The organism is Streptomyces sp. NPDC018964 (assembly GCF_044390325.1).
Classification (GTDB): Bacteria; Actinomycetota; Actinomycetes; order Streptomycetales; family Streptomycetaceae; genus Streptomyces.
The window spans coordinates 57,672-101,384 of sequence record NZ_JBIRYZ010000007.1 but is presented as its reverse complement, the minus strand read 5'-3'; the positions used below and the strand labels follow the sequence as shown (position 1 = coordinate 101,384).

At 73.9% G+C, this 43,713-nt stretch carries 33 protein-coding genes (1 of these 33 cut by a window edge); 6 read left to right on the top strand and 27 right to left on the bottom strand.

Features of this window, described 5'->3' with window-relative positions; genetic code table 11:
• Positions 1–175: 175 nt before the first annotated feature.
• From ACH5AO_RS13980 to ACH5AO_RS13965, 4 genes are all read right to left on the bottom strand, one after another.
• Positions 176–3,460, bottom strand: a complete 3,285-nt coding sequence (locus tag ACH5AO_RS13980) for a GH92 family glycosyl hydrolase (RefSeq protein ID WP_398924488.1) — start codon at positions 3,458–3,460, stop codon at positions 176–178.
• 316 nt (positions 3,461–3,776) lie between these two features.
• Entirely contained in the window at positions 3,777–4,772 is a 996-nt protein-coding gene (locus ACH5AO_RS13975) for an FtsX-like permease family protein (protein WP_398924487.1), read from the bottom strand.
• A 54-nt stretch (positions 4,773–4,826) separates the two neighbouring features.
• Positions 4,827–6,158: a hypothetical protein gene (locus ACH5AO_RS13970; RefSeq protein WP_398924486.1), complete on the bottom strand. Its 1,332-nt coding sequence runs from the start codon at positions 6,156–6,158 to the stop codon at positions 4,827–4,829.
• 27 nt (positions 6,159–6,185) lie between these two features.
• The gene (locus ACH5AO_RS13965) at positions 6,186–6,677 is read right to left on the bottom strand and encodes a hypothetical protein (RefSeq protein ID WP_398924485.1); all 492 of its coding nucleotides are present in this window, start codon (positions 6,675–6,677) and stop codon (positions 6,186–6,188) included.
• A gap of 134 nt (positions 6,678–6,811) precedes the next feature.
• Between ACH5AO_RS13965 and ACH5AO_RS13960 the strand changes: the two genes are divergently transcribed.
• On the top strand, positions 6,812–7,606 hold the full coding sequence (locus ACH5AO_RS13960; RefSeq protein ID WP_398924484.1) for a serine/threonine protein kinase: 795 nt from the start codon (positions 6,812–6,814) through the stop codon (positions 7,604–7,606).
• Positions 7,603–9,150 (top strand): serine/threonine-protein kinase, encoded by a 1,548-nt coding sequence (locus ACH5AO_RS13955; protein WP_398924483.1) that lies wholly within the window; start codon positions 7,603–7,605, stop codon positions 9,148–9,150. The genes ACH5AO_RS13960 and ACH5AO_RS13955 overlap by 4 nt, the downstream gene beginning before the upstream one ends.
• 45 nt (positions 9,151–9,195) lie before the next feature.
• Here ACH5AO_RS13955 and ACH5AO_RS13950 read toward each other — a convergent pair whose 3' ends face one another.
• Positions 9,196–10,386, bottom strand: a complete 1,191-nt coding sequence (locus ACH5AO_RS13950; protein ID WP_398924482.1) for a hypothetical protein — start codon at positions 10,384–10,386, stop codon at positions 9,196–9,198.
• A 140-nt stretch (positions 10,387–10,526) separates the two neighbouring features.
• On the bottom strand, positions 10,527–11,879 hold the full coding sequence (locus ACH5AO_RS13945; protein ID WP_398924481.1) for a DUF5933 domain-containing protein: 1,353 nt from the start codon (positions 11,877–11,879) through the stop codon (positions 10,527–10,529).
• Positions 11,880–13,005: 1,126 nt separating this feature from the next.
• On the opposite strand from ACH5AO_RS13945, the gene ACH5AO_RS13940 reads away from it, so the two are divergent.
• Positions 13,006–13,614 carry a dihydrofolate reductase family protein gene (locus ACH5AO_RS13940; RefSeq protein WP_398924480.1) on the top strand — a complete coding sequence of 203 codons (609 nt, stop codon included), beginning with the start codon at positions 13,006–13,008 and terminating at the stop codon, positions 13,612–13,614.
• 490 nt (positions 13,615–14,104) lie between these two features.
• Entirely contained in the window at positions 14,105–14,785 is a 681-nt protein-coding gene (locus ACH5AO_RS13935; RefSeq protein WP_398924479.1) for a phosphatase PAP2 family protein, read from the top strand.
• 2 nt (positions 14,786–14,787) lie between these two features.
• Here the strand turns inward: ACH5AO_RS13935 and ACH5AO_RS13930 are convergent, their stop codons facing one another.
• The 21 genes from ACH5AO_RS13930 to ACH5AO_RS13830 form a co-directional block, all read right to left on the bottom strand.
• Positions 14,788–16,113, bottom strand: a complete 1,326-nt coding sequence (locus ACH5AO_RS13930; RefSeq protein WP_398924478.1) for a glutamate-1-semialdehyde 2,1-aminomutase — start codon at positions 16,111–16,113, stop codon at positions 14,788–14,790.
• A gap of 7 nt (positions 16,114–16,120) precedes the next feature.
• Positions 16,121–16,672, bottom strand: coding sequence for a dTDP-4-dehydrorhamnose 3,5-epimerase (gene rfbC / locus ACH5AO_RS13925; RefSeq protein ID WP_398924477.1), 552 nt, complete (start codon positions 16,670–16,672; stop codon positions 16,121–16,123).
• Positions 16,669–17,877 carry a polysaccharide pyruvyl transferase family protein gene (locus tag ACH5AO_RS13920; protein ID WP_398924476.1) on the bottom strand — a complete coding sequence of 403 codons (1,209 nt, stop codon included), beginning with the start codon at positions 17,875–17,877 and terminating at the stop codon, positions 16,669–16,671. Before ACH5AO_RS13920 ends, rfbC begins: the two co-directional genes overlap by 4 nt.
• On the bottom strand, positions 17,874–18,821 hold the full coding sequence (locus tag ACH5AO_RS13915; RefSeq protein WP_398924475.1) for a glycosyltransferase family 2 protein: 948 nt from the start codon (positions 18,819–18,821) through the stop codon (positions 17,874–17,876). The genes ACH5AO_RS13920 and ACH5AO_RS13915 overlap by 4 nt, the downstream gene beginning before the upstream one ends.
• Positions 18,818–20,113 carry a hypothetical protein gene (locus ACH5AO_RS13910; RefSeq protein ID WP_398924717.1) on the bottom strand — a complete coding sequence of 432 codons (1,296 nt, stop codon included), beginning with the start codon at positions 20,111–20,113 and terminating at the stop codon, positions 18,818–18,820. Before ACH5AO_RS13910 ends, ACH5AO_RS13915 begins: the two co-directional genes overlap by 4 nt.
• Positions 20,114–20,118: 5 nt before the next feature.
• On the bottom strand, positions 20,119–21,372 hold the full coding sequence (locus tag ACH5AO_RS13905) for a DUF4910 domain-containing protein (protein ID WP_398924716.1): 1,254 nt from the start codon (positions 21,370–21,372) through the stop codon (positions 20,119–20,121).
• Between the two features lie 35 nt (positions 21,373–21,407).
• Positions 21,408–22,433, bottom strand: coding sequence for an NAD-dependent epimerase/dehydratase family protein (locus ACH5AO_RS13900; protein WP_398924474.1), 1,026 nt, complete (start codon positions 22,431–22,433; stop codon positions 21,408–21,410).
• 3 nt (positions 22,434–22,436) lie between these two features.
• Positions 22,437–23,084 carry a PIG-L deacetylase family protein gene (locus ACH5AO_RS13895; protein WP_398924473.1) on the bottom strand — a complete coding sequence of 216 codons (648 nt, stop codon included), beginning with the start codon at positions 23,082–23,084 and terminating at the stop codon, positions 22,437–22,439.
• A complete protein-coding gene (locus ACH5AO_RS13890) occupies positions 23,081–23,875 on the bottom strand; it encodes a glucose-1-phosphate cytidylyltransferase (RefSeq protein ID WP_398924472.1) in 795 nt (264 codons plus the stop codon). The genes ACH5AO_RS13895 and ACH5AO_RS13890 overlap by 4 nt, the downstream gene beginning before the upstream one ends.
• Positions 23,872–25,122: a methyltransferase domain-containing protein gene (locus ACH5AO_RS13885; protein ID WP_398924471.1), complete on the bottom strand. Its 1,251-nt coding sequence runs from the start codon at positions 25,120–25,122 to the stop codon at positions 23,872–23,874. Before ACH5AO_RS13885 ends, ACH5AO_RS13890 begins: the two co-directional genes overlap by 4 nt.
• Positions 25,119–26,399 (bottom strand): glycosyltransferase, encoded by a 1,281-nt coding sequence (locus ACH5AO_RS13880; protein WP_398924470.1) that lies wholly within the window; start codon positions 26,397–26,399, stop codon positions 25,119–25,121. The genes ACH5AO_RS13885 and ACH5AO_RS13880 overlap by 4 nt, the downstream gene beginning before the upstream one ends.
• 9 nt (positions 26,400–26,408) lie before the next feature.
• The gene (locus ACH5AO_RS13875) at positions 26,409–27,707 is read right to left on the bottom strand and encodes an O-antigen ligase domain-containing protein (protein ID WP_398924469.1); all 1,299 of its coding nucleotides are present in this window, start codon (positions 27,705–27,707) and stop codon (positions 26,409–26,411) included.
• Position 27,708: 1 nt separating this feature from the next.
• On the bottom strand, positions 27,709–29,229 hold the full coding sequence (locus ACH5AO_RS13870; RefSeq protein ID WP_398924468.1) for a right-handed parallel beta-helix repeat-containing protein: 1,521 nt from the start codon (positions 29,227–29,229) through the stop codon (positions 27,709–27,711).
• 8 nt (positions 29,230–29,237) lie between these two features.
• Complete coding sequence (locus ACH5AO_RS13865) at positions 29,238–31,190, bottom strand: alginate lyase family protein (RefSeq protein WP_398924467.1); 1,953 nt, start codon at positions 31,188–31,190, stop codon at positions 29,238–29,240.
• Positions 31,187–33,373, bottom strand: coding sequence for a bi-domain-containing oxidoreductase (locus tag ACH5AO_RS13860; RefSeq protein ID WP_398924466.1), 2,187 nt, complete (start codon positions 33,371–33,373; stop codon positions 31,187–31,189). The genes ACH5AO_RS13865 and ACH5AO_RS13860 overlap by 4 nt, the downstream gene beginning before the upstream one ends.
• 17 nt (positions 33,374–33,390) lie before the next feature.
• Positions 33,391–35,325, bottom strand: a complete 1,935-nt coding sequence (asnB, locus tag ACH5AO_RS13855) for an asparagine synthase (glutamine-hydrolyzing) (protein WP_398924465.1) — start codon at positions 35,323–35,325, stop codon at positions 33,391–33,393.
• Positions 35,326–35,328: 3 nt separating this feature from the next.
• Complete coding sequence (locus ACH5AO_RS13850; RefSeq protein WP_398924464.1) at positions 35,329–36,891, bottom strand: Wzz/FepE/Etk N-terminal domain-containing protein; 1,563 nt, start codon at positions 36,889–36,891, stop codon at positions 35,329–35,331.
• Positions 36,888–38,249 (bottom strand): Wzz/FepE/Etk N-terminal domain-containing protein, encoded by a 1,362-nt coding sequence (locus ACH5AO_RS13845; RefSeq protein ID WP_398924463.1) that lies wholly within the window; start codon positions 38,247–38,249, stop codon positions 36,888–36,890. The genes ACH5AO_RS13850 and ACH5AO_RS13845 overlap by 4 nt, the downstream gene beginning before the upstream one ends.
• Positions 38,246–39,499, bottom strand: a complete 1,254-nt coding sequence (locus tag ACH5AO_RS13840) for a glycosyltransferase family 4 protein (RefSeq protein ID WP_398924462.1) — start codon at positions 39,497–39,499, stop codon at positions 38,246–38,248. Before ACH5AO_RS13840 ends, ACH5AO_RS13845 begins: the two co-directional genes overlap by 4 nt.
• 1 nt (position 39,500) lies before the next feature.
• Positions 39,501–40,817, bottom strand: coding sequence for a nucleotide sugar dehydrogenase (locus tag ACH5AO_RS13835; protein WP_398924461.1), 1,317 nt, complete (start codon positions 40,815–40,817; stop codon positions 39,501–39,503).
• A gap of 70 nt (positions 40,818–40,887) precedes the next feature.
• On the bottom strand, positions 40,888–42,366 hold the full coding sequence (locus ACH5AO_RS13830; RefSeq protein WP_398924460.1) for a sugar transferase: 1,479 nt from the start codon (positions 42,364–42,366) through the stop codon (positions 40,888–40,890).
• Positions 42,367–43,158: 792 nt separating this feature from the next.
• Between ACH5AO_RS13830 and ACH5AO_RS13825 the strand changes: the two genes are divergently transcribed.
• Together ACH5AO_RS13825 and ACH5AO_RS13820 are read left to right on the top strand one after the other, a co-directional pair.
• Positions 43,159–43,527 carry a hypothetical protein gene (locus ACH5AO_RS13825; protein ID WP_398924459.1) on the top strand — a complete coding sequence of 123 codons (369 nt, stop codon included), beginning with the start codon at positions 43,159–43,161 and terminating at the stop codon, positions 43,525–43,527.
• Between the two features lie 50 nt (positions 43,528–43,577).
• Positions 43,578–43,713, top strand: the 5' end (the start) of a protein-coding gene (locus tag ACH5AO_RS13820; RefSeq protein WP_398924458.1) for a class I SAM-dependent methyltransferase. Its footprint extends 665 nt past the window's final position; 136 of the gene's 801 nt are visible here — the first part of the coding sequence; its start codon is at positions 43,578–43,580; its stop codon lies off the right edge, out of view.

The window sequence follows — 43,713 nt, the reverse complement described above, 5'->3', positions numbered from 1 at the left end:
CGCGGGGCGGGCCCCGCGGGGCCCCCCCCCCCCCCCCCCGGGGGGGGGGGGGCCCCCCCGGGGGGGGCGGGGGGGGGGGCGGCCCCCGGGGGGGGGGGGGGGGGCCCCCCCCCCCCCCCCCCGCCACCGAGCGGCCTCCCGGCCGGGAGGCGGGAGCCGGCGAACGGACGGAGTCCTACCGGAGAGTGATCGCGTAGACCTGCACCCGCGGATCGTTCTGCAGGCCGACGGAGCGCACCGTCTTCGACGCGTCGAGGTCCGCGGAGGCGCCGAACAGCCGCACCGGCGGGCCGTCCACGCCCTGCCCGCGCTTGATCCGGTGCGGCATCTCCAGCGCGACGGAACCGCCCTGCGGCGCCGCTCCCGCCCAGTCGCCCACGGGGACCGGCACCTCGGCGGTGGTGCCGTCGGTGTAGCGGACGGTGAGCATCGTCGTCACCGGGCCGTGGTGGGCCGCCGCGACCAGGTGCAGCCTGCCGTACGACCCGGCCGGGAGCAGCATGGCCTGACCGCGGGCCTCGACGAAGTTCGGGGCCGTACCGGACGGATCGGGGGCGTCGTAGGTCACGCCGTCCCAGACGACCGGACCGGCCGCGGGCAGCAGATCACCGTCGTAGCTCCATCCCCCTCCGTCGAAGTCGCCCTCGCCGGACGCCGCGACGGTCGCGGTGCCGTCGTGGTTCAGCTCCTTGCCGAGGTCCACGGCACACCGCCCGTCGGCGTCCGCCGCGCAGCGGGCCGCGGCGCGCACCTCGACGGTCGCGGTCCGTTCCACGCCCTCCACGCCCTTCGCGTCCGCCGTGATACGCACGGTGTACGTACCCGGTGCGGTTCCGGCCGGCACGGTCACGTCCACCGTCGCGGTCCGCTGGACCGGGAGCCGGTGGGACGTGAGCGAGAAGGGCTTCGAGGCCTTCACGGTCCAGCCGCCGGGGGCCTTCGCGTCCACGTCGACCCGCAGCGTGCCGGGCGACTGGCCCAGCACGTCCAGCTTCAGACGGACGCTCTGCGCGCTGTCGGCCGTCGGCAGGACGTCGGACGCGGTGCGGAGCGACGCGTCGAGGTGCCGGCGGGAGTCGGCCGCCGCGCGGTTCACGGACGGCGGCTCCGCCGCCTTGCCCGTACCCCACGCCGACGGCTTGCCGCTCATCTCGAAGGCGAGGGTTCCGCCCTTGGCGACCGCGTCCCAGTCCAGCCAGGTCCTGCGCAGATTCTTCCCGTCGAACTCCGCCCGCTTCACGTAGCGTTCGGTGTCGCTCGTGCCCGGCGCCCTCACGGTCAGGGTGCCGCCCTGCCGCTTCCCGTAGTCGCCGATGCGGATGACCGCCGACGGGAACTGCGGGCTGGAGACGGCGAGGAAGTCGCCGCCGTTCGTCGTCGGGTACAGCCCGAGGGACGAGAAGACGTACCAGGCCGACATGGTGCCCAGGTCGTCGTTGCCGGTCATGCCGTCGGGCCCGTCCGTGAAGAGCGTCATCGCGGCGCGGACCACGGTGGCGGTCTTGGCGGGCGCCCCGGCCCACAGGTACATGTACGGGGAGTGCAGGTCGGGCTCGTTGTTCGGGTTGTAGGTCGGCTTCCCGTAGTAGTCGTACGGCGCCGAGATCCAGTCCTCGCGCGCGGTTCCGGCGGGGTCCGCGAGGAGCTTGTCGTAGGCGAAGAAGGCGTCGAGCCGCTTCTCCGTCTTCCGCCTGCCGCCCATCAGGTCCACGAGCCCGGCCGGGTCCTGGGGCACCAGCCACTGGTACTGGTAGGCGCCGCCCTCGTGGAACTGGTGGCCCGCCTCGACGGGGTCGTACGGCGTCAGCCAGGTGCCGTCGGTCGTACGCGGCCGGAACTGCCCGATGGAGGAGTCCCACAGGTTCCGGTACCACTGGCCGCGCGCCGCGAACACGCGGGCGTCCGCGGTGTGCCCGAGGCCCTTGGCCATCAGGGCCAGCGACGCGTCCGCCGCCGCGTACTCCAGGGTCGCCGAAGCGGGATGACGGCAGTCGTTGTCACCGCCCTTGTCCGGGCAGTCCTCGCCGGGTTCCAGCCCGCTGGGTATGTAGCCGCGCTCCAGGTAGTCGGTGATTCCCGCACGGCCGTTGTAGGGGGAGTCGTCCGGCGGCGTGCTCAGGGCGTTCTTCCTGAGCAGCGCGTACGCCTCCTCCTCGTGGCCCGCGAGCAGGCCCTTGGACCACGCCTCGACGAGGAAGGGGGTCACCGGGTCACCGGTCATGATGTTGGTCTCGCTGTTGGCGAGCGACCAGCGCGGCAGCCAGCCGCCGTCCCGTCCGATCGCGACGACCGACAGCGCGACGTCGCGGGCTACCTTCGGCCGCAGCATCTGGAGCAGTTGGTTCTGCGGCCGGTGGGTGTCCCACAGCGACAGGTTCTGGTACGGCGTGAACCCGGACGCGGTACGGTTCTTCCCGTCGAAGCCCGCGTACCGGCCGTCGACGTCGCCCGCGAGGTTCGGGTGCAGTTGCGCGTGGTAGAGGGCCGTGTAGAAGGCGCGTCGCCGCTCGGTGGACCCGCCGCCGACCGTGACGGAGGCGAGCTGCCGCTCCCACGTCTCCTGCAGCGCCGCGCGGGTGGCGTCGAAGTCGTACGAGTCGTCCGTCTCCGCCTTCAGGTTCTTCCGGGCGCCTTCGAGGCCCGTGTACGAGAGGCCCACCTTGACGACGACATCACGGTCGGTGCCGGCGTCGAAGGTCACCCAGGCGCCGTTCCCGCCCTCGCCGGCCGCGTCCCGCTCACCGGGGGAGCGGGTGGAGCCCCGCCATGTGCCGTGCGAGGCGAACGGCCGGTCGAACGTCGCCGTGAAGTAGACGGTGTGCCGGTCCTTGCCCGCGCAGAAGTTGCCCGCCTCGACGCGGCCCTCGACCGTCCGGTCACCGACGACGTGCACCTCCGAGCTGTACACCCGCTGGTTGGCCTTGCCCGTGTTGAACAGGACGTTGGCCCGGTCGGTCGAGGGGAAGGTGTAGCGCTGCCACCCCGTGCGGGGGGTCGCGGTCAGCTCGGCGTCGATGCCGTACGTCTTCAACCCGACGCGGTAGTAGCCGGGTTCGGCGTCCTCGTCGTCGTGCGAGTAGGCCGAGCGGTAGGCGTCGGGGTCGACGCTGTCGACCGCTCCGGTCGTCGGCATGAGCGGCAGTTCGCCCATCACGGAGCAGCCGACGCCGGAGAGGTGGGTCTGGCTGAATCCGTGGATCCTGTCCTGCTGGTAGTCGTAGCCGCCCTGGCCGCCGGTGTCCGGACTGACCTGGACCATGCCGAAGGGGGCGCTCGCGCCGGGGAAGGTGTTGCCGAAGTTCTGGGTTCCGATGAACGGGTTCACCAGGGACGTGAGCCGGGGCGCGGCCGCGGTGTCCTGGGCCACGGCCGGCGCCGGGCCCAGGACACCGCCAGCGACGACCAGCGCGGCGAGGACTGCCGATGCGCGGTGGCGCAACCGGCGGAGGGGTCTGTGCATGGAAGTGGTCTCCTGTTCCTCACCCGTCATGTGCTGCGCGACATGAGAGGTGATCTCCGAGCGGCGGACGGAGTGGGCACGGTGGAGCGCCGGTCCGACAGGACCCGGCGCTCGTACGTCCACGCGGGGTCATGCACGAGGAGGCGGCAGTGTGCGGGTCATCGCGGTGAGTCTCCCTTTGCGGCGCGATCAGCGGCACTCGGCTGGACGGAAGCGGACTAGATCACGCACTTGACATCGTTGTCAATACTTTTGGCACCGGCACGTCACCGTGGTGCGGAGCACCACTCGGGCGTTGCCGGCCCGGTCGGCACGCTCAGTGGCGGAACGCGTCGACGGGCTCGATGCGCGCCGCGCGGAGCGCCGGACAGACGCCCGCGACGAGACCGGTCACCAGCCCGATCACGGGAGCCAGGACGGCGACGGTCAACGGCAGCACCGGCGTCCACCGCTGGACGACGGCGACCCCCACCACCGTGACCACGCCGACCGCGGCGCCCACCAGGCCGCCGACACCGCCGATCAGGGCGCTCTCGGCGAGGAACTGCGCCACCACGTGCCGCCGGCGCGCGCCCGGCGCCCGGCGCAGCCCGATCTCCCCGGTGCGCTCCAGGACGGCGATGAGCGTGGTGTTGGCGATGCCGACCGTCCCGATGGCCAGGCTGACCCCCGACAGGAGGAGGAACAGACCGTCCAGGTCGGTGCTCACGTCGTTCCTCAGGGTGCGCGGATCGGGCGGTGCCACGGCCCGCAGTACGTCCGGCCGGTCCGGCCGCAGGGCGAGCGGGAGCTGTCCGGCGACGTCGGCGGCGGCCCCCGGCTCCGTGTCGACGATCACCCGGGCGGGCTGGTCCCGTTTGCCGGGCGGCCCCCACGTCCGGTGCGCGGTGCCGCGCGGCACGACCACGGAGGACAGCACCTCCGCCTTGCGCTCGACGTCACCGATGATGCCGATGACGGTGAACGGCGTCCCGCCGATGAAGATCACCGGCCGCCGGTCGAGCCGGCTGACGCCCAGGCGCCGCGCGGCGCCGGAGCCGAGGACGGCCACCGGTTCGGCCCGCCCGTCCGGGACGGAGTCGAAGAGCCGCCCGCCGCGCAGGGTGGCGCGCAGTTCGGTGCGCTCGGCGTCGGACAGCCCGGTCGTCTCGATCCCGTCGGGCCGGTACCGGCCCGAGGTGGGCCGGTCCAGCAGGCCGATGACGTTGAGCAGCGAGGACTTGCCGGAACCGGACGCGCCGACGACGGCGACGCACTCCCCGCCGCGCACCGTGAGGTCGCAGGAGCGGACCGCGGTGACCGGCGGCTCCACCGGGTAGACGAGTTCCAGCTCCGCGAGGTCGACGACGGGCGGCGCGGGGGGAGGTCATGAGCCCTCACCCCGCGACGCGCCCCGGCCGCCGGCGGACGTCGGCGACCCGTCCTCCGGCCGGGAGATCACCACCCGCTCGCCGTCCCGCAGCGACCCGCCGCGCTCCGGAGCCACGGCGACCGTCCCGTCGGCCGACATCCCCGCCGTCACCGCGACGGTCCGCTCCTCGCCGGAGGGCAGCGCCCGTACGACGTTGGTGGTGCCGTCCGGCGCGGCGAACAGGGCCGAGACCGGCACCACGAACACCTCGCCGGAGCCGGCCGCGGTCTCGATCGTCAGCCGCACGTTCGTACCCGCCGGCCGGGCGTCCAGCGCGCCCTTCGGCCGCACGGTCAGCGCATGGCTCGACGCCCCCGTCTCCGGGTCCTGGACGAGCGCGCCCACGGAAGCGACCGTCCCCTCGGCGGACACCCCCGTGGTCTCCGGGAGGATGCGCACCGGCTGGCCCTCGCGCACCAGGTCGCGCTGCCCGGGGCTGAGGCCCCCGGTGATCTCCAGACGGCCCGACGACAGGGTCACCGGCGGCGCCTTGACCGGGGCCCCGACCGTCGCGCGGGTGGCGGCCACCCGGGCGGGGAACGCCGGCAGGAACACGAACTCGGCGGCGGGGAGCATCGGGTCGCTCCTGGCGCGCAGTGCGGCGAGGTCCCTCCGGGCCCGTTCCAGCCGTTCGACGGCGCGCCCGACGCCCCGCCCCTGCCGGTCACCGTCCTCCCGGGCGGTGGCCAGCGCGTCCTCGGCCTCGGCGACCCGGTCCCGGGCACCGGTCAGGGCCTGCTGGTCGCCCGTGGTGGGCACGTCGTACCCGAGGGCCTCGTACAGGGAGCGCAGGGCGTTCTTGGTGCCCGCGCCGAACCGGCCGCCGGACTCGCCCGGGTCGTGCCCGAGCCGCTTCAGCGCGGCCTGCGACCGGGCCACGTCGTCGCCCTCGGCGCCCGCCCTGAGGTCGCGGTAGGCCGGCTTGGCGCCCGGCAGGGCGAACAGCGGGCGGCCCGAGACCTCCAGGATCACCCGGCCGGGGTGGATCTCCCGCCCCGCCCCGGCCCGGACGGCGGTGACCACGGCCTGCGCCTCCTCAGTCGAGGGCGTGACGTCGACCGTGCGCGAGGCGGTGACGTCGCCGCGCAGCAGGACGGTGGACCGCAGCACCCGCCGCTCGACGACCGTGGTCAGGGTGCTGGGCCCGGGGCCCGCCGCGTCCGTGGCCACCGGCTGGGGCGAGCGGATCGCGGAACCCGCGGCGAAGCCCCCGGCCAGCAGGGCCGCCGCGACGACCGTGCTGCCCGCCAGGGTGCGGCGCCTGCCGCGCAGCGTGTTCTTCGGCACGCTCATCACTCCCTTCGACGACCGGCGTCACTGACCGAGGAGTTCGGCGGCCCGCCGCATGACGGCCTCCTTGCCCCGGGCGTACTCCGCCAGTTCCTGGCTCCTGTCGTCCACGACGCCCTCCTGGTAGGCGCGTTCGACCGCGGCCAGGGTCTCGGCGAGGCGGGTCCGCCGTCCGCACCGCACCTCCGCGACCGCCACCGCCCTCTCCTCCGCCGAGGCGGTCGCGGTCTCCCAGCGGGGGTCCGCCCAGGCGTCTCGGGGACTGCCGTAGTCGAATCCCGCCCGCCCCGTGCAGGCGCTCCACTCGGCCCGCACCCGGACCACCCGCGGGTCCTCGTCGATCTTCCCCTGGAGGTTGACGGCGAGGCCGTTGGGATGGTTCTCGTCCCAGCGCGGACCGCTGTGCTCGCGCAGGGCGCGGCGCGCCTCCCCCACGCACCCGCCGGCGGGCACCTTCCGCCCGGCGACGGTGCCGGAGCCCCGGCCTGTGAGCACGGTGCGCAGTTGCGACGACACGCGGAATCCGGTCGCGCGCTCACCGCACCGATGAATCACTGAGTCGAGCGGAGTCCCGAGCGTGTCCCCGACAACCGCGCGGGCCACCGGCGGGGTTCGCACTACAATCCACGCGACCGACTTGGGGGTACCGGATGGAAACCGTCATCGTCCAGTTACCGGAGGCCACAGCGGTGGTCCCGGGGGAAACGGGCAGACCCGGACTGCTGCACCTCGGTCCCGGGGACGTCATCGAGTTCGGCCGCGGCGTACCGGGAAACGGAACCACGGCGGTCAGCCTGCCGGATCCCGGGATCTCACGCCGCGCCGGGCAGCTGGAGGCTGCGGGGGACTACTGGCGGCTGTCCAACTTCAGCCGCAGCATGGCGTACGTCGTGGAGAACCTGGAGGGCGCGGGCGAGTACATCACCGTGGCACCCGGACGCCTCGGCGCGCCGGTGCCGTTCGAGTTCTCCCGGGTGGTGCTGCCGGCCCTGACCGGGAGCGCCGCCTTCAAGGTGTTCGCACCGCAGCACGCCTACCTCGGGGAGCGGCCCGGCGACGGCGCCGGCGAGCAGACCGTGCACCCCTTCGCCCTAGACCCCACGTCGAAGTACTTCCTCGTCCTCGTCGCCCTGTGCGAGCCACGGCTGCGGGACCCCTCCGACCCGGCACTGCCCGGCGCCGGGGACATCGTGGAGCGGCTGCGCCCGCTGGACTCCTGCCGGAGCCTGACACGCTCGGCGGTCAACTACCACATCGACTACCTCGCGTTCGCCAAACTGCGCCTGCCGCACGCCGACGAGGCGTCCGGCGACGGCCCGCGCACCGGCGCCAAGCGCGCCCAACTGGCCTTCATGGCACTGAGGTTCGGCCTGGTGCGCGAGGAGCACCTGGCGCTGCTGCCGCCGCGCAGCCGCCGTACCGCGCCGCAGGAGGCCGGCGCATGACGGCGCACGAGGCACCCGACGACCTCGACCCGGGACCGCCCAGGCTGCCCGAAGGGTTCCGCGTCGACGGGGAATGGGAGCTCGGCGCGGTCATCGGCTCCGGGGGCTGGGGCACCGTGTACGAGGCCCGCTCGCTCGCCGACGGCACGCCCGTCGCGGTGAAGGTGCTGCCGACCGGAGCCCTCGGGCCCGGCCCGCGCACCGCCTTCGGCGAACTCGTCGCCCGCGAGGTGCGGTTCAGCGCCGGGGCGGACCACCCCCACCTCGTCCGCACCCGCGCCGTGCGCACCCTCTCGGTACCGGACCTGCCGGCCCTGGACGGGGCGACCGCCCTGGTCATGGACCGTGCCGAAGCCAGCGTGAAGGACGTCCTGGACGCCGCGGAGCCGGGCCGGGCGGCCGCCGACGCCGCCCGGATCCTCGGCGGCGTCGCCGCCGGCCTCGCCCACATGCACGGCGCCGGATGGGTGCACGGCGACCTCAAACCGGCCAACGTCCTGCTGGGCGCGGGCGGGCAGGTGTGGCTGGCGGACTTCGGGCTCGCGGTGGAGCTCGACGGGAGCCACGCCCATCTGCCCCCGCTCGGCACCCTGGACCACCTGCCTCCCGAGTGGTGGTCCCAGCGCACCGGAACGCTCGGCTCGGTGGTCCGGCCGACCGCCGACATCTGGGCGTTCGGCGTCCTCGCGCACCAGGTGCTCACCGGCGGCCTGCACCCCTTCCCCGGTGCCACCGCCCGGGCCCGCTCCCTCGCGGCCCAGTCCTACGCGCGCGGCACCGCGCCGCTGCGGCTCGACGCCGGACTCGACGAGGGCTGGCGCGGCCTGATCGCCGACTGCCTGGCCCCCGACCACGCCTCCCGGCAGCCGCACACCGCGCGACGGCTCGCCGCCCGGGTCGAGCGGCTGGTCCGGGACGCGCGCCCGCACCGCCGGCGCGGGGGACCGGCCCTGGCCGCCCTCCTGGGCCTGACCGCGGCGGCCGTCGCCGGTACGGTGTTGCTCGCGGGCGACGACCACGCGGGCGACGACCGCCCCGGGGACACCCCGGTCCGGGTCGCCGACGCCCGCACCAGGGTACCCGGCGCCCTGCGGCCGGACGCCGACGTGCCCGACGCCCTCCGGCCGGTCATCGACCGCGCCGCCCACCGCTGCACCGACGAGGAGGTCACACCGGCCCTGCTCGCCGCCATGCTGAAAGCGGAGAGCGACTTCGACGTGAACGCCGCCCGCCCCGCCACCGACGAGTACGGCATCGCCATGTGGACGCCGTCGGTGTTCCGCGCGTGGGCCGTCGACGGGGACGGTGACGGCGACAAGGACCACATGTCGGCGCCGGACGCGATCGCCACCATGAGCCTGTACGCGTGCTGGCTGGACCAGCGCTTCAAACAGGCGGGGCTGCCGAAGGAGGACCTCCAGGCCCTGGTCGTCGCGGGCTACCGCACCAGCGACCGGACCGTCATCGAGGAACGCGGCGTCCCCGAACGGGTACGGCCGCACGTGGAGGAGGTACTGCGCCACCTCGCCGCGTACGAGCGGTGAGCGGCCCACGCCCCGCCCACCGCCCGTACCCGTCCCCCGCCGGGGCTACCGCGCGCCGCACTCCGGGACGCCCGGCAGCTTGTTGTCCGGCGAACTGATGTAGACGCTGGAAACGTAGCCACCGTGCTGCGGCAGGTAGGCCCACCATTCGTTGGTGTACGGCGGCACGGTGACGACCTGGCCCCTGACCTGGCAGCCCACCAGCACCTCCACGCCCGCCGGCAGCTGCCGCAGCGGCGGCCTGCCGGTGGACGGGTCCTCGCGCACGTTGACGAACTCGCTCCACGTCCCGAACCACGTCCCGGACGGCCGCACCGCCCCCGGAACGTTCAGCGAGCGGGTCAGCCGGCCGATGTCGGTGTACGCCTTGCCGTACGAGGTGCCGAGCGGGTGCAGCGTGAGCACGGCCACGATGGCCCGGTCACCGGCGCCGACCGTGCCGGTGCTGTGCAGCGCGGGCCGGTCCAGGTCCACCGCGGCCGCGTTGGTCCGGGTGCCCCGGTCCGCGGTCACGCCCGCCGCGGAGGACGGTGTGCCGCAGGTGCCGTCGGGGAAGTCGCCCGACCATCCCTGCTTCACCGCCCACGGCCGCTCGAACGCCCCGGCGATGCCGAAGTGCTGGTCGAAGCGGTCCGAGGCGCAGCGCGTGCTCCGACGCAGGTTGCCCATGACGAAGTCGCGCACGGGGGCGGGCGCCCGGTCCAGGAGGTACCGGTAGATCGTCACGGTGTCCCGCGCCGAGAGCGCGGTGTAGCCCCAGAACTCCTCGTACCCGGCGGGCGGCGGCACGGTGTCGTCGAGCCCCAGCCTGGCCACCATGCGGTCGATGATCGCCGAGCGGCCGTAGTTCCTCCAGTAGTGGGTGGCCGCGTCGTCGTCGCTGCTGCGCAGCATCGGCTCCAGCCGCGCCCGGTCGGCTTCGGGGACGGCGTGGTCGGGTCCCCGGTTCCACAGGAAGTCCAGGGCCAGCAGCAGCTTGACGACCGACGCGGACCTGAACCGCGCGTCGGACGCGATCTGTTCGGTGTACGTCCCGGTCTGCCGGTCGAACACCGCGACACCGGCGGTGACGCCCGCCGGCACCTGCGCGGCGGACGACACGGTGTCCCCGGCACCGGCACGCCGTTCCTCCCCGGCGGCCGCCGGGGCGACCGCACACCACACCAGCAGCAGGACGGCCGCGGCCGCCGGTAACAGTCGCCCGGCTCCGGGCAGGGTCGTACCTCTCGCTCTCATCGTCACTCCGTCGTCGCAGGTTCCACCGATGATGACACCGCCACGGTAGGCACCCACGGGAGTCCGGTGACCCTGACACCTGTCAGGTCACGACGGCCCGCCCCCGGCGGGACGCCGGGGACGGGCCGGTGCGGTACGCCTCAGATCAGTTCGGGCTGCGGTTCCGGTCGCCGCGCCGGTGCGGTCCCCGGCTCCCACAGCGCGGTGGTCCGTACGTAGCCGTAGATCACCGAGGCCGTCGCCAGCACCAGCAGCGGTCCGGCCGCCCAGGGGTGCTCGGCCATCGTCAGCGGCAGGAACCGGTAGGACAGCAGGAGCGCGGCGAAGACCGTCGCGCCGTAGGCGGCCAGCCGGACCCCCGACCGGTCCCAGCCCCGGTCGAACGAGCGCAGCGCCGCCTCGATCGTGAGCGTGAACACCACGCCGGCGAGGAGGTCCGCGCCGTAGTGGTAGCCGAATCCCAGCGTCGCGGCGAGCGTGGCGACCAACCAGAACGTCCCTGCGAACCGCAGGGCGCGGGGTCCCTTCCGGGAGTGGATGAAGATCGCGGTGGCCCACGCCGTGTGCAGGCTGGGCATGCAGTTCCGCGGGGTGATCCCGTCGAACGGCATGGGGTGCGGGGTGTCGACCGGCGGCGGCGTCCGCGGCCACAGGTCGGCCACGGCCCAGGGCTCGCTGGGCGGCATGTCCGGGGCCCACAGGCTGACCGCCGCCCAGTGCTCGGTGCCCGTGCCGTAGGCGAAGAGCGGTCCGACCACCGGGAAGATCATGTAGAAGGCGGGCCCGACGAGGCCGATCACCAGGAACGTGCGCACCAGGTGGTGGCGCGGGAAGCGCCGCTCGGCCGCCACGTGGCGCAGCTGGTACAGCGCGGCGATGACCGCGGCCACCGCGAGATTGCCGTAGACGAAGTCGAGGAAGTTGAAGCCGACGGGGCCGGTGGCCGTCACGATCCGGCCGGCCAGCCACGACGGGTTCCCCAGCGCGTGATCGGCGGTGGCCACGTACTGGTCGAGCACCGTCAGGCGGGTCTTCGACGTGATGAGAAGCCAGGTGTCACCGGTCTTGCGGCCGGCCATCAGCAGCAGGGCCAGCCCGACGCCTTTCAGGAGCAGGACCCGTTCCCGGCCGGTGCGGCGGGTGACGGCGACGACCGCGCAGCCCAGAATCACCCACAGGGCGCCGTTGCCGAAGGGGTGGCCGCCGTCCGTCCCGGCGTCGGCCGCCCACCGGACCACCAGGAAGACGACGTCGACGCCGATCGCCGCGCCCACCGCTATGAACCGCTCCCGCCAGGTGAGCACCACCATCATCAACGCCATGGCGGCGTACAGCAGGCCGCCCGACTTGGGGGCGTACACGACCTCCCGCGCCTGGTTGGTGATCGGCCCCGGCAGGCCGTAGTGACGCGCGGCGAACTCCAGCGCGACGAGGAACCCGAGGGTCACGGCCCCCGCCGCGATCCAGAGGGCCGTCCGCGGCCGACGCCACACGGAGGGCGCGGTGTCCGGATTCGTTCGCGAAAAGTTCTGCGGTGGTATGTGTCTCACTCTTGGCTGCTTTGTTAGAAGTCGGTCATGTCAGGGCGGGTTCCGCTCGTCACCTTCCGGCCGGAGCCGCCTTCCCCCACAAGAGCGGCCCGTCGGAGCAAGACGGAAGGACCGCGGCTCGGGTTCCGGTCACCGCCGCTCCTCGCGCGGTCGGCCGCTCGCACCGCGGCGGGACGACGCCGTCGCGGGCGGCACCCGTGGAAACCCGCGTCGCGGCAGGGGTGACGTCAAGGGGCCCGCCCGGCGGACGTACGGGGATCGCCGGGCACCGGTCCGGGCCCGGCCGCGAGGCGGTCGTACAAGGAGCACCGGCCTCGTGGCGCCCGCGGCCGGGGCGGGCCCGGCCGCGGTGCGCGCGGATACGGCGCGCTCACTCCGGCAGCGTCCCCGCCGCGTCCCCCCAAGCCCCGAGACACCTCACGCCCCCTCGATCCGCCCCTGTACGCCACCTGTGCCCCCGATGTGCCCCCCAGGCCTCGCGCCGAGCGAAGCACAGCGAATCCGAGCAGGTCAAGAGCGATGCGGGAGCCGCGCGGGCGCGCGACGGCGGCGGCGTCCCGGTCGCGGCCCTGGCCTGCGTCCTCTTCCCCACCGCGCTCGCGGCCGTGACGGACGTGACCCTCGCCACCGGCATCGCCCTGGGCGGGACGTGCCGGGGGGCGTCCGCCGGGCCCGCAGACAGACGCCCGGCGGACATGGCGGTCGTCGTCCCGACGATCCGGCCCGCCGCCCGCGGCGCGCCGTGGCGCCTGTGGGGGCCACCGTGCCGAGCACCGTGGCGCTCGCGCCGTCCCGTACGCGTCCGGCGTACCCGGGCCGACCCTCCCGGCGCACGGCTCCCGGATCCGGGACGTGACGATCCCGGGCCCGGTGACGGTGCCGGCCGGATTCCCGCCGGGCCGGCCGGGCGGCGTCACCGACCCGCGCCGGGCGGCGGCGGACGGCGCACCGGATCCGGGGCGCCGCGGGGAGCCGGACACCGTCCGAACCGTCCGCGTGCCGCCCGCCGATGAGTTCCGGTGCGCGGCGCGGTCGTATCAGGTACACGCACCCGGAGGCGGAGGACACCATGCCACGGAAGATCAACGCCAGCCTGTTCATCTCGCTCGACGGCGTCGTCGAGGCGCCCGACCAGTGGCACTTCCCGTACTTCGACGACGAGATGGGAGCCGCCGTCGGCGCGGGCCTGGCCACCACGGAGGTCCTGCTCTTCGGCCGCAGGACGTACGACAGCTTCGCCGGCGCCTGGCCCGGGCGGGAGGCGGCGGGCGGCGAGGACGCGGGCTTCGCCAAGCAGCTCGGCGACATACGGAAGATCGTCTTCTCACGCAGTCGGCTCGACCTGGAGTGGCGCAACTCCGAGCAGGCGCGGGGCGACGTCGCCGAGGTCGCCGCCGCGCTGAAGAACGAGCCGGGCGGTGACATCGCGCTGAGCGGCTCGATCTCCGTCGTCCGGCAGCTGCTGGCCGCCGGCCTCCTCGACGAACTGCGCCTGCTCGTCCACCCCATCGCCGTACGCAAGGGCATGCGCCTGTTCGACGAGGGCGAACCGCCGATCCCGCTGAAGCTGCTGAGCTCCGAGACGTTCACCACGGGCGTGCTGAACCTCGTGTACGCACCCGACACCGCGCCGCCGACGGGCGGTTACGAGGAGGCCGTCGCCACGCTCGGGGAGTGAGGGCGCGCGACGCCACCGGTTTCCCGTACGGGACGTCGCCGAGGCCGCGGAAGGCGCCGCCGGGCCACTCACCACGTGGCCGACGCTCGCGCGCCCGCCGGTCGTGCCGGGGAACCGTACCGCGCGGACTTCCCGACAGCGGTGCGCCGCGGCCCCGTCGCTGGTTAGGGTGGCGGGCGGAGACTGATCCCGATGCCCTCGGCCGGGGGGGAAGGACGGGCCGGCGGGTTCGGGGTCGCACAGGCCGATGGCCCCCGCGCGGGCCACGTCAGGCACGACGGGGGAGTGGCTCGGTGGTGGGACGACGGCGCCGGCGGAAGCCGGGGGACACGCCGACCGGCGTCGGTGGCGCGGGACGGCTCCCGGCGGTCCCCGGGGGCGCGGCATCACGGCAGCCGCGGGCGACACGGGCGACAGGGCGTCGGTCCCGCGAGGAGGGGAAGGCGCGTGGCGTCCGCCGGACGGTCCACGACGGTGCGGGGGGCTCCGCGTGACCGGCCGGCCGGCGCCCGCGGTGCTGCCCCTGCCGCTGCGCGCGTGGCTCGGGCCGATCGCGGCCCTCGCCGCGTTGGTGGTCGTCGCGCTCGGGGCCCTGTACGCCGGCGACGACGAGCCCGGCACGACGGACACGCGGATCCTGGCGGCGGTGGACGGCGCGGGGCCGCCGTGGCGGCATGTCGCTCTGGCCGTCGACTTCCTGGGGGAGCCCGCGGGAGCGGCGACGCTGGTCATCGGCACAGTGACGGGCTGCCTGCTGCTCCGGCGCCCTCGCGCGGCGGTCCTCGTCGTCGCCGGCACCGGGGCGAGCGTGGCGACGACGAAGCTGCTCAAGCCCCTCGTGGGACGCGCCATCCACGAGGGGAGCCTGTCCTACCCGAGCGGGCACACCGCCTTCCTCACCGCGTTCGCCCTCGTGGTGGCGCTGCTCGCGGCCGGCCGGCTCGGCCTCGGCAGGACGGCCGGCACGTCACTCGTGCTCGCCGCGGCACTGGTCGCCGGCGCCGCGATGGGCTGGGCGCAGGTCGCCCTGAGCGCGCACTACCCGACCGACACCCTCGGCGGCTGGTGCACCGCGCTGGTGGTGGTACCGGCGACCGCGTGGCTGGTCGACCGTGCGGCCGACCGGCCGGCCGTCCGCACGGCCGACGCCGGTCGGCCGGAGCCCCGCTGACGTCACACCAGGCGGCGGAAGACCGGCTTCACCGGGCGTCCGCCCAGCCACGGGGTCGGGTCGCCGGCGTCCAGCGCCTTCCGGTACACCGCGCACGCCTGGGCCACCACGTCCACGGTGTGCTCGATGTCGGCGTCCTCGAGCGCGCTGCTCACCACGAACGACGGGGCCAGCACCCCGCCCGCGAGGAGCCGGCGCAGGAACAGCGTGCGGTACGCCTGTGAGGGCTGCCCCTTCGCGTCGAGGGTGGCGAAGACCAGGTTGCTGGCCCGGCCCCGGACGACGACGTGGTCGCCCACGCCCATGCCGGCCGCGGCCTCGCGGACACCGGCGGCCAGCTTCTCGCCGAGCGCGTGCAGCCGCGCGGTGACGCCCTCCTCGACGTACGTGGCCTGCACGGCCATCGCGGCGGCCAGGGAGTGCGTCTCCGCGCCGTGCGTGGTGGACAGCAGGAACACCCGCTCGCCGGAATGGCGCAGCCCGCCCCGCTCCATCAGCTCACGGCGCCCGGCCAGCGCGGAGACGGCGAACCCGTTGCCCAGCGCCTTGCCGAACGTGGAGAGGTCGGGGACCACGCCGTACAGGCCCTGGGCGCCCGCCTCGGACCAGCGGAAGCCGGTGATCATCTCGTCGAAGACCAGGACGCAGCCGTGCCGGTCGGCCAGCTCGCGCAGGCCGGCGAGGTACCCGGGCGGCGGCTCGGAGTGGGTGGCGGGCTCGAGGATCAGGCAGGCGACCTCACCCCGGTGACGGTCCAGCAGCTCCTCCGTGGCGGCCAGGTCGCCGTAGGGGAACGCCACGGTGAGGTCGGTGGTCACCGCCGGGATGCCGGCCGACATCGGCGTGGTGCCGATGAACCAGTCGTCGACGGAGAAGAACGGGTGGTCGGCGCAGACGGCCACCCGCGGGCGCCCGGTGGCGGCGCGGGCGAGGCGCACCGCGGCGGTGGTGGCGTCGGAGCCGTTCTTCGCGAACTTCACCATCTCCGCGGTCGGCACCGTGGCCAGGAAGCGCTCCGCTGCGTCGGCCTCCACGACGGACGGCCGCACGAAGTTGCCGCCGCGGTCGAGTTCCCGCCGCACCGCCTCGGTCACGCGCGGGTGGGCGTGGCCGAGGCTGACCGACCGCAGGCCGGAGCCGTACTCGACGTAGCGGTTGCCGTCGACGTCCCACACGTGGGCGCCGCGGCCGTGGCTGATGACCGGGGCCAGGTTCTCGGGGTACTGGTCGTCACCCTTGGCGTAGGTGTGCGCGCCGCCGGGGATCAGGGCGTGCAGCCGCTCGTTGACCGCCCGTGAGCGGGGCAGTCCGAACTCTTCGGTGTCCACGGTGACCTCAGCCCTCCCTGCGCTTGAGGACCTCGGCGAGGCTCGGCGCCTCCCGGTCCCGCCGGGACACGGACGTGACCGGCAGCGGCCAGTCGATGGCGAGGTCCGGGTCGTCGAAGGCGATCGTCACGTCCTCGGCCGGATCGTGGGGGCGGTCGATCCGGTACGAGGTGTCGGCGGTGTCGGTCAGCGCCTGGAAGCCGTGCGCGCACCCCGCCGGGATGTACAAGGACGCCTGCGTCTCGCCGGACAGCTCGAAGGAGGCCCGGCCCAGGTAGGTCGGCGAGTCCGGCCGCAGGTCCACGACGACGTCGAAGATCCTCCCGTACGAGCACCGCACGAGTTTCGCCTCGCCGGCGCCGGAGCGCAGGTGCAGTCCGCGCAGCACGCCCCGGACCGAGCGGGACACGCTGTCCTGGACGAAGGCGTCCGGGTCGATGCCCACCGAGCGGACCACGTCGGCGTCGAAGGTGCGGCAGAAGAAGCCGCGCTCATCGGCGTACGGCGTCGGTTCGAACAGGTATGCGCCGGCGATCGCCGGGACTTCGGTCGCTTTCATGGAGCCTCCTGGCGGGTGTGGGTGTGACCGGTCACCGGGAACAGGGCCTCGGTCAGGGCGGTGAACTGGTCCTCGAGACGCCGGGCGATGTCCTGGTTCCGCTCGACGAGGCCCCGCCGCAGCTCCGCCGATCGCTTCTCCAGCTCCCGGAACTGCTCGAGCAGCCGGTCGGCGTCGACCTCGCGGGCCGGGTGGCAGTAGGCGCCCAGCCCCATCCCGGCCATGAGCGCGTCGCTCTTCGCCGCGTAGCTGAGCGCCAGCGTCGGCGTGCCGGTCCTCAGTGCGCAGACCAGGTTGTGGTAGCGGGTCGCCACCACGGTTTCGGCGGCCGCCGTCTCCTCCATCAGGCCGGCCAGCGAGGTGGCTCCGGCGACGGTGACCAGCGGCGAGTCCACCGCGCCGGCGATCGCCTCGGCCACCGGCGCGTCGCACGCGTCGCCGGTGAGCAGCCGGACCGGCCTGCCCTCCTCGGCCAGCGCGCGGACGAACCGGGTCGTCCCGTCGAGGTAGCGCCGGTGGATCTCCTCGGCCCGGTCGCGGTCGTCGTTGCCGCCGTGGAAGTCCATGACGCCGACGCAGACCAGTCCCGGGGAGGTGCGCGCGGGCGGTGCCGGCAGGGCGAACGCGAGGTCCGGGTGGACCTCGTCACGCGCGGTGTCCACGCCCATCGCCCGCATCGCGTCGCGGGACAGGCCGTCCCGGTACGACCGGTGGGCGGCCAGCCGCGCCGACCGGCGCACCAGGGCCCGGGTCGGCCGGTCGCGGATCGTGTCCGCGCCGACGCCGACCAGCGCGACCCGGGTGCGCAGCAGCCGGCCGCTCGCGCAGAGCAGGAACAGCGAGTACGGGAAGCCCCACGGCCGCAGCGGCAGCGTGGCCTCCAGGACGCCCATGCCCGGCACGATCACCACGTCGTGCCGGCGCACCCAGGCGGCCGTGCGGACGGCGTCGACGAGTTTGCCCAGGCCCTTCGCCGCGACCGCGCCCGCACGTGACGCGGTCCGGTACTCCCCGCGGTACCAGTGCAGCCGCGTCGCGGGGATCCGGTACCGGGCCGCGACGACCTCGGGGCCGCCGCACATCGCGTCCACGACCGCCTCCGGGTGCTCGGCGCGCAGGTACCCGAGGACGGCTTCGAGCGACCCGTCGTTGCCGAGGTTGCCGGACCCGAGCAGCCCGAACACCCCGACGCGCACCGGAGTCACGCCCGCCTCCGCTCTCGCCCGGCGACGAGGGCGTCGACGGAGACACCGGACAGGGCCGGGTCGACCGGGGCGCGGTCCTCGACCCGCTCGCCGGCGCCCGGCCGGGCCCGGCTGGCCATCCACGCGGCCAGGTGGCGGTGGCAGGCGCGCCGGTCGGCCGGGGACAGCGGCGCCCGCCGGATCGCCGAGACGAATCCCCAGACGTACTCGGCGAGCAGCCGGGGCGTCGGGTGCAGCGGGCCCGCCCGGCGCGGGTCCAGGTTGACGCACCGGGAGCGCTTGGACGGGTTCGCCCGCTCGGCGCGGGTGGGGTGGTCGCGGCGGAAGTACAGCAGTTCCGGCACCTGGTGGAAGGGACCGTGCAGGCCGATCTCGGCGACGAACGTGCGGTCCGCGTGGTGGTAGCTGTCGTGCGGCTTCACCCTGCGCAGCACGTCGGCCCGGATCACCCCGTAGAAGTCGTCGCCGCCGGGCTCGAACAGCATGCTGCGGAAGCGCACCGGCGCGTGCGGCGAGTCGGTGGCGAGCGTGTACGCGTACGGCACCTTCACCTTCCCGTCCTCGTCGATGACCGCCTGGTCGGCGTGGGCGAGGATCACCTCGGGCCGCTCGTCCAGCGCCTGGACGCAGCGCCGCAGCAGGTCCCGGGCGTACAGGTCGTCGTGCGAGGCCCACTTGAACAGCTCGCCGCGGCACTCGGTGAACACGTAGTTGTGGTTCGGCGCGGCGCCGATGTTGCGGGGCAGCCGGATGTAGCGGATGCGTGAGTCCCGGGCCGCGTACGCGCGGCAGATGTCCTGGGTGCCGTCCGTCGAGGCGTTGTCGGAGATGACCAGCTCGAAGTCCTCGTAGGTCTGGCCGAGCAGGGCGTCGAGCGACTCGGCCAGGTACTCCTCGCCGTTGTACACGGGCAGGCCGATGCTCAGCCGGGGCTGGGTGGTCATGGCGTCCTCACTTCACGAAGGGTGTTCTGGTGGTGCTCACGCAGGGCGGACCGCAGGTGCAGCCACCACACGGCCGAGGAACAGACGGTCGCGGCGGCGACGCCCCAGGCCGAGCCGGCCGTGCCGGCCACGGCCGCCCCGCCGAGCCCGCCGACGAGGTAACAGGCGGAGGCGAACAGCTGGGCGCGCAGGCTGCGCGGGGCCGCGCCGAGCGCGCGCAGCCCGGCCGCCGCGCCGGTGCCGAGGCCGGCGCCCGCGACACCGAGCGTGACCGGTACGACGAGCTCCGAGGCGGAGCTCCAGACGCCGCCGAGCACCAGCTCGCCGGCCCCGTCCGGGACCAGCAGCAGCGCCCCGCCCCAGAGCAGCGCGGCGACGGCCTGCCCGCCGCCCAGCACGAGGCAGAACGCGCCGACGCGGTGCGGGGCCCGCCGCAGCACCCGGGCCGCCTCCGCGACCGTGACCAGGGACAGCCCCATCAGCACGGCCATGAACGGGCCGAGCAGCAGCTCGGCGCCCCGGATCACACCCACCGCGCCGACCCCGACGATCACGCCGAGCCCGTACGCCCGCAACTGGCTCGCGCCGCTGTTGCTGACGTTCTCGACCAGGTACCGGTAGCCGAGATCGCGGTGCTCGCGCACCCACGCGCGCGCTCCGGTGAGCCGGGGCCGGATGCCGGACTGGAGACAGCCGTACACCGCGGCCACCGCGGCGGACCCGCCCCAGGCCAGCACGAAGGCGGCCACGCTGCCCACGCGGGCCGCCAGCACCAGGGCCGGGACGAGCGCGACGCCCCACACGAGGTCGTTGACGAACGCCTTCCGCCCGGCGCCGGCGGCGAAGAACGCGAACCGCCAGGCGTCCTGCAGCAGCAGCCCCGGCAGTACGACACCGAGGCAGACGAACGCGGGCCCCACGCGGCCGCCGAGGGCGAGCCCCGCCAGCACGGACGCCGCGCCGAGGGCGGCGCCGACGCCGAGCGCGGCGCCCGACGACCGGGCAGCCGCCCCGCGCCAGGACGCCTCCGGCACACCGCTGAAGCGCACCACGAGCGGGTCGGTGGCCAGTCCGCGGGAGACGTTGAGCACCACGCCGTAGGTCACCCAGGCGAGGCCGAACACGCCGAACGCGGTGACCCCCAGCGAGCGGGCCACGTAGACGCCCACCGCGAAGTTGCTGATGCTGGAGGCCGCCTGGTCGGCCAGTCCCCAGGACAGCCGCCCGGCGACGGCCCGCCCGGCGCCGGCCGCCTTCGTCCTCGTCCCCGTCTTCTCCCCCTCGGTGGTCATCGGCGTCATGCCTTGATCAGCCCGGCACCGCGCAGGGCGTCGGCCGCGGCGGCGACGGTGTCGAACGGCAGCCCGGACCGCTCGGCGACGTCCAGCAGACCGTGCTCGCCGTCGGAGAGGCTGAGCACCCAGAGCATGGCCATCTGGGCCTGCTTGGTGTCGCTGCGGCCGCCGAGCGCGTCGTACAGCCCGCGCCGGCCCAACTGCGGCTCGCCGTAGGGGCTGAGGTTGAGGTAGCGCCGGTTGCGGTCCAGCACGGCGAACGCCTCGCGGCAGACCGCGAGGGTGTCCGCCATCGCCTCCGGGGAGACGAGGTCCAGGTCGTCCGCCGAGGTGTGGTACTCGGGATAGCCGGCGTACGGCGTCCGGCTGAGCGAGCCCACGCCGAGGTCGAACCCGGGCGAGCAGTACTGCCGCTCGTCGTAGCCGTACGGAGTGAACTCCCTGATCTCGTGCGGGCGTCCGGAGGCGGCCAGCACGTACCGCAGCACCCGGTCGATCTCCGCGTCGCCGCGTCTGCTCCGCTTGTACGTCAGCCGCCCCGGGTCGCCGGCGCAGGCCAGCACCAGACCGTGCCTGACCCGCTCCACCCGCTCCCTGTTGCGGGCCAGCCAGGTGATCGCCCCGATGGTGCCGGGCGCGAAGATGAACCGGTAGGTGTAGTACGGCGTTTGTTCCGCCAGCGCCCGGGCCAGGAACGTGGCCACCGCGATGCCGGCCAGGTTGTCGTTGGCCAGCGAGGGGTGGCAGACGTGGCAGGAGACGATCACCTCGTCGGGGACCTGCCCGGGGACCACGTGCTCGGCGTAGGTGAGGTGGCCGTCCGCGAGCGTGGAGTCGATCCGCACCTCGTACTCGCCGTCCGGCATCGCGTCCAGGGTCTCCTGGGCCAGGCAGAACCCCCATTCCGGCTTGTAGTAGCTGGTGCGGTACGGCACCCAGGACGGGTGCTCCGGCAGGGTGTGCAGGTGTGGGCGCAGCTCGGCCAGCGGCATGGTCGCCGACACGGGCACGCTGTAGCCCAGCACGTGCAGGCTGGACGCGGCGAAGTCGACGACCCGCCGGCCGGAGGCGTCGGCGATGTACGCGTCCCGGATGTTCCACTCCCGCGGCACCGTCCAGTCGAGCACCCGCGTCCCGGTCGGCACCTCGTGCACCCGCAGCGGGACGTACTCGCCGACGATCTCCAGGGTGGCGCGCACCCCGTCGCCGGTGATGCTCCGGCACAGCGGGTACAGCCGCTCCACCAGCGCGTACATCTCCTCGCCGGAGCCGGAGCCGGTCGTGGTCTCGGTCACCGGCGCCACCGCAGGGTGCCGTCGACGGTGCCGGCGTCGGAGGCCGCGCGCAGCACGGCGAGGCGGGTGAAGCGCCGCTCGAAGTCCTCCCGGGTCAGCCCGTGCTTGCGGTAGGCGTCGGCGAGTTCGAGCGCGCCCCGCTTCACCGTCCACTCGCAGTCGAAGCCGGGGATCGCGGCGCGGAACCGGGAGAAGTCCACCCGGTAGGAGCGCGGATCGGCACCGGTCTCCCCGGTGATCACCACCTTCGAGCCGGGCACCGCCTCGGCGACCTGCCCGGCGATCTCGGCGACCGTGACGTTGTTGACCTCGCTGCCGATGTTGAACGCCCGGTCGTGCACCGCCTCCCGCGGCGCGGTCAGCGCCGCCGTGAAGGCCCGCGCGATGTCGGCGGCGTGCACCAGCGGGCGCCAGGGGGTGCCGTCGGAGAGGACCAGCACCTCACCGGAGAGCAGCGCGTGACCCACCAGGTTGTTCAGCACGATGTCGGCGCGCAGCCGGGGCGAGTACCCGAAGGCGGTGGCGTTGCGCATGTACACCGGGCTGAAGTCGCCGTCGCAGAGCGCGTGCAGGTCGTCCTCCACCCGCACCTTGGACTCCGCGTACGGCGTCACCGGGCGCAGCGGGGCGTCCTCGGTCACCAGCTCGTCGCCGCCGGCGGCCCCGTAGACCGAGCAGGTCGACGCGTACAGGAAGCGCTGGACCCCGGCGTCGCGCGCCAGCCGGGCCAGCCGTACGGAGGCGTGGTGGTTGATGTCGTAGGTGAGCTCCGGCGCCAGCGATCCCAGCGGGTCGTTGGACAGGGCGGCCAGGTGGATCACGGCGTCCACCCCGGCCAGGTGGTCGGCCGTGACGTCGCGCAGGTCCACCCGCCGTCCCGGCGGGTCGGCGGGCGCCGGACCCAGCAGGCAGTCGGCGAACAGGCCGGAGTCGAGGCCGGTGACCTCGTGTCCGGCGGCCGTGAGGACCGGGGCCATCACGGTGCCCAGGTAGCCCTGGTGTCCGGTCAGCAGTACGCGCACGGTTCATTCCCCCAGGTCGAGAGTGAGTTTGGTGACGGCGAACGCCTCGGCGTAACGCTCGTTGCATTCGATGCCGCGGATCCGGGCGAGGCCGAGGAAGGCCTCCCGGTCGTACCAGGGCCGGTGCCGCTGCGAGGGGTAGTGCTCCTGCAGCAGCCGCACCTTCCGCTCGGCGGTCTCCGGTGACAGCGGCTGGTACGCCGTCATGCGGCCCAGATCGCCGTCCCACTTGACGATCTCGTAGCCGAGCACGAGGTGGTCGCGGAACGCGGTGGTCATCAGTCGCGCCAGGCCGCGGTGGTCCTGGTGCGCGTCCTCGGTGCGCGGGGCCAGCACGAGGTCCGGCTCGGTCCTTCCGCGCAGCTCCTCGACCGCGGCCTTGGCCTCCTCCCAGTGCGCCGGCATCCGGCCGTCCGGCAGCTTCAGCACGGTCAGCCGCAGGTCGGCGCCCGGGCAGAAGGCGGCGAGCGCGGCCCGCTCCTCCTGTTCCCGCTCGCCGCCACCGCCGGAGAGCACCAGCGCGTCGACACGCAGACCCGGCCGGGCGAGGCACATCGCGAGCAGGGTGCCGCCGGCGCCGATGGCGATGTCGTCGCAGTGCGCGCCCACCGCGACGACCCGGTCCGGGCGCCCGGCGCCGAGCCGGATCACGCGCCCACCCCCACGCCGTCCCGCTCCCACACGGCCCACGGGCGGTCGCCCCGGGCGTAGGCGGCGTCGAGCGCGGCCCGTTCCTTGACGGTGTCGGTCGGCTTCCAGAAGCCGCGGTGCCGGTGCGCCACCAGCCGCCCCTGCTTGGCCAGCCCCGCGCATCCGTCGGCGACCAGGTCCCCGCCCTCGGGGATGTGGTCGAAGACCTCCTGGCGGAGCACGAAGTAGCCGCCGTTCTCCCACAGCGGCATGTCGCTCACCGCGGTGATGCCCCCCACCAGTCCGTCCTCGCCCAGGTCCACGCAGTGGAACGAGGACTGCGGCGGCACCACCATCATCGACGCGCCGGCGTCGCGCCGGGCGAAGTTCTCGATCATCTCCGGCAGCGGGGCGTCGGTGAGCACGTCGGCGTAGTTGGCGAGGAACATCTCGTCGCCGTCCAGGTGGTGCCGCACCCGGCGCAGCCGTTCCCCGATCGGGGACTCGATGCCGGTCTGCGCGAACGTGATCGTCCAGTCCGCGATGTCGGTGGAGAGCAGCTCGGTGCGTCCGCCGCGCAGCACGAAGTCGTTGGACGTCGTCTCCTCGTAGTGGAGGAAGAAGTCCTTGATGTGGTGGGCCCCGTAGCCGAGGCACAGGATGAACTCGGTGTGCCCGAAGTGCGCGTAGTAGCGCATCACGTGCCAGATCAGCGGCCGGGGGCCGACCATCGCCATCGGCTTGGGCACGTCGTCCGCGGTGCCGTTGCGCATCCGCATCCCGTATCCGCCGCAGAACAGTACGACCTTCATGCTGTGACCTCTCGGGACGCGGCCTCGACGACGCTCAGTTCCGGTATGGGGAAGACCAGCCGGCCGCCCCACTCGTGCACGAAGGACAGCTGCTCGACCAGCTCGGCCCGCAGGTTCCACGGCAGGACGAGGACGTAGTCCGGCTTGTCGGCGGCGATCCGCTCGGGCGGCAGGATCGGGATGCGGGTGCCCGGGGTGAACCTGCCGTGCTTGTAGGGGTTGCGGTCGACCGTGTACGGGAGCAGGTCGGGCCGGATGCCGCAGTGGTTGAGCAGGGTATTGCCCTTGCCGGGGGCGCCGTAGCCGACGACCGTCTCCCCGCGCTCGGCCGCCTCGACGAGGAACTTGAGCAGGTCCCGGCGCACCTTGGCCACCCGGGCGGAGAACTCGGCGTACCCGGACAGCTCCTGGAGCCCCGCGGCCTTCTCCCTGGCCAGCACGTCGGCCACCCGCCCGCTCGGCTCACCGGCCGCCTCGGTGGGCCGGGCCCACAGCCGGACGGAACCCCCGTGGGTGGGCAGCAGTTCGACGTCCACCAGCGTGAGTCCGCCGCTCGCCAGCGCCCGGATCGCGGACGCGACCGTGTAGTACTGGAAGTGCTCGTGGTAGATCGTGTCGTACTGGTTCTCCTCGATCAGCGTCAGCAGGTGCTGCACCTCGATCGAGACCCAGCCGTCGTCGGCGACCAGGGCGCGCAGCCCCCGGGTGAACCCGACCACGTCGGGGATGTGCGCGTACACGTTGTTGGCCACGACCAGGTCCGCCGGGCCGTGCTCGGCGCGGACGGCCGCGCCGGTGTCCGGGCTCAGGAACTCCGTGAGCGTGGGCACCCCCGCCTCGCGCGCCGCGGCGCCGACGTTCACCGACGGCTCGATGCCCAGGCAGCGGATGCCCCGCTCCACCACGTGCCGCAGCAGGTACCCGTCGTTGCTCGCCACCTCGACCACGAAGGCGTCGGGGCCGAGCCCCACCCGCTCCGCGGCGTCCGCGACGAACGCGCGCGCGTGCTCCACCCAGGAGGTCGAGTACGAGGAGAAGTACGCGTACTCCTCGAACGTCTCCTCCGGCGTGATCAGCGGCGGGATCTGCGCCAGCCAGCAGTTGGTGCAGACCCGCAGGTGCAGCGGGTACGTGGGCTCCGGCCGGTCCAGTCGGTCCGCGGCGAGAAAGCTCTCGCACGGCGGGGTCGCCCCCAGGTCGACGACGCTCGCCAGCGCCGCCGAGCCGCAGAGTCGGCATCGTGTCATCTGCTGTCCCCATCCCCCCTGCCCGCGCGGGCACCCCGCCGCGAGCCGGTGTCTTCGTCACCTGACGGCGGCGCGCTGTTCCCGCCACCGGACCGGCCCGCGATCGCGGACCGGTACTCCTCCAGCAGGCGCCTCAGCCCGACGTCCGGGCTGAAGTCCTGTTCGTAACGGCGCCGGGCCGCCCGGCCCATCTCCCGGTTGCGGACCGGATCGGCCGTGATCCGGCGGATGCCGGACACCAGCGAGGCGGTGTCGCCCGGCCGGTGCAGCACCCCGGTCACCCCGTCCTCGACGAGTTCGGCGAGGGCGCCGTGACCGGCGGCGACGGCCGGGACCCCCGCCGCCATCGCCTCCGCGACCACCAGGCCGAACGTCTCCATGGCCATCGAGGGGGCCACCATGGCGACCGACCGCGCGACGGCCCGCCGGCACTGGGCCGGGTCGTACAGGCCGGCGTACCGGACGTCGTCCCGGCCGGCCGCCCAGGCGGTCACCTCCCGCTCCAGCGGCCCCGAGCCGGCGAGCACGAGCGGCACGCCCACCCCGCCGCCCGCGGCGATCTCGTCCCACGCGGCCATGAGCAGCCGTACGCCCTTGGCCTCCGCGAGCCGGCCGAGGAAGAGCAGGTGCTCGCCGTCGCCCGCCCGCCCGGTACCCGGCTCGGGCACGAAGTTGTGCTTCACCGTCAGCCGTTCGGCCGGCATGCCGGACCGCACCAGGATGTCGCGCTGCGCCGCGGAGATGCAGAAGAACCGCTCCACGCCGGACCACCACCGCCGCCGGTTGACCGACAGGCCGACCGCGAGCGGCACCGTCGCCAGCCGGGAGTTCCGGTAGCAGCCGTGCCGGACGGCGGGCAGCGACAGCGCCGTCCCGACGCACTCGGTGCACTGCCGGCCGTCCCGGTGCAGCGTGCCGGGCGGGCAGACCTGGGTGTAGTTGTGCAGCGTGGCGACGACGGGCACACCGGCGTCGGCGCAGGCGTCCAGGACCGCGGGCGACAGGAGCGGGAAGACGTTGTGGACGTGCACCACGTCCGGCCGCTCGGCGCGGAGCCGGGCGGCGAGCTCCGTACGGACCGCCGGGTTCCACGGCACGAGCAGCGGCACCGCGGCCTTGCGCGGCAGGGACATGGCGGCGATGTCGTCACTGCGCCGCTCGAACACCCCGACCCGGTGGCCGGCCGCGCGCAGCAGCCCCACCTCCTGGTCGACGACCCTGTTCTCCCCGCTCGGCTGCGCCGAGGAGTAACGGTTGTGCACCACGAGGACGTGCATGCTCGGACATCACCTCCGGTCCCGCGCCCAGCGCGGGACACGTCGTCGGGGAACCGCGGGCGTCGTCGGGGGAGCGGCCGCGGCGGGCGCCGCCAGCAGCGAGGCCGCCAGGGCCAGGTGCAGCAGGTACGGCGAGGCGTCGCCCAGCCCGGCCTCGGTGTACGACGAGATCGCCACGTAACTGATCAGGAAGATCGCGCAGGCCCTCGGCAGCGACGGCGGCCGCAGCAGCGCGACACCGCCCAGCACGGCGACGAACGCCGCCACGACGGTGATGCCGGCCAGACCCTGCTCGTGGTAGACGGCCAGCCAGCTGTTGTCGATGGGCAGTCCGTCGAACGACTTGTCGCCCAGACCCGTGCCGAGCAGCTTCTCCGTGGCCGTCCGGGGTGTCGCCAGCAGGGCGTCCCAGACCTTGGCCCGGCCGGTGAGGCTGGTGAAGTTCTCCTCGGTCTGCCCGCGCAGGAACCACGCCCGCAGCGCGGAGGCGAACCCCACCGCGGCCACCGCGGCGACGAGCACCGCCCAGGCGAAGAACCGGCGGGCGGCGGCGCTGGTCAGGACGAGCGAACCGATCGCCAGCGTCAGCCCGACGAGCAGGCCCACCGTGGCCGTCCGGGTGTGGGTCAGCGCGAGCACGGCGAGCGAGGGCACGACGACCACCGCCGCACCGGCCCGGTCGGTCCGGCGGCCCAGGACGAGCAGCACGGTGAGCCCGATGATCACCGCCGAGTACTGGCCGATCTGCGGCGGGGTGAGCGGCCACAACGCGCCGACCAGCCGCCCGCCGTAGAACTCGGGCATGGCCGTGCCCGGCGAGACGGCCAGACCGGCCACCGCCGACCCGAGCACCACGAAGTACATCCGGATGTGGTAGCGGACGAACGTCAGGCCGCCGTCCCACCACCGGGTGAGCAGCCACAGCGTGCCGACGAAGACGGCCAGCCGGGCGCAGCGGAACAGCGCGCCGGGCCCGGACCCGGGGTCCGCGCTGGAGATCACGCTCGGCACCAGCAGCAGGGTGAGCAGGAACACGAAGGCGCTGGCCCTGACGCGCAGCGGGCGGTTGAGCACGAGCGCCAGCGCGAACGCGGCACCCAGCGCGCCCATGGTGACCAGCTGGATGAGGGAACGGGGCAGCGGGACGATGGTCTGCGCCCCGGTGGAGCCGAGCGTGTTGAGGCCCAGCAGCGCCCAGACGATCCCGACGGTCCTCGGCGTGCCGGCGGGGAGCGGACCGGCGCCGGGCCGCGTGCCCGCCGTGTCCGCCGCGCCCGACGGCCCGCCGCGCATCGGTGTCCTGTCCATCTCAATCACCGGCCCGCGGGCGGAAGGTGCTGCCCTCGTCCTGCCGGTACGGCGCGGCCTGCCACCGCCCGTGGTCGATCACCCGGCTCGGGTCGTGGACGACGAAGTTCCACGTCCCGGCGTAGACGTTGTCGTGCCAGCGGTTGTGCTGCTCGAGGGTGATCGCCTCGGCCACCCGGTCGCCCTTGTACGGCGACCAGTCCGGGTAGGTGCCGTAGTTGGCCAGCACCGCCATGCGGTCGCACCGCACCGTGCACCCGACGACGGACTTGTCCAGTACGAAGCGGTTGTCGTGGATGTCCACCCGCTGGGTCTTCCACCGGCAGTCGGCGTGGAGCGGCGCGGTGGCGATCGCCGGCTGCGCGCAGCGGTCGGTGTCCTCCACCAGCAACGTGCAGTCACCGGACGAGGTGTTGGCCGGGCTGTTGCAGAACCGGTCGGCGTTCTCCCACAGGGTGATCCCGTTCCAGTTGTTCTCCAGCACGTTCCGGTGGACGTCGATCCTGTCGGTGCGGGCCCGCACCCGTGGTTCGCCGCCGGCCTCCGACAGGTAGACGGTCGCGTACGGGAAGGTGTCGCCGCGCTCGGCGGACCTGCGGCCCTCGACCCAGTTGTTCCGCCGGATCATGTTGTTCCGGATGACCGCGTTGTAGCTGATCTCGTAGATCAGCGCGGCGCCGTCGTTGGCCTCGAGCACATTGCCCTCGATGCGGAAGTCGTTGTTGTTGGTGTCCGCCCACAACCCGGGTCCGCGGTTGTCGTGCACCCAGTTGCCGCGTACGTCCGCCCCGTCGACGGCCCAGAACTTGGCGCCCCCCGTGCAGCCGCAGCCCGGCTTGCGCCTCTCCCAGTCGTCCCTGTTGTTGTCCGTGATCTCGTTGCCCTCGACCACCAGGCCGCCGATGCCGGTGGACTTGTACGCGTTCAGGCCGTACTGGCCGTTGCCGCGCAGGCAGTTGCCGCGGACCCGCTGGCGGTTGCCGGCCATCATCCCGGCGCCGGAGTTGTATTGGATCCTCGTGTCCTCGATCACCCATCCGTCGGCCGAGCCGGAGTTGACCACGCCCTCGTCGTGCGGGGCGACGAAGTGCTGCACGGTCAGGTGGCGGACGGTGACGTCGCGGGCATCGCCGCCGAACGCGTACTGGCTGGTCCTCCCGCCGTCGAGCACCGCGCCGGGTGCGCCGAGGTAGCGGTTGCCCTCCTTGGGGACGACCTGGGCGTAGCGTTCCGGCGCGAGCCGGTGCGTGCCGGGACGGAGCCAGAACGTGGTGCGCGCGGGGCTGCTCTCGGTCTTCGCGGCCAGGTCACCGACGACCGAGGGGTCGACCGTCACCGCGCCCGGCGGCGCCTTCGCCGGACCGGCCGCGGGCTTCGCGCACACCCGGGCCGCGGCCGTGGACGGCGCACCGGTCGGCTCCGGCCGGGCGTCGTCCGGCGTGCCCGTACAGCCGGTCACCGCCGGCAGGACCAGCGCCAGCGATGCGGCCGGTAACGCCCAGTGCCGCCGTTCGATCCCCACGCGCCCCCCTAGCCGTGGAATCCGAGGACGGTGGTGAACTTCTCCGTGCCGTCGGTGGAGCCGGTGCCCACCAGCGTGGTGGCGGGTTCCCTGCGCCCGAAGCCGGCGGAGTACCAGCCCAGCGGCGGGTCGCTCTCGCCCCGGTGCGCCCGCCAGGACAGCTGCCCGGGCAGGTCGAGCACCGCGGAGCGCTCCTCGCCGTCCCGGGTCCAGGTGAGCCGCGCCCGGTTCCCCGCCAGGTCCGCGGTGACCGCCGGGCCGAGGTGGAACGCCAGGCGCACGGCCCGGTGCGGGCCGCGCACCTCGTCGACCACCCTCAGCTCCCGGCTCGCGGCCGCCAGCTCCACCCGGCGGCGGTGCACGGAGGGCCGGTAACCGTCGTGCTCGGCGCACCAGTGGGCCGGCCCGCCGTCGGGGGAGCCGGCCGTGTCCACGGCCAGGACGCGGCTGCGGGCGTGCCGGGTCCACAGGAACGGGCCGCCGGAGACGGACTGGTCACCGCCGTCCAGCTCCAGGGTGTTGTGGCCGAGGGTCGACCGGAAGTACCGCCGCCACTCGGGCTGCCCGTGGTAGCAGAACGTCCCCGGGTCGGCGAGCACGTCGACCCCGTCGTGCCGGACCTCCACGGACAGCGCGTCCGCGTGGGCGTGCGCGGCGATGGACAGGAACCCGTGCGGGCCGCCGTCGCAGCGGCACCAGATCTCCCCCGGGCCGCGCAGGACGGTGAGCCCCGCGTCGGCGAAGTGGGCCGGTCGGCTCGCCGGGCGGGTCACGGACGGTCCGGCGGGCTTGACGAGCGCGGCCAGCAGCGGGGTGCGCACATCGGTGCCGGTCACCTCCGGCCACCAGTCGAGCCGGCCGAACACGGCGTCCCCGGTGGCCAGCAGCGAGGCCCAGCGGTCGGTGCCGGCGCCGTCCACGACCAGACCGTGCCCGTCGTCCGCGTCCCCCTGGCGCGGTGGCCGCAGCCGGCTGTCCACGACGGCCGCGAGCGCGTCCGTCATCCGCAGCAGCACCAGCCGGACGGTCGCGGGAACCGGCACGCCGGCCGCGTCCGCCTCGGCCACCGCGGCCAGGCCGAGCTCCAGCACCAGACCGTGGTACTCGGTGGCCAGCTCGCGGTTGAGGCCGGAGAGGAACGTGTTGCCGCGCAGGTGCCGGTCCAGCGACCGCAGCGCGTCGGCCCGCAGGCGCGCCGAGTCGGGGAACCACCCGAACGCGCAGGCCGCGGCGAACTGCCCGGCGGCCTCGGCGATGACGTGGTTGTTCGCCGAGGACCCCCGGCTGGGGAAGGCGGCCAGCCAGCGCTGGTGGTGCCAGATCTGGTCCAGCGCCACCGGGTTGTCCTCGAACAGGGCGGCCGCGCCCGGCCAGCCGTCGAGCAGCCGGCGGATCCACACCCAGGACAGCAGCCGGATTCCCAGCTCGATGCCGCTGACCCAGTGCACCCCGCGCAGCGGCGGGTTGGCCGCCCACCACGACCGCAGGTGTCCGGCCACCCGCTCGGCGTACCGCTCGTCCCCGGTGACCGCGTAGGCGGTGGAGAGCACGGTGAGGTACTGGTGCCGGGACGGCTCCCAGATCTGCTTGATGTCCCCGACCGCGTCCTCGTCCCGGTACGGCACGTCGAACGCGTAGCCCTCCGGAGCCCGGCGCCCGGTCTTCGGGTCGTACCACCAGTCCGGGTCGGCCAGGTCGTCGCGGACCACCCCGAAGTACTCGGCGTGCCCGGCCATCAGCCGGTCCGCCTCGGCGACGAGGCGCTTCGCGGCGTCCGGCGGCACCGCGGCGACCGTCCCCGCGGGCAGGACCGCGGTGAACCGGGCGCCGGTCACGTCCGGTCGGTCCGGCGGCGCCGACCGCCACCGCCGTCTGCGCACCGCGTCGCCCACCCGGCCGACGGCCTCCCGGGGCCCCATCCGGGACAGCCGCCGCAGGTACCAGCCCGCGCTCATGCTCATCGCGCCTCCGCCAGCGTCACCGGCGCGTCCCCGGCCAGAGAGGCCCGTACGGCGAGGGTGGCCGCCGTGGTGGCGACCAACGACCGGAGCGGCACCGGCATCGGCCCGCCGGTCCGTACGGCCTTGACGAACGCGGCCAGTTCGGCGTTCTGGCCCTTGTCCCGGGCCTGAGGCAGCCGCGAACTGACCCACCGCTTGCGGCCGGCCCCCCTGTCCGCGAACACCGAGGCGCGGACGAAGTCGTCGAGCCGCAGCACCCTGCCGTCCGCGAGGAGGTCCAGCGTCTCCTTGGGGAACCCGGACGATCCGGTGGTGACGTAGCTGATCGTGGCGGTGGACCCGTCCGGGTAGCGCAGGACGACCTGCAGGTCCTCGTTGCCGGACGGGGCGACCGCGTACACCGAGACCGGGTCGGCCTCCAGCAGCCAGCTCGCCGTGTCGATGAAGTGCCCGCCCTCACCGGTGAACCGCGAGCCCTCGGTGCCCTGCCGGAGGTACCAGCTGCCGTGGTCGAGACGGCCCGCGTTGACCAGGTAGCGCAGGCTCGCCGGACCGCTGCGGGCACCGAACCGCTTCCTGGCCTCCTGGAGCAGCGGCGCGAACCGGCGGTTGAAGCCCACCTGCAGCCGGTCGTTGCCGGACTCCTCCACCGCGGCGAGCACCCCGGCCAGTTCGTCCTCGGTGAGCGCCAGCGGCTTCTCCACGAACACCGCCTTGCCGGCCAGCAGCGCCTTCCGGGTCAGCTCGGCGTGCGAACTGTGCCGGGTGACCACGAACACCGCGTCGACGGACTCGTCGCCCAGCACGGCGTCGAGATCGGTGGTGGCCGCCGCGAAGCCGAACTTGCGCTGCGCGTTGGCACCGGACAGCGCCGTCGTGGTGACGACCGTCGACAACTCCACGCCGTCGCGCCGCGCCAGGTGCGGCAGCAGCATCGACGACGCGTAGTTGCCCGCGCCGACGAACGCGAGGCGCACCGGCGTTCCCGCGGCCCGCACCGGACCCCGCTTCACGTCCACGGCGGGCACGGACACCACCGGCGCCTGCGCCTCGGCCGCCTGCCCGGGGTACCGGAACAGCACCGCCACGGCCTTCAGTTCGCCGTCCTTCAGGCTCCGGTAGGTCTCGACGGCGTCGTCGAAGTCGGCGACGTGGGAGACCAGGGGCTCCACGTCGACGCTGCCGCGGGCCATGAGGTCGAGGAAGCACGCCAGGTTGCGGCGCTCGGTCCAGCGCACGTAGCCGATCGGGTAGTCCCGCCCCTCGAGCTCGTACTCCGGGTCGTAGCGCCCGGGCCCGTACGAACGGGAGAACCGGACGTCGAGCTCCTTCTCGTAGTACGCGTTCCACGGCAGGTCCAGGCGGCACTTGCCGATGTCGACGACCCGGCCCCGGTCCCGGCTCAGCCGGGCGGCCAGCTCCACGGGCTGGTTGCTGCCGCCGCCGGCGGCCAGGTACACCTGGTCCACGCCGTGCCCGTCGGTGAGCTCGGCGACGGCACTCTCCACGGCCGCGGAGGCGGGATCGCCGCAGGCCGCCGCGCCCAGACGTTCGGCGAGCTCGCAGCGCGCCGGGTCGGGGTCGGCCCCGACGACCCGCACCCCCGAGGCGGCGAGGAGCTGCACCACCAGCTGCCCGATCAGCCCGAGGCCGACGACCAGCGCCACCTCGCCGAGCCGCGACTCGCCCTGCCGGACGCCCTGCAACGCGATCGACCCGACGGTGCCGAAGGCCGCGTGCCGGGGCGCGAGGCCGTCCGGCACCGGGACGTAGAGGTTCCTCGGCACCCAGTTCAGCTCGGCGTGCAGCGCGTGCTCGTTGCCGGCGCAGGCCACCAGGTCGCCGACCTTCACGTCGTCGATCCCCGCGCCGACCTGCTCGACCACCCCGCACAGCGAATAGCCCAGCGGCGTGTAGGAGTCCAGCTTGCCCATCACCTTGCGGTAGGTGGCGGGCACCCCGTTGACGGCCACGCTCTGCACGACCTTGGCCACCTGGTCCGGCCGGGAGCGTGCCTTGCCCAGCATCGACATGCCGGCCTCGGACACCTTCATCAGCTCGGTCCCGGTGGAGATCAGCGAATAGGCGGTCCGGACCAGCACACCGCCCGGCTTGCACCCCGGCACCGGCACGTCGAGCACCGCCAGCTCGCCGCTCTTGTAGTTCTGTACGACCTGCTTCACGCGAACTCCCCTGATTCCTAAGCCGTCAACCGAGTGCTCTGACCGGACCCGGAGGTCGCGTCGCGATACCAGTACTCGAGGGTCAGCACATGCCACAGATGCTTGGAGAAGTCCCGGTGCCCGGCGGCGTCCTCGGCGACCATCCGCGCCAGCGCGTCGCGGCGCAGGAACCCGGAACCGACGAGCAGACCGTCGTGCACCACCTCGCGCACCAGCGGCGCCAGATCCCGGCTCATCCAGGCCCGCAGCGGGGCGCTGAACAACCCCTTGGGCCGGTACACGATCTCCCGGGGCAACACCGAGACGGCCGCCTCCTTGAGGACGGCCTTGCCCTGCCGTCCGACGATCTTGCGGTCGCCGGGGAAGGCGAACGCCGCCTTCACCACCTCGACGTCCACGTACGGCACCCGCACCTCCGTCGACGCGGCCATGCTGGACCGGTCCGTGTACGCGAGGTTCAGGCCCGGCAGGAACATCCGGGCGTCGCCCAGGCACATGCGGTTGACGAAGTCGTCGAGGTCGTTGTCCCGGTAGGTGTCCGCGTGCTCGGTCAGCACGTCGTCGACCGCCCCGGCCAGGTCCGGGTCGACCAGGGCGAGCAGCTCGTCCCGGTCGTACATGGTGTAACTGCGCCGGAACGCCGTCTCCTCCGGCAGATCGGCGAAGGAGAGGAACCGCTTCGCGAAGCGCACCGACCGGTACCCCCGGCGGGACGTGGCGACCGGCAGCCGGTTCACCGCCGCGGACACCCCGCGCCGCAGGGGACGCGGGACGCGCTGGTAGCGCAGCGCGAGCAGGTTGGCCAGGTGCTTGCGGTACCCGGCGAACAGCTCGTCGGCGCCCATCCCCGACAGCATCACCTTGACCCCGGCCTCCCGCGCGGCCGAGCAGATCAGGAACGTGTTGATGGCGGCGGGGTCGCCGATCGGCTCGTCCAGGTGGTACGTCATCCGCGGCAGCAGGTCGAGCACGTCCGGGGCGATCTCGATCTCGTGCAGGTCGACGCCGAACCGCCCGGCCACCTGCCGGGCGTAGCGCAGGTCGTCCGGCATCGCCTCGAACCGGGCGTCCTCGGCGCGGAACCCGATCGTGTAGGCGGAGATCCCCGGTTGGTGACGGGCCGCCAGCGCGGTCAGATAGCTGGAGTCGAGGCCGCCGGAGAGGAAGGTCGCCACGGGCACGTCGGAGAGCAGGTGCCGCCGGGTCGACTCCTCGACGATCGCGGCCAGGTCCGGCCGCTCGCCGGCCAGGGCCCGCTCCCGGCCCTCGGCGGCGACGTCCCGCAGATTCCAGAACCGGCCGCGCTCCACCCGGCCGTCGGGCCGGCACCGCAGCCAGCTCCCCGGCGGCAGCTTCTCCGCCTCGCGGAACGCGCACCGCGAGTCCGGCACCCAGTAGTACAGCAACGAGGCCACCAGCGCCGCACGGTCCACCTCCAGCGACCCGCCGGTCGCGGCGGCGAGCGCCTTGAGCTCGGAGGCGAACACCAGACCCGTGCCGCGCCGCAGCAGGAACAGCGGCTTGATGCCCAACTGGTCGCGGGCCAGCACCAGTTCACCGGTCCGCTCGTCGAAGACCCCGAACGCGAACATGCCGCGCAGCCGGGGCAGACAGTCCGTGCCCCAGCGCCGCCAGGCCTCGAGCAGCACCTCGGTGTCGGAGGTGCCGCGGAAGCGCACCCCTGCGGCCGTCAGCTCCGCGCGCAGCTCGGGCGCGTTGTACAGCTCGCCGTTGTACGTCAGGACGAGGCCGTCCGAGACCATCGGCTGGGCGCCGGTGCCGGACAGGTCGATGATGGCCAGCCTGCGGTGCCCGAGGTGCACCTCGCCGTCACCGGCGGGATGGCTGTACCGGCCCGCCCCGTCCGGTCCGCGGTGGGCGAGGGTGTCGGTGAGCCGGTCGGTCACGGCCTTCCCGTCCGGCCACCGGTACGTGCCTGCGATGCCACACATGTCCTACCGCGCCTCCTGGTCGCTGTCCGGGACCCGTGCCGCCGGCATCGGCAGCCGCTCCGTCCGTGGCCGTCCCTCCCGCACCGCCTGGACGGCGTGCGGGGCACCCCCACCGTTCTGCCGGGCCGGCCGCTCGCCGTGGCCGCGCGGCGCGGCGTACGGCCCGTCCCACAGCGTGCCGTCGGTCCGGTCCCGCGGGTCGGGGTCGATCAGCACCACGCCGGTCACCGTGATGCGCTGGTCCGCGAGCTGCCGTGCCACGGTGTGCAGCCACGCGGCGCTGCCGTGCCCGGCCCGCACGACGAGCACGGTCCGGGTGCCGAGGTACCGCAGGTCGGTCCACGCCGTGCCGGGTGCCACCGAGCCGACGCCGATCCGGCGCTCCCGCGGCGGCACGGAGGCGGCGCGCTCTCCGCCGACCACGGCCGGGTCACCCGGCTGCGGGCGGCGGCCGGCGAGCTGCGGTCCGGGCAGACCGTCGACGACGGTCACCGGCCCGTCCGCCGCCAGTTCCCGGGCGACGTCCACGGCGATCACGCTCGCGTCGCGCGCACAGCCCAGCTCCAGCAGCGACACCGGTTCCGCGGAGCCGCGCACGGTGCGGGCCAGGGACACGGTGAGCCGTGTCCGTGCCGCCCGGACCCGTCGGCGCCGCCACGTCCCGGCCGGCCCGCGGCGCGCACGGGGCAGCTCCGCGATGACCGAGGCGCCGAGGTTCGCCGCGATCTCCCGCCGCAGCACGGGGCGGTCCGCCACCACCGCGCCGACCGCGGCCACCGCGAGCCCGAGGGCGAGCCCGAGGACGAGCCCGATCGCTGCGTCGGTGGCGACGGTCCCGGGCAGGGAGTGCCGCACCGCGCGCGGTGCGTCCACGATCTGCGTGCCGGCGACGAGCCGGGGCGTGCCCATGCGCGCCTCCGCGGCACGCTGGTCGAAGTCGGCGATCCGCGAGGTGAGTTCGGCCCGGCGGGCGAAGAGCGACTCGAGGTCCGCCGACGCCGTCGGGTCGGTCTGCGGCGGTCCGTCCCCGATCGCCTCGTTGACCTCGGCGAGATCCTTCCGCATGCGGTCACGCTGCGCGAGCAGGCTCTTGGCCTCGGCGTTCGCGGCTTCCTGGATCCGCCGCACATGGTCCGCGACGAACGCGTCGGCCAGCGCCCCGGCGCGGGCCACCGCCTCCGCCTCGCTGTCACCCGACACCTCGATCTGCAGCAGGTTGTTGGTCAGGCCGGTGCCCCGGTAGTCCCGCATGAAGTCCTCCGGGCTCTCCGTGGAGCCGAGGGACCGCAGGGCCGCACCGGCGATCCGCGTGGTCCCCAGCAGCGCGACGTCGGTGCGGATCAGCGTTCCGGTGTCGTTCGGCTGGTCCTCCCGATGCGCGACCAGCACCTTGGTCACCGCGCTGGGCGGCGGCGGCAGCAGGACCGCCACCGCCGTGCCGGCCAGCAGCCCCAGCAGCGCCAGGGAGCACCACAGGCGGCGGCGCCTGCGCACCGCGGCCACCAGCGCCTGCAGGTCCAGCAGCGGAGCGGCGGCCGACGGCTCCGTAGTCCTGTTCGTCGTCACACCGATCCTCCCGTCGCCTGACCGTGAACCGCGAGTTCCGAAGCGGCCTCGTCGTCGGGAGGGGCGGCGGACCGTGCCGGACGGGCCAGGACGGTGCCTGCGACGACGACGCCGACGACCTCGTGCCCCGCGTCCGCGCACGCCTCCGCGACGCCGGTGAGCTCCCCCGCGGTCCAGCTGCCCGAGCTGAGCACGACCAGGGCACCGGACGCGTCGTCGTGGTCCGGCACCATCGGCCGGGAGACCGGGACCTCCACCGTCCGCAGCAGCGGATCGCTCCCGGCCTCGGCGACGAGCCGCCCGGCGGCGCGGTGGGCGATCTCGTCGCCCTCCGGGACGACGACCAGCAGCCGCCGGGGGGCCGGCAGCCGGTCCCGGAGGCGGGCGCACACCCGCCGGTAGCGGATCCGTCTGCTGGCCTCGTCGCCGGACGCCTGCGGGGCCGGCAGGTCCCACCGGACGTCGGCGCCCAGCAGCCGGCGGATCCGGGCCCACGGGCCGCTGCCCCCCGGCCGGCGGGCGGGCCGCTCGCCGGGTACGTCGACGGCCCCCAGCAGCACCGAGCCCAGCGCCGCGGCGATCTCCGCTTCGGTGCGCAGCCGGCGGCTCATCCGCGCGGCGGCGAGATGACCGATGACCGAGAGCAGGAAGGACAGCAGCGCCCCGGCGACGACGAGCTGCGTCCTCGTCGGCGGTGCCTCACCGGCCGGCCGGGCCGCCGGCCCCATGACGACCAGGCCGGCCCTGTCGCTCGCCGGATCGGCCTCGTCCAGCTTCTTCACGGCCTCCAGCAGCGCGGTCCGCAGCTTCTCGAGCTCGGTGCGGACCTGCACGCTCTCGACGGTCCGCCCCGGATCGGCCGCCTCGGCCAGATCGGTGATGCGGCGGTTGGTCTCCTCCACCTTCTTCCGCAGCGCCTCCGGCCCGGCCGCCGATTCGGGGTCGTCGCCGGTGAGCCGCGCGGCGAAGGCGACGAACTGCCCGGCCGCCTCGTCGGAGAGCCGCTGCGCATGTTCCGGGGTGTCGGCCGTGCCCGAGATCTTGATGATGTTCCCGTCGGCGACCTCGGCGTTCACCCGGTCCCGCAGCTCTCCGCCGCCCGCCCCGTTTCGGCCGAGCGCGGCGGCCGTGCGGTCGATCACCACCGAACTGGTCGCGATCTCCGCCTGGGTCAGCAGCTCGCGCTCCTCCCACGCCCCCGGCAGCAGTACCGACGCCGACGTCGTGTACCGCGGCGGGAACAGCAGCGAGGCGCCGTAGCCGACGAGTGCGCCCAGCACGGCGAGGACGGTGAGGAGCCGCCAACGCCGACGGATGATCCGCCCGATCGTGACCAGGCGTATGGTGTCATCGCTCAACGACGCGGCCTTCTCCCTGCCCGGTACGGGGTGCCCGCCGACACCGGAGCGCGGTCGCGGCAGGCGGCGGCGTAGGCGGCGAGCAGCGACGCCTGCGAGTTCCGCCAGGAGAGCGGCCCGTTGATCCGCTCCTGGCCGGTCTTGCCCATCTGCGCCCGCTTCTCCGGATCGTCCATCAGCATCGCGATGAGCCGGGCGAACTCGGCCTCGTCGTCGGCGGGCGCGTAGACGGCGGCGTCACCGGCGGAGACCCGTGCCTCCTTCAGCTCGAACGAGACGACCGGCCGGCCCATCACCATGTACTCCAGGACCTTGTTCATGGTCGACACGTCGTTGAGCGGATTGCGCGGGTCGGGGGAGAGGCACACGTCCGCGGTGGACAGGTAGCGCACCAGGTCGGCGTCCGGAACGCGTCCGGTGAACTGCACCTGTTCCGAGAGCCCGAGCCGCCGGGACAGCTCCACCATCGCGTCGAAGGTGTCGCCGCCGCCGACGAACACCGCGTGCCAGTCGGTCCGCCCGACCTCGTCGCGCAGTTTCGCGAGGGCCCGCAAGGCGTAGTCGACGCCGTCCTGCGGCCCCATGACGCCGAGGTAGCACAGCAGATGGGGCTTGCCGCGCTTCAGCTCCGGCTCCGGTGGTACGGGGTGGAACCGCTCGGTGTCGGGCGCGCTGCGCACCACGAAGACGTCCTCCGGCCGCTTCCCGCCGCGGCGCACCGCGACGTCCCGGTAGCTCTCGTTGGTGGCGAGCACGACGTCCGCGGCCCGGTAGGTCCGCCGTTCCAGCGCGCACACGGCGCGGTGGAGCAGGTCCTCGCCGCGGCCGAACCGGGAGAGGTACAGCTCGGGCACCAGGTCGTGCTGGTCGAAGACGAACCGCGCGCCGTGCCGCTTCAGCCACAGGGCCGGCAGGAACAGCAGGTCGGGCGGGTTGCAGGCGTGGACCACGTCGACCGGGCCGACCTTCCGGGCCAGCCGGAACGTGTGCCACAGCGCCGATCCGTACTCCCGCAGGTAGCCGGCCGGCCCTCCGGTCGCCGCGCGCAACGGGTAGCGGTGGATCCGCACCCCGTCGATCTCCGCCTCCGGCTCCGTGTCCCGCTTGTTCCCCCGCGGGCAGATGACGTGCACCTCCCAGCCCGCGTCGCGCAGCGTTGTGCACTCCTGCCACACCCGCCGGTCGAACGGCACCGACAGGTTCTCCACCAGGATCAGCGCGCGCCGGCCCGATCCGTCACCACTGATCATTTCACCAGGCAAGGCCCACGTACCCCGGTTCGGCCCGGCGCGCCTCGGCGTCGGGAAGGCGGACGAGATCGATGATCACCGGGCCGTCGCCGTGCGGCAGCGCCGACAGCACGGCCGGGTCCCTGGTCCCGACCAGGCACACCTCGGCGTGCTCGAGCACCTCGTCGACGGAGTCCGCGAGCAGTTGCGCGAGGTGCGGCAGCCGTGTCTCGACGTACTCGCGGTTCGCGCCGAGCAACCGGGACAGGCTCACGTTGGCGTCGTGGATCCTCAGGTCGTACCCCTTGCCGAAGAGCCGCTCGGCCAGCTCGACGAGCGGGCTCTCGCGGAGGTCGTCGGTGCCGGGTTTGAAGGACAGCCCGAACAGTCCCACCCGGCGCCTGCCGGTGCGCTCCACCAGCTCCACCGCGCGCTGCAGGTGGTCGGCGTTGGAGGGCAGTACGTGGGAGAGGATGGGCACCGAGACGTCGGCCCGCCGCGCCGCGTGGACCAGGCTGCGCAGGTCCTTGGGCAGGCAGGAACCGCCGAAGGCGAAGCCGGGCCGCAGGTAGGCGGGGCTGATGTTCAGCTTGCGGTCGGCGAGGAACACGTCCATCACCTGGTGCGAGTCCACGCCGAGTGCCTGGCAGACCGCGCCCAGCTCGTTCGCGAAGCCGATCTTGAGGCCGTGGAACGCGTTGTCCGCGTACTTGATCGCCTCGGCGGTCGGGACCGGCACCCGGAACACCTCGCCGGGCAGGCCCTCGTACAGCCGTGCCACCACGTCGCCGCTCGCCGGGTCGAGTTCGCCGATGACGGTCTTGGGCGGGTCGAAGAAGTCCCGCACGCTGGTGCCCTCGCGCAGGAACTCCGGGTTGACCGCGACCCCGACGTCCACCCCGGCCGTGCCGCCGACGTACTTCTCCAGGATCGGCACCAGCAGGTTCAGGCAGGTGCCCGGAAGCATGGTGCTGCGGAACACGACGGTGTGCCGCCCGCCCCGCTCGGCCAGCGCGGCGCCGATCTGTTCGGTGACCCGCTCCAGGTACGTGGTGCACAGGCTGCCGTTGGGTTCCGAGGGCGTGCCCACGCAGACCAGCGACACCTCGCTGTCCATGATCGCCTCGCGGACGTCGTCGGTGGCGCGTAACGCCCCGGTCCGCACGACCTCGGCGGTGAGCTCGCCGATCCGCTCCTCGACCACCGGGGCCTTGCCGTTGTTGACCAGGTCGACCTTCACCTGGTTCACGTCCACCCCGATGACCTCGTGGCCCATGCTGGCCAGGCACGCGGCCGACACGCAGCCCACGTAGCCGAGCCCGAAAACGCTGACTCTCATGTCCCGTTCCTCCCCCCAGGCAGGCCCCGTCGGCCTGCGGTCCGCGCGGCCGGACGCCGCCCCCCGCGCATCAGTAGGCCCCCTGCCCGTGGAGCACCGCACGCAGCGTCTTCCACAAGATCACCGTGTCCAGGGCGAGCGACCAGTCCTCCACGTACCGCAGGTCCAGACGGACCGTTTCCTCCCACGACAGGTCGCTGCGTCCGCTGATCTGCCACAGGCCGGTGAGTCCGGGCTTGACCAGCAGCCGCCGCCGGATGTCCGGGCCGTAGGCGGCGGACTCCTCCGGCAGCGGAGGCCGCGGACCGACGAGCGACATCGATCCGGTGAGCACGTTGAACAGCTGCGGGAGCTCGTCGACCGAGTACCGGCGCAGCACCGCTCCCACCCGGGTGACCCGCGGATCCCGGCGGAGCTTGAACAGCAGGCCGGCGCCCTCGTTGAGGTCGGCCAGCCCGGCGCGTTCCCGGTCGGCCCCGGCGACCATGGTGCGGAACTTGAACATGGTGAACTCGCGGCCGTCCTTGCCGACCCTGCGCTGGCGGTAGAACGCCCCGCCCCGGCTGTCCGCCACCACGAGCAGCCCGACGAACACCATCAGCGGCGCGAACAGCACCAGCAGGATCGCCGCGCCCAGGCGGTCGACGACCCCTTTGACCGCCCGGCGGCCCCCGGTGAAGGCCGGCATGCTGACCCGCAGCAGCGGGATCCCGAGCACCGCGTCGATGTGCAGTCGCGGGCCGGCCACCTCCATCAGCACGGGGGCCACGACCATGTCGGCGTCGCTGCCCTCGAGGTTCCAGGCCAGCCGCTGCAGCCGGTCCGGTGACCAGTGCGGGTCCGGTGTGACCGCGACGACACGGTAGCCGTCGCGGCGGACGTGATCGGCCACGTCCGACAGCCGGCCGACGACCGGTACTCCGTCCAGCCGGTCACCGTCGGGACCGAGACCGTCCCCCGTGCACACCGCGTCCACCCGCCAGCCGAGGTGCGGGAACTTGCGGGTCCGGGTGATCAGGTCGCGCACGGTGGCCGGGCTCCCGGCGGCGAGCACCGGTCTCAGGCACCGTCCTTCCTTGCGCTGCCGGTGCAGTCCGAGGCGCAGCACGTACCGCGCGGTCATGGTGACGAGCGCGATCGCGGGGACCGCGACGAAGATCCAGAGCTTGATGTTGCGCGAGGTGAGGGCGATCCCGCCGAGCGCCAGGACGACGGTCGCCGCGAACAGCGAGCGTCCGAGCCGGCGGAACTCCTCGGCGCCCTGGCCGAGTACGGCCGGAGCCCACGACCGGCTCACCGCGAGCGTCCCCAGCACCAGCAGCCAGGTGCCGAAGGCGAGGATTCCCCACTTCTCGTGCCAGTTGGCCGCGTCCCGGGCCCCGAAGAAGTTACCGATCGCCGCGACCACGAAAGCCGTGGTCACGGTATCGCTGGTGATCACGGTACGGCGGTACCGCTGTTCCCACTCGATCGCGGGTCTGCTGATGGTCCCGTTCGCCGGACGACCGTTCGCCGACGGAAACGGGCTGAGTAATCCCCCTTGCCGCACAGAACCCCCCAGGTCCCCAGTGGTTCGACGTGTTCCCCTGACACCGTTTCTCCACCCGGGAGGCCCCCGCCTCCCGTGCCGCGCCGTTCCTCCCCCCGGAAGGCTCCCGCTCCCGCGCATGACGTCCCGGCTGTTCCGCGACTACGTGAACAACCCACCCCGGCGACGGCGGACTCGCCTGTCCTGCCGGACTCCCGAGGCGCGCGGGAACCCGTCGGAACCCCGGGCGCTCCCCGCACCCAAAGCCCTTCGAAATCCGAGAATCGATCACCCCCACGTCCGATGCCGGGGCGTGACCACCGGCTTTCCGTGCACCGGACTTAAAGATCGTTACCGACCGCCTCATGGCTGATCGGCTGAAGCAAGGTCAATCTAGACCATGAGAGCCGTTATGAAGAGGGGTTGTGTGGAATTTGTGTTCATCCTTGGGGCTGGATCCACCGATCGGTGACTGCCTGCGGGGCCCCGTGGCGGTACCGCGCGTTCCGGCGGGTCGGGTTCGACGCCGGCTTTCCGCTGGTCGTGCGCTGCGGCGGTGCGTGCCACGAGGCCGGCCCGGACGCTGACGGAGGGGGAGCGGGCAAGGGCGGCCGGTGCCCGAGGCGCGCGTGATCGGAACGTCTCCGCGCGCGTACGCCGTTCCGGTGATCCGTCGCCGGACGCGGACCTCATCGTCCTCTCCGGGCGCGAGGCGACGGCCCTGCCCGGCTCGGGGCGGTCCGGGCGTGCGACGCGCGAGGGCCCGCGTGCCGGCCGGACGGCCGGCAGGGCACGCCCGACACGGCGGGCGCCGTGTCCCCGAGGGCCGCGCCCGTCCGGCTCGACGCCGCAGGAGCCGAACGGACGGCGCGCTGGACGGCCGCGCTCGCCACCCGGCCGACCGACCGGCCCGGACGCCCCGGCCCGTACGAGGCCCTCGGCCGCCCGGCCGCCGGCTCCGCACTCCCCGTGGCCCGGCGCCGCGGCATCCCTTCCGGCGACCTGGGGGGCGTCCTCTTCGGCCGCGGCCTCACGGGGCGCGCCGACGGCCTCTGCCGGGCCGGTGCCGGCGAGCGGGACGGCTCGGTACGGACGTACGACACGGTGGAGGAGAGCGGCCGTCCGCCGATCGTCCTCACGCCGCAGGCGCGAATGGCAACTGATAACCGTTTCCACCTGTAGATTCGTCCGTGCCCGCGGACGGACGAGGAACGGATGAGGTGGCGCGAGCGATGGGCGTGAGCATGGAGACGGCCAGGATGTGGGTGGAACGCTGGGAACGGCAGCAGGAGCGGTACGCGGTGGACCGCGAGGAGCGGTTCTCCGTGATCGCGGACGTCGTCGAGCACACCACCGCCGGCCGTGCCC

What these genes read in the sequence shown, in the direction of transcription:
- ACH5AO_RS13980 (WP_398924488.1), bottom strand. Translation starts at nt 3,460, where the DNA reads ATGCACAGACCCCTCCGCCGGTTGCGCCACCGCGCATCGGCAGTCCTC.
- ACH5AO_RS13960 (WP_398924484.1), top strand. Translation starts at nt 6,812, where the DNA reads ATGGAAACCGTCATCGTCCAGTTACCGGAGGCCACAGCGGTGGTCCCG.
- ACH5AO_RS13955 (WP_398924483.1), top strand. Translation starts at nt 7,603, where the DNA reads ATGACGGCGCACGAGGCACCCGACGACCTCGACCCGGGACCGCCCAGG.
- ACH5AO_RS13950 (WP_398924482.1), bottom strand. Translation starts at nt 10,386, where the DNA reads ATGAGAGCGAGAGGTACGACCCTGCCCGGAGCCGGGCGACTGTTACCG.
- ACH5AO_RS13940 (WP_398924480.1), top strand. Translation starts at nt 13,006, where the DNA reads ATGCCACGGAAGATCAACGCCAGCCTGTTCATCTCGCTCGACGGCGTC.
- rfbC (WP_398924477.1), bottom strand. Translation starts at nt 16,672, where the DNA reads ATGAAAGCGACCGAAGTCCCGGCGATCGCCGGCGCATACCTGTTCGAA.
- ACH5AO_RS13915 (WP_398924475.1), bottom strand. Translation starts at nt 18,821, where the DNA reads ATGACCACCCAGCCCCGGCTGAGCATCGGCCTGCCCGTGTACAACGGC.
- ACH5AO_RS13910 (WP_398924717.1), bottom strand. Translation starts at nt 20,113, where the DNA reads ATGACCACCGAGGGGGAGAAGACGGGGACGAGGACGAAGGCGGCCGGC.
- ACH5AO_RS13905 (WP_398924716.1), bottom strand. Translation starts at nt 21,372, where the DNA reads ATGTACGCGCTGGTGGAGCGGCTGTACCCGCTGTGCCGGAGCATCACC.
- ACH5AO_RS13890 (WP_398924472.1), bottom strand. Translation starts at nt 23,875, where the DNA reads ATGAAGGTCGTACTGTTCTGCGGCGGATACGGGATGCGGATGCGCAAC.
- ACH5AO_RS13885 (WP_398924471.1), bottom strand. Translation starts at nt 25,122, where the DNA reads ATGACACGATGCCGACTCTGCGGCTCGGCGGCGCTGGCGAGCGTCGTC.
- ACH5AO_RS13880 (WP_398924470.1), bottom strand. Translation starts at nt 26,399, where the DNA reads ATGCACGTCCTCGTGGTGCACAACCGTTACTCCTCGGCGCAGCCGAGC.
- ACH5AO_RS13875 (WP_398924469.1), bottom strand. Translation starts at nt 27,707, where the DNA reads ATGGACAGGACACCGATGCGCGGCGGGCCGTCGGGCGCGGCGGACACG.
- ACH5AO_RS13865 (WP_398924467.1), bottom strand. Translation starts at nt 31,190, where the DNA reads ATGAGCATGAGCGCGGGCTGGTACCTGCGGCGGCTGTCCCGGATGGGG.
- asnB (WP_398924465.1), bottom strand. Translation starts at nt 35,325, where the DNA reads ATGTGTGGCATCGCAGGCACGTACCGGTGGCCGGACGGGAAGGCCGTG.
- ACH5AO_RS13840 (WP_398924462.1), bottom strand. Translation starts at nt 39,499, where the DNA reads ATGATCAGTGGTGACGGATCGGGCCGGCGCGCGCTGATCCTGGTGGAG.
- ACH5AO_RS13835 (WP_398924461.1), bottom strand. Translation starts at nt 40,817, where the DNA reads ATGAGAGTCAGCGTTTTCGGGCTCGGCTACGTGGGCTGCGTGTCGGCC.